The 57671-nt window shown below is 67.5% G+C and carries 45 protein-coding genes (1 of these 45 running past the window's edge); 19 read left to right on the plus strand and 26 right to left on the minus strand.

The window, feature by feature from the left end:
- The first annotated feature begins 79 nt into the window (after positions 1-79).
- The 3 genes from ACXJKM_RS09000 to ACXJKM_RS09010 are packed head-to-tail and all read left to right on the plus strand — an operon-like array spanning position 80 to position 1394.
- A complete protein-coding gene (locus ACXJKM_RS09000; RefSeq protein ID WP_457351759.1) occupies positions 80-856 on the plus strand; it encodes a tetratricopeptide repeat protein in 777 nt (258 codons plus the stop codon).
- Positions 853-1023 (plus strand): hypothetical protein, encoded by a 171-nt coding sequence (locus ACXJKM_RS09005; protein ID WP_457351761.1) that lies wholly within the window; start codon positions 853-855, stop codon positions 1021-1023. Before ACXJKM_RS09000 ends, ACXJKM_RS09005 begins: the two co-directional genes overlap by 4 nt.
- The gene (locus tag ACXJKM_RS09010; RefSeq protein WP_056193660.1) at positions 1020-1394 is read left to right on the plus strand and encodes a hypothetical protein; all 375 of its coding nucleotides are present in this window, start codon (positions 1020-1022) and stop codon (positions 1392-1394) included. Before ACXJKM_RS09005 ends, ACXJKM_RS09010 begins: the two co-directional genes overlap by 4 nt.
- Here ACXJKM_RS09010 and ACXJKM_RS09015 read toward each other — a convergent pair.
- The 5 genes from ACXJKM_RS09015 to ACXJKM_RS09035 form a co-directional block, all read right to left on the minus strand.
- Complete coding sequence (locus ACXJKM_RS09015; RefSeq protein ID WP_457351763.1) at positions 1391-1915, minus strand: GNAT family N-acetyltransferase; 525 nt, start codon at positions 1913-1915, stop codon at positions 1391-1393. The genes ACXJKM_RS09010 and ACXJKM_RS09015 overlap by 4 nt on opposite strands.
- On the minus strand, positions 1881-2945 hold the full coding sequence (locus tag ACXJKM_RS09020) for an aminopeptidase (protein WP_457351765.1): 1065 nt from the start codon (positions 2943-2945) through the stop codon (positions 1881-1883). The genes ACXJKM_RS09015 and ACXJKM_RS09020 overlap by 35 nt, the downstream gene beginning before the upstream one ends.
- Before the next feature lie 62 nt (positions 2946-3007).
- Positions 3008-5008: a M30 family zinc metallopeptidase gene (locus tag ACXJKM_RS09025; protein WP_457351766.1), complete on the minus strand. Its 2001-nt coding sequence runs from the start codon at positions 5006-5008 to the stop codon at positions 3008-3010.
- A 132-nt stretch (positions 5009-5140) separates the two neighbouring features.
- Positions 5141-7138 carry a molybdopterin-containing oxidoreductase family protein gene (locus ACXJKM_RS09030; protein ID WP_457351768.1) on the minus strand — a complete coding sequence of 666 codons (1998 nt, stop codon included), beginning with the start codon at positions 7136-7138 and terminating at the stop codon, positions 5141-5143.
- Between the two features lie 62 nt (positions 7139-7200).
- Positions 7201-7935, minus strand: a complete 735-nt coding sequence (locus ACXJKM_RS09035; RefSeq protein WP_457323358.1) for an SDR family oxidoreductase — start codon at positions 7933-7935, stop codon at positions 7201-7203.
- A gap of 118 nt (positions 7936-8053) precedes the next feature.
- Here ACXJKM_RS09035 and ACXJKM_RS09040 point away from each other — a divergent pair, with 118 nt between their 5' ends.
- A complete protein-coding gene (locus tag ACXJKM_RS09040; protein WP_457351770.1) occupies positions 8054-8968 on the plus strand; it encodes a LysR family transcriptional regulator in 915 nt (304 codons plus the stop codon).
- A 9-nt stretch (positions 8969-8977) separates the two neighbouring features.
- Here ACXJKM_RS09040 and ACXJKM_RS09045 read toward each other — a convergent pair whose 3' ends face one another.
- Complete coding sequence (locus tag ACXJKM_RS09045) at positions 8978-9421, minus strand: carboxymuconolactone decarboxylase family protein (RefSeq protein ID WP_056193646.1); 444 nt, start codon at positions 9419-9421, stop codon at positions 8978-8980.
- A 96-nt stretch (positions 9422-9517) separates the two neighbouring features.
- Here ACXJKM_RS09045 and pdxR point away from each other — a divergent pair, with 96 nt between their 5' ends.
- On the plus strand, positions 9518-10942 hold the full coding sequence (gene pdxR / locus ACXJKM_RS09050; protein ID WP_457351772.1) for a MocR-like pyridoxine biosynthesis transcription factor PdxR: 1425 nt from the start codon (positions 9518-9520) through the stop codon (positions 10940-10942).
- Here the strand turns inward: pdxR and ACXJKM_RS09055 are convergent.
- Positions 10939-12321, minus strand: a complete 1383-nt coding sequence (locus ACXJKM_RS09055; protein ID WP_457351774.1) for a sensor histidine kinase — start codon at positions 12319-12321, stop codon at positions 10939-10941. The two genes, pdxR and ACXJKM_RS09055, sit on opposite strands and share 4 nt — an antisense overlap.
- Complete coding sequence (locus tag ACXJKM_RS09060) at positions 12318-12977, minus strand: response regulator transcription factor (protein ID WP_457351776.1); 660 nt, start codon at positions 12975-12977, stop codon at positions 12318-12320. The genes ACXJKM_RS09055 and ACXJKM_RS09060 overlap by 4 nt, the downstream gene beginning before the upstream one ends.
- A gap of 78 nt (positions 12978-13055) precedes the next feature.
- On the opposite strand from ACXJKM_RS09060, the gene ACXJKM_RS09065 reads away from it, so the two are divergent.
- Both ACXJKM_RS09065 and ACXJKM_RS09070 read left to right on the plus strand, forming a co-directional pair.
- Complete coding sequence (locus ACXJKM_RS09065; RefSeq protein ID WP_457351778.1) at positions 13056-14300, plus strand: ABC transporter substrate-binding protein; 1245 nt, start codon at positions 13056-13058, stop codon at positions 14298-14300.
- Positions 14297-15358, plus strand: a complete 1062-nt coding sequence (locus ACXJKM_RS09070; RefSeq protein WP_457351780.1) for an ABC transporter ATP-binding protein — start codon at positions 14297-14299, stop codon at positions 15356-15358. The genes ACXJKM_RS09065 and ACXJKM_RS09070 overlap by 4 nt, the downstream gene beginning before the upstream one ends.
- On the opposite strand, the gene ACXJKM_RS09075 is transcribed toward ACXJKM_RS09070, so the two are convergent.
- From ACXJKM_RS09075 to ACXJKM_RS09110, 8 genes are all read right to left on the minus strand, one after another.
- Entirely contained in the window at positions 15355-16878 is a 1524-nt protein-coding gene (locus ACXJKM_RS09075; protein ID WP_457351782.1) for a hypothetical protein, read from the minus strand. The genes ACXJKM_RS09070 and ACXJKM_RS09075 overlap by 4 nt on opposite strands.
- A 61-nt stretch (positions 16879-16939) precedes the next feature.
- On the minus strand, positions 16940-17698 hold the full coding sequence (locus tag ACXJKM_RS09080) for a substrate-binding periplasmic protein (protein ID WP_457351784.1): 759 nt from the start codon (positions 17696-17698) through the stop codon (positions 16940-16942).
- Between the two features lie 143 nt (positions 17699-17841).
- On the minus strand, positions 17842-18402 hold the full coding sequence (locus ACXJKM_RS09085; RefSeq protein ID WP_457351785.1) for a hypothetical protein: 561 nt from the start codon (positions 18400-18402) through the stop codon (positions 17842-17844).
- 2 nt (positions 18403-18404) lie between these two features.
- The gene (locus tag ACXJKM_RS09090) at positions 18405-19310 is read right to left on the minus strand and encodes a glycoside hydrolase family 16 protein (protein WP_457351787.1); all 906 of its coding nucleotides are present in this window, start codon (positions 19308-19310) and stop codon (positions 18405-18407) included.
- Between the two features lie 121 nt (positions 19311-19431).
- Positions 19432-20775, minus strand: coding sequence for a GH1 family beta-glucosidase (locus ACXJKM_RS09095; RefSeq protein ID WP_457351789.1), 1344 nt, complete (start codon positions 20773-20775; stop codon positions 19432-19434).
- Positions 20776-20784: 9 nt separating this feature from the next.
- Positions 20785-21603 carry a carbohydrate ABC transporter permease gene (locus ACXJKM_RS09100; protein ID WP_457351791.1) on the minus strand — a complete coding sequence of 273 codons (819 nt, stop codon included), beginning with the start codon at positions 21601-21603 and terminating at the stop codon, positions 20785-20787.
- A complete protein-coding gene (locus tag ACXJKM_RS09105) occupies positions 21600-22490 on the minus strand; it encodes a carbohydrate ABC transporter permease (protein WP_457351793.1) in 891 nt (296 codons plus the stop codon). The genes ACXJKM_RS09100 and ACXJKM_RS09105 overlap by 4 nt, the downstream gene beginning before the upstream one ends.
- A gap of 699 nt (positions 22491-23189) precedes the next feature.
- Positions 23190-24458 carry an ABC transporter substrate-binding protein gene (locus tag ACXJKM_RS09110; protein ID WP_457351794.1) on the minus strand — a complete coding sequence of 423 codons (1269 nt, stop codon included), beginning with the start codon at positions 24456-24458 and terminating at the stop codon, positions 23190-23192.
- A gap of 314 nt (positions 24459-24772) precedes the next feature.
- Here ACXJKM_RS09110 and ACXJKM_RS09115 point away from each other — a divergent pair, with 314 nt between their 5' ends.
- From ACXJKM_RS09115 to ACXJKM_RS09155, 9 genes are all read left to right on the plus strand, one after another.
- On the plus strand, positions 24773-26515 hold the full coding sequence (locus ACXJKM_RS09115; protein ID WP_457351796.1) for a glycosyl hydrolase family 18 protein: 1743 nt from the start codon (positions 24773-24775) through the stop codon (positions 26513-26515).
- A gap of 77 nt (positions 26516-26592) precedes the next feature.
- Positions 26593-28179, plus strand: a complete 1587-nt coding sequence (locus tag ACXJKM_RS09120) for a chitinase (RefSeq protein WP_457351798.1) — start codon at positions 26593-26595, stop codon at positions 28177-28179.
- A 199-nt stretch (positions 28180-28378) separates the two neighbouring features.
- Positions 28379-29794 carry a carbohydrate-binding protein gene (locus ACXJKM_RS09125; protein WP_457351800.1) on the plus strand — a complete coding sequence of 472 codons (1416 nt, stop codon included), beginning with the start codon at positions 28379-28381 and terminating at the stop codon, positions 29792-29794.
- Between the two features lie 90 nt (positions 29795-29884).
- Complete coding sequence (locus ACXJKM_RS09130; protein ID WP_457351802.1) at positions 29885-30931, plus strand: LacI family DNA-binding transcriptional regulator; 1047 nt, start codon at positions 29885-29887, stop codon at positions 30929-30931.
- A 560-nt stretch (positions 30932-31491) separates the two neighbouring features.
- Positions 31492-34518 (plus strand): TonB-dependent receptor, encoded by a 3027-nt coding sequence (locus ACXJKM_RS09135; RefSeq protein ID WP_457351804.1) that lies wholly within the window; start codon positions 31492-31494, stop codon positions 34516-34518.
- Positions 34519-34689: 171 nt separating this feature from the next.
- The gene (locus ACXJKM_RS09140; RefSeq protein WP_457351806.1) at positions 34690-36222 is read left to right on the plus strand and encodes a tryptophan halogenase family protein; all 1533 of its coding nucleotides are present in this window, start codon (positions 34690-34692) and stop codon (positions 36220-36222) included.
- Positions 36219-36938 (plus strand): SapC family protein, encoded by a 720-nt coding sequence (locus ACXJKM_RS09145; protein ID WP_457351807.1) that lies wholly within the window; start codon positions 36219-36221, stop codon positions 36936-36938. The genes ACXJKM_RS09140 and ACXJKM_RS09145 overlap by 4 nt, the downstream gene beginning before the upstream one ends.
- A gap of 2 nt (positions 36939-36940) precedes the next feature.
- Positions 36941-37948: a cupin-like domain-containing protein gene (locus tag ACXJKM_RS09150; protein ID WP_457351809.1), complete on the plus strand. Its 1008-nt coding sequence runs from the start codon at positions 36941-36943 to the stop codon at positions 37946-37948.
- Positions 37945-39489: a tryptophan halogenase family protein gene (locus tag ACXJKM_RS09155; RefSeq protein WP_457351811.1), complete on the plus strand. Its 1545-nt coding sequence runs from the start codon at positions 37945-37947 to the stop codon at positions 39487-39489. Before ACXJKM_RS09150 ends, ACXJKM_RS09155 begins: the two co-directional genes overlap by 4 nt.
- A gap of 488 nt (positions 39490-39977) precedes the next feature.
- Here ACXJKM_RS09155 and ACXJKM_RS09160 read toward each other — a convergent pair whose 3' ends face one another.
- Positions 39978-40973, minus strand: coding sequence for a hypothetical protein (locus tag ACXJKM_RS09160; RefSeq protein WP_457351813.1), 996 nt, complete (start codon positions 40971-40973; stop codon positions 39978-39980).
- 80 nt (positions 40974-41053) lie between these two features.
- Between ACXJKM_RS09160 and ACXJKM_RS09165 the strand changes: the two genes are divergently transcribed.
- Positions 41054-41425 carry a hypothetical protein gene (locus ACXJKM_RS09165; RefSeq protein WP_457351815.1) on the plus strand — a complete coding sequence of 124 codons (372 nt, stop codon included), beginning with the start codon at positions 41054-41056 and terminating at the stop codon, positions 41423-41425.
- A gap of 436 nt (positions 41426-41861) precedes the next feature.
- Here the strand turns inward: ACXJKM_RS09165 and ACXJKM_RS09170 are convergent, their stop codons facing one another.
- Both ACXJKM_RS09170 and ACXJKM_RS09175 read right to left on the minus strand, forming a co-directional pair.
- Entirely contained in the window at positions 41862-42047 is a 186-nt protein-coding gene (locus tag ACXJKM_RS09170) for a hypothetical protein (protein WP_457351817.1), read from the minus strand.
- Positions 42048-42473 carry an ester cyclase gene (locus ACXJKM_RS09175; protein ID WP_457351819.1) on the minus strand — a complete coding sequence of 142 codons (426 nt, stop codon included), beginning with the start codon at positions 42471-42473 and terminating at the stop codon, positions 42048-42050.
- A gap of 143 nt (positions 42474-42616) precedes the next feature.
- Here ACXJKM_RS09175 and ACXJKM_RS09180 point away from each other — a divergent pair, with 143 nt between their 5' ends.
- Together ACXJKM_RS09180 and fusA are read left to right on the plus strand one after the other, a co-directional pair.
- Positions 42617-43513, plus strand: coding sequence for an AraC family transcriptional regulator (locus ACXJKM_RS09180; protein ID WP_457351821.1), 897 nt, complete (start codon positions 42617-42619; stop codon positions 43511-43513).
- 853 nt (positions 43514-44366) lie between these two features.
- The gene (gene fusA, locus ACXJKM_RS09185) at positions 44367-46382 is read left to right on the plus strand and encodes an elongation factor G (protein WP_457351823.1); all 2016 of its coding nucleotides are present in this window, start codon (positions 44367-44369) and stop codon (positions 46380-46382) included.
- A gap of 40 nt (positions 46383-46422) precedes the next feature.
- On the opposite strand, the gene ACXJKM_RS09190 is transcribed toward fusA, so the two are convergent.
- The 7 genes from ACXJKM_RS09190 to ACXJKM_RS09220 all read right to left on the minus strand — a co-directional run.
- Positions 46423-47283: a spherulation-specific family 4 protein gene (locus ACXJKM_RS09190; protein WP_457351824.1), complete on the minus strand. Its 861-nt coding sequence runs from the start codon at positions 47281-47283 to the stop codon at positions 46423-46425.
- 14 nt (positions 47284-47297) lie between these two features.
- On the minus strand, positions 47298-48173 hold the full coding sequence (locus ACXJKM_RS09195; protein WP_457351826.1) for a spherulation-specific family 4 protein: 876 nt from the start codon (positions 48171-48173) through the stop codon (positions 47298-47300).
- A gap of 23 nt (positions 48174-48196) precedes the next feature.
- Positions 48197-50128, minus strand: a complete 1932-nt coding sequence (locus ACXJKM_RS09200) for a DUF4832 domain-containing protein (protein WP_457351828.1) — start codon at positions 50126-50128, stop codon at positions 48197-48199.
- Between the two features lie 123 nt (positions 50129-50251).
- Positions 50252-52156: an NPCBM/NEW2 domain-containing protein gene (locus tag ACXJKM_RS09205; protein ID WP_457351830.1), complete on the minus strand. Its 1905-nt coding sequence runs from the start codon at positions 52154-52156 to the stop codon at positions 50252-50254.
- Positions 52153-54837: an alpha-galactosidase gene (locus ACXJKM_RS09210; RefSeq protein ID WP_457351832.1), complete on the minus strand. Its 2685-nt coding sequence runs from the start codon at positions 54835-54837 to the stop codon at positions 52153-52155. Before ACXJKM_RS09210 ends, ACXJKM_RS09205 begins: the two co-directional genes overlap by 4 nt.
- Entirely contained in the window at positions 54834-55928 is a 1095-nt protein-coding gene (locus ACXJKM_RS09215; protein ID WP_457351834.1) for an amidohydrolase family protein, read from the minus strand. Before ACXJKM_RS09215 ends, ACXJKM_RS09210 begins: the two co-directional genes overlap by 4 nt.
- Positions 55928-57671, minus strand: the 3' portion of a protein-coding gene (locus ACXJKM_RS09220; RefSeq protein ID WP_457351836.1) for a TonB-dependent receptor. It continues 1088 nt past the right edge of the window; 1744 of the gene's 2832 nt are visible here — the last part of the coding sequence; its start codon lies off the right edge, out of view; it ends in the stop codon at positions 55928-55930. The genes ACXJKM_RS09215 and ACXJKM_RS09220 overlap by 1 nt, the downstream gene beginning before the upstream one ends.

Raw genomic sequence — 57671 nt, forward strand, 5'->3', positions numbered from 1 at the left:
ACTGCCGTGGGCGCATTTGCCTCCATACTTAGGCGCAGAAAAGCCTGGCGCAAAGCCAGCCGAAGCCCAGGGAGGATCCATGCGCCTTGTCGACCCCGACCCGCTCTGCCTCGACCCGCTCATGGAGGGGCTGACGCATTTCCGTGCGCCCGAGCCCGACCATGAACAGGCTGTCTACTGGTTCCGCGTCGCCGCCGACGCGGGCGACGCCGAGGGACTGGCCATGTTCGCGCTCTGCCAGCTTGAGGGCCTGGGCCTGCCGCGGGACCCGGTGCAGGCCCGTGAGCGCCTGGAGCGCGCCTCCAGCGAGGGCAGCCTGACTGCCAAATTCCATCTAGGCCGCATCCTCGTCGCCGGCTGGGGTGGCGACCCCGATGCACCGCGCGGCGTGGCGCTTTACACCGTCGCCGCATCCCAAGGCCATGCCGATGCCACCTTCAACCTGGCCGCCTGCCTGGAGTCAGGATGGGGCTGCCAACCCGACCGGCTGGCAGCCAAGGCCCTGTACATGCGCGCCCGCGCCATGGGCAGCCGGCTGAAGGCGCCAGGCCTGCGCATCCGCGAGCGCGAGCTGGAGGCGGTGCGCGAACTCGCGCGTCGCATGGAGCACGGCGGCGAACTTGCGCGCGCCATCGAGGAGCGCCAGCACGAGATCATGCTGATTCACGAGCTCGCGCAGACTCCGGCACGCAAAGCCATGCTGAGCGCCAGGCAGCGCCGCCGGCTGCTGCACGTCGCCAGCGCCACGGCCATCATCGCGGGCCTCGCCGCGGTCCTGGCCGGCCTGTTCGGCCTGTTCGGCTGGCGCAACAGCCACCCGCTGGCGCATGATTCCGGCCCCACCTCCATCGCATGAACATGCGCAGCAGCCAGCCGCTTAACACCCATTTGATAGACGTCGGCCCCCTTGTCTACGGCTGCATGGCCCTGGGCGGCGACTGGGGCGATGGCCCCATCACCGAGACCGACATTCCCCATGCCCACACGGCCATCGAGGCGGCGCGGGGGCAGGCGTTGCCATGAGGGAAACGCTGCCGCTCATGCAACGGATCGAATCGATCCAGCCAGGCTTCAGCACCGCCGATGCTGAGTACCCTGAGCTTGGCTTGGCCGGCGGTGTGCTGAGCCTCACGTTCCAAGACTGGTCAGAAAAGCCAATCCGCATCCAGTTCCTTCAAGTCTGTGCATTCCGCTGGCAAGAAGCTGAGCAACTGCTTGAAGGAGAGTCATACGACGGCTCCTGCGAGGTCATTCATTCGGAATGGCTCGCTCGGCACGTTGAAAGCGGCTCGGTGCCTCCAGATTCAAAGCATCGCCATCTGCGCTTCAACTTCAACGCTTGCGGCCAGTTGGATGTTCTCTGCGTCTCATTCAACGTCGAGGTAAAGGTTTAACTGCGCACTGACGGTTGTTTCGGATGCAGCCTCGCCATCGTCAGCGCGTCCACGTAGACGCCATCACGCAGCGCATAGGCCCTGAGCCGCCCTTCGTGCTCGAAACCATGGCGCTCGTACAGCCGGATCGCGCGCTCGTTGTCCTGGTAGACCGTCAGCTCCACGCGCAGAACCTGCGCCCAGTTGTCGGCGTAGTCCAGCAGGGCGGTCATCAACGCGCTGCCGATGCCCTGCCCCTGCGCCGCGGCCGACACCGAGATGCCCAGCGCCATTGCGTGGCGGCGGCGCACTTGGGCGCCGACCGGGTGCAGGCCGGCGCTGCCGAGCAGCTTGCCGTCGCGTTCGGCCAACAGGAACAGCTCGGGCGAGCCAGCGGCGGGTGGCATGCTCAGGCGCTGTTGCCACAGTTCTGCATTGGCGTAGGGCAGCTGCAGCAGGCCAGGAAAGATGTCCGGCTCGGCCAGATGCTCGGCAACCGCAGCGGCATCACTGGGCCGGACGCGTCGCAGGATCAGTGTCATAAGTGCCTCCCTCAAGGCTCTTCAATGTAGCCCGACGCTCCTCGCGCGCGAGCGGCTTCAGCCGTTCGACGGCCGCGTGAAACTTCACCCAGTCGCGCCCTTCGCGCTCGAACAGGCGCGTGAAGGCCGGCACCAGTTCGTCATAGGCAGAAAGGATCGCGAAGCTGGCGTTGTTGGCACGCTGGAACCAGGCTTCGTAGCCTGGCGCCTCCTTGGGGGCACGTTCGCGCAGCTCGGCCATGACGGCGGCTTTGGCTTCGGCACGCGCCTCGGCCGGGCCGGCGTAAACCGCTTTGAGCTTCTCCCGCCCTTCGCGCGCCAGCGCCAGGAAGCGCGCCCGCCGCGCCCGCCCGGCCTCGAAGGCAGCCAGGGCCTCGGGCTTGGCCGCCAGCCATTCGCGGGCACCGAGCATCTCGACGGCGGTGGCATAGGCCTCGTTGAAGCCGGTGTCGTCGCTGGTGTAGACGCGCTGGTGGGTCAGCTCGTGAAAGATCATGGCCGCCAGTTCGCCCTCGGGGTAGCGGATGAAGGTGTTCAGCAGCGGGTCGCCGCCGAACCAGCGGCTCCAGCCCAGCGTCGAATAGGCGGGAATGGGCTGCACCTGCACCTCCCAGCCCTCGGCCTTCAGCTCGTCGGCGTGGCGTTGCGCGGCATCGCGGTCGAACCAGCCCTGGTAGCCGGCGCAGCCCATGATGGGGTAGCACCAGGTCTTGAGCTGGAAGCCGAACTCGGGCGCGGCGACGATGTTCCAGACGACGGCTGGCCGCTTGAGGTCGGCATAGCGGCGGTAGCTGTTGTTGTCGGGCAGGGCCAGGCGCGCGGTGGCGAAGTCGCGCATCTGCTGCGTCAGCTTCAAGCGCTCGGCCAGCTCGGGCGGGGTGGCCGGGTCGGCCAGCCAGTCGCTGACCGGCCTGGCCGCGCGAACGATGCCCAGATGGCCGCCGGCGGCCTGGCCCCAATGGCCCACGGCGCCGCAGCCGCTCAGGGAGAGCGCGGCGACGGCAATGAGCAAGGCGCGTGGAGAGATCAAGCGAGATCGCGGTGCAGGCGGAGCCGCGATTGTCACCACCCGCTTCGCCACGCAGGTAACTGTCAGCGCAGCACCACCGTGAGCACGGTGCCCGCGGGCACGCGCACGCCGCGGCGCTGGTAGCGCGTTGCGCCGGCCGGCACCTGATCGTCCAGGTAGGTGTGCCCGGTGCGGCCGAAGCGCGTCAGTCCGCTGATGGGCGCAGCCTTGCGGCTGGTGGCCTGCTGCGCGGTGTCGGTGCCCATCAGCCACRGCCCTTCCCACTGCACCTGCGGGAAACCATAGCCCCAGGGCGCATGGCGCTGCGGCATGCCGCCGAACACGCTGCTGCCCAGGCGCTCCCACTCGTCGGCCAGGCCCTCGCTGCCGGCGCGCCGCAGCAGCGTGTCCAGGCAGCTGTAGCTGCTGGCCGTCGCGCTGCAATCAGTCACCAACTGGCGCCACCAGCCGCTGCCGTAGCGGCGGTTCAAGAAGGCGGCCAGGCTGCCGCCGGCTCCATAGTTGGCGCTGTCGGCGTCCTCCAGCCAGTCGATCATGGCCACGCTGCCACCAGAACGGAGGTAGCTGGGCAGCCTGAAGATGACGATCTTGTTGGCGCCCGGCGTGATGGTCTCAGCCAGCAGGTCTTCGGTGGCCATGGCAGCCGTCTCTTCCAACCAGGCGTCGTGCAGCAGGCCGCGCTGGATCGTGCCCTGGTGATAGGTCACCATGTGCGTGAGCTCGTGCACCAGCGTGGACGCGTAGAAGGTCGGGTTGCTTGCCAGGCCCGTGCCGTTCACGAAGAAGGCCAGCGCTTCGTTGGAATTCGCGTAGCGGCTGTTGCGCCAGCGGTAGGAGTTGTTCAGCCCATAGAAGTAGCCGGCCGCGGAGGCGTCGGCGCCCATGTGGTCGGTGACGACAATGTTCACGTCCTGCGGCTGCGCCGCGCTTTCCTGGATCAGCCACGGCCGGTTGGCCACCTCGCTGCCGCCCCAGACGTCGCCGAGCATGGCGATGACGCGCGCAAAGCCGCCCTGGTCGCCGCAGAAGCTGCGCTTCAGGGGCTCGATCTGGGCCGCTTCGACCGTGCGGGCCGTGGTCAGCGCCTGGTCCACCCAGAAGACGAGGCGACGGCCGGTTCCGGTGCTGCAGGTGCTCAGCACGCTGGCCGTGAACGGCACGGGCTTGGCGGGATCGTCATAGAGATCGTTCCAGATGCGTGTGCTGCCGACCTCGGCGGCGGCGAGGGCGCGGCGGCGCGGCTCGATGGCGCTCTCCGGCAGGGGCCGAGCAGGCAGTTGCTGATCCTGCAGATCCTCCAGCGACTGTTGCTGCTGCAGGCCGAGCATGCGCGCGTGCAGGGCGTCGTGATGGGATTCGTCGGCAGCTGATGCACTGGCAGCCTGGATTCGGGCGTTCGGTGCCGCGCCCAGGCTGACCACCGCCGCGCTGCCGCTCTTCGGTAGCTCGGTGGCATCGCTGGCCTGGCCGTTGCTGAATACCAGCGTCACGGACTGCCCAGGCTGCACGTTGGCGATGTCCACGTCGACCAGTTGGGACGTGGCGCCGGCGTTGCGCAAACGCCAGACACCAACGCCGCTGCCGGCATAGCCCCCATCCGCAGCCACCGCACAGTGCAGGCCGCTGCAGCCTGGCAAGAGTGAGCCTGCAGCACGTGCCACTGGCGAAGGCTGTGCTTCGACCTGGACGGTGGTGCTGGCCCGCGCCGTCACGCCGGCACTGTTCTGCGCTACGGCCGTGGCGGTGAAGCTGCCCGCCTGGGCGAAACGGCGCTCCACGGTGAGGCCTTCGGCCGCTGCGCCGTCGCTGAACTCCCAGCGCCAGTTGACACCATTCTGCGTATCACCAGCGGTGAACTGCACGTACTCGCCGGCGTAGAGCTGGGTGGCCGAGGCGCTGAGGCGCACGACCGGGTCTGGCACGGCGGGCGCCGTTGGCGGCGTCGGCGTCGGCGTCGGTGTCGACACACCGCCACCGCCTCCACCGCCGCCGCAGGCGGCAAGCAGCATCAGTCCACAGGCAGCCGCCACATGGCGCAGCCCAGCCTTGAAGAGGCCCTCCATCGTTCTCCCTGTCCTTGTGTTCTCGGCACCGCATCCTCGTGCGTGGCGCCGGGCACGGATTGTGCCAACGCGTCCCGGCGCATCGCGCCGTTAGCCGCCCCGTTCAGACGTCAAAAATCACGTCAGAAAAGTTCAGGCAGCTTCAACCTGCACCAGGCAGTCGTAGAAAGCCGGGGCATTGCCCATATCCGTCAGGCGCTGGTGGGTGACCTCGTTGACATTGCTGCCCTGCACGCCGAGCTTGCGCCACCACACGCCCAGGCCGTTGACGACGCCGGGCCGCGCGCGCGTGCTGACCTTGAGCTTGGCCACATAGCGACCGCGGTCGTTGAACGCGGCCACCAGGGCGCCATCGACGAGGCCGCGCTCGACGGCATCGCCGAGGTGCATCTCGATGATGGGCTCGCTCTCGATGTCTCGCAGGCTCTTCACGTTGACAAAGCTGCTGTTCAGGAAGTTGCGCGCCGGCGGCGAAATCATGGCCAGTGGGTAGCGCGCGGCCAGTTCGGGCGAGCTTTGCGCGCTTTCGTAGTTGGGCACGTAGTCGGCGCCGGCGGCCTGCGCGCGACCGTTGGGGGTGCGGAAGCCGCCCTCGGCAAATGGCGCCTCGGGAATGGGCAGGGGCTGCCAGCCCTGCTCGCGCAGCAGGCCCATGTCGATGTCTGACGTGAAGGCCTGCGCGGCCAGGTCCTCATCGCTGTCCTTGAAGCAGGGATCCGTCAGGCCCATCGCCGCGGCCAACTCGCGGAAGATCTGCGTGTTGGTCTTGGCTTCGCCCAGCGGCGCAACAGCCGGCTGGTTCATCAGCACATCGGTGTGGCCATAGGAGGTGTGCACGTCCAGGTGCTCGAGCTGGGTCGTGGCGGGCAGCACATAGTCGGCCAGGTCGGCCGTGTCGGTCATGAAGTGCTCGAGCACGACGGTGAACAGGTCCTCGCGCTGAAAGCCCTTCACCACCTTGGGCGACTCCGGCGCGACGGCGACGGGATTGCTGTTGTAGACAATCAGCGCCTCGATGGGCGGGGCGGCCTGCAGCAGCGCGTCGCCGATGGTGCTCATGTTGACCATGCGCGGTGTGCGCCCGGCGAGCAGGCCCGGGCGTTCCAGATCCGGGTTCTTGTACGGCGCGTTCCAGCCCGAGGCCGACAGCAGCACGCCACCGCTCTGGTGGCGCCAGGCGCCGGTCAGGCAGGGCAGCAGCGCGATCAGCCGCACCGCATTGCCGCCACCGCGAACGCGCTGCAGGCCGTAGTTCATGCGGATGGCGGCGGGTGTCGTGGTCGCGTAGTCGCGGGCCAGACCGCGCACTTCGTCGGGCGTGACGCCGCAGACCTCGGCGACGCGCTCGGGCGGCCAGTCCAGGGCCTTGCCGCGCAGTTCGTCCCAGCCGTCGACGTGGTTGTCGATGTAGTCCTGGTCCAGCCAGCCGTTTTGGATCAGCTCATGCATCAGGCCCAGGGCCAGCGCACCGTCGGTGCCGGGCAGCACGGCGATGTGCTGGTGGCATTTGTCCGCCGTCTCGGTCTTGCGCGGATCGATGCAGATCAGCTTGGCGCCCTCGCGCTTGGTCTGGTTCGCATAGGTCCAGAAATGCAGGTTGGACGCAATGGAGTTGCTGCCCCAGATGATGATGAGCTTGGCGCCAGCGAAGTGGCGCGTGTGCATGCCCAGCTTGTGGCCATAGGTGGCTGCCAGGCCGGCGCCGCCGGCGGAAGCGCAGATGGTGCGGTCCAGCCGCGCAGCGCCGAGCGCGTTCCACAGCCGGCCGGCCATGGCCTCGCCCTGGATCAGGCCCATGGTGCCGGCGTAGCTGTAGGGCTGGATGCACTGCGGGTCCTTCACCGCCTGGAGCCGGGCGGCGATGTCGGCGATGGCTTCGGCCCAGCTCACCTGCACGAAGCGCGGCGCTTCGGTCTTCTTGCTGACCCTCTTCAGCGGRTGCAGCASKCGCTCGGGGTGGTAGGTGCGCTCGGGRTAGCGCGACACCTTGGTACACAGCGCGCCGTGCGTGTTGGGGTGGTCGGCGCGGCCCTGCACCTTGATCACGCGTTCGTTTTCGACGGTGATCTGCATCGCGCAGGTGTCGGGGCAGTCGTGGGGGCAGGCGCCGAAGACGGTACGGGTGTGCATGTCGATCAGGCAATCGCAAATCAGGCTGAGCCGCGATTGTCGCAATCCGCACCGCCCCCTGCTCAAAGTTGGCTCATACCCCCATCGACAACGATCTCGCTGCCGACGATGAAGGCCGACTCAGGCGCGGCCAGGTGCAGCACCGTGGACGCAATCTCCTGCGGTGTGCCGAAGCGGCCCAGTGGCACCTGGCTCTGGATCTGCGCGGCGACCTGCGTCAGYGTGTCGGCGTCGAAGCCCAGCTTGCCGTACAGCGGCGTGGTCACCGGGCCCGGGCTGATGACGTTGACGCGCGCGCCCTGCGGCAGCAACTCGGCCGACAGCGTCTTGGCCATCGAGATCAGCGCGGCCTTGCTGGCGGCGTAGATGGCCGAGTTGGGCATGCCGATATGGGCATTGATGGAGCCGTTCAGCACGATGGACGCGCCGCGGGCCAGCACCGGGCGCAGCGCCTGGATCAGGAAGAAGGCGCCCTTGGCATTGGTGTTGAACGTGCGGTCCCACAGGTCTTCGCTGGCATCGGCCAGGGATGCGAACTCGGCGATGCCGGCGTTGACGAACACGGCATCCAGCTGACGGCCGGCGGCGGCGAGGTGGGCACCCAGCGCGCGGGCGCCGAGCACGTCAGACGCATCCAGCGCCACCAGCTCGAAGCCTTCGGTCTCGTGCTGCTTGCCCGGGCGGGCGGTGACGATGACGTGGGCGCCTTCGGCCTTGAAGGCGCGGGCGGCGGCCAGGCCGATGCCGGAGGTGCCGCCGGTGACGAGGACGGTCTTGTTGGTGAAGCGTGAAGACATGATGGTTTCCTTTGGGTCTGCGGTTAGCGGCTTGTTTGCCGTGGACTCGATACTCGGATTCAGCGTCCCTTTTGACGCACGGCCGTGTTGGCCGACTCGTGCAAGGCTTTCGAACATCATGCTCAGCGACGACGAGATCCAGTTGATGGAGGCCATCGGGGCCAGCGGCAGCCTGACGCGCGCCGCGGCCAGCCTGGGCAAGGCGCCGTCGACCGTGTCGTACACGCTGCGCCAGATCGAGACCCGCTTCGACGCCCTGCTCTTCGACCGTCGCCGCTACCGGCTGCAGCTCACGCCCGCCGGCGCCCTGCTGGTGCGCGAGGCCACGCGGCTGCGCGACGACATGCAGCGCCTGACGCGGCGCGTCACGCAGGTGGCCAAAGGTTGGGAGGACCGGCTGTGGATCGTCACCGACGAGCTGATCGCCTTCGAGAGCCTGATGCCGGTCATCCAGGACTTTGATGCGCTGGCTTCGGGCGTGAGCCTGCGCATCACGCACGAGGTGCTGGGGGGCACCTGGGAGGCGCTGGCCGAGGGCCGAGCCGACCTCGTCATCGGCGCGACGAACGAGCCGCCCACGCAGGCCGGTGTGCAGTGGCGTGAGCTGGGCGTTCTGAGCTGGGTCTACGCGGTGTCACCCCGCCACCCGCTTGCCAAGGTCAAGGGGCCGCTGACGGCCGAGCAGATGCAGGCCCACCGCGCCATCGTCGTGGCCGACAGCTCGCGCCGTGGCGATGGCCGAGCCTATGGCCACGGCGCCGGCCAGGCCACGCTGGCCGTGCCGAGCATGACGGCCAAGATTGCCGCCCAACGCGCCGGGCTGGGCGTGGGCTGGCTGCCGGAGGTGCGCGTGGCCTCGCTGCTCAAGCGTGGCGAGCTGGTGGCCAAGCAGGCCAGCGTGCCGCGCGAGCCCAACACGCTTTACCTGGGCTGGCGCGCCGGGGACGGCCGGGCGCTAGCCTGGTGGCTGGAAAAGCTCGGCGAGCCGCGGCTGTGCGCGCGGCTCGTCAATGGCGTGGACGGCTACGCCTGATCAGGCCGCTCAGGCGGGCAATGCCTTGCGGAAGCCGATGGCGAAGCGGTTCCAGGCATTGATGGTCGTGATCGCCAGTGTCAGGTTGACCATCTCGGCCTCGTTGAACTCGGCCGTGGCGGCGGCGTAGTCGGCGTCGCTGGCGTGGCCCTGGGTGATCAGCGTGATCGCCTCGGTCCAGGCCAGGGCGGCGCGCTCGCGCGGCGTGAACAGCGTCGTCTCGCGCCAGGCCGGCAGCACGTGCAGGCGGCGCTCGCTCTCACCGGCCTCGCGGGCGTCGCGGCTGTGCATGTCCAGGCAGAAGGCGCAGCCATTGATCTGCGAGGTGCGCATCTTCACCAGCTCGATGAGGCTGGGCTCCAGGCCCAGCTTGGCGATGCTGCCTTCCAGCGTCAGCATGGCCTTGAGGGCGGCGGGAGAGGCGGTGTAGAAGTCGATGCGGGGGGTGGTCATGAGATGCTCCGGTGGGTGGGGTTGGGGTGCACGAATGTTGAATCCCAGGCGCCGCGCCAAGCAGTCCAATCCCGACCAAATCGAGCAGGCCACCGGATGGATCTCCACATCGTCATCGACCGCGACCAGCCGCTGGGCGAGCAGTTGCTGCGCCAGCTGCGCGGCCTGATCCGCAGCGGCCGGCTGGCCACCGGTGCCCAGCTGCCACCCACACGGCTGCTGGCCGAGCAACTGGGCCTGGCGCGCCAGACCGTGGCCGAGGCCTATGAGCGGCTGACGCTGGAGCAGCTCATCGAGGCGCGGCGCGGGCGCGGCAGCTTTGTGCGCGCGCTACCGGCGGCCGAGGCCGAACGGCCCGTGGCAACCACCGTGCGCCTCGCCAGCGCAGAACGCATCGCCGCCTTCCAGGCCCTGCCGGTGCCGCTGCTGCGCTTTGCCGACAACCCGCTGGCGCGCTGGGATTTCATCGGCGGCTCGCCCGAGCCCGCCCTCTTCCCGCACGAGGACTGGCGCCGCCATCTGCACGCGGCCCAGCGCCAGCTCGGCCAGGGCGGCGCGCATGCCCCGCCGGCCGGGCTGGCCGCGCTGCGCGAGGCGATTGCCGAACACCTGGCCTATGCCCGCGGCGTGCGCTGCTCGGCGGCGGACGTCATCGTCACCCAGGGTGCGCAACAAGCCTTTGACCTGCTCATTCGCGTGCTGGTCGGGCCCGGCGATGTGGCGGCCATAGAGTCGCCCGGCTACCCGCCCATCACCGGGCTGCTGCAGGCCCAGGGCGCGCGCATCGCCCCCGTGCCGGTGGACGAACAGGGGCTGGTGACCGACGCGCTGCCGCCCGACGCCAAGCTCGTCTACACGACGCCGGCCCATCAGTTCCCGCTCGGCGTGGCGATGAGCATGGAACGACGGCGTGCGCTGCTGGCCTGGGCGGCGCGCACGGGCGCCGTCGTCATCGAGGACGACTACGACAGCGAGTTCCGCTTCGAGGGCCAACCGCGCGACAGCCTGCAGGGGCTGGACACGGACGGCCGCGTGGCCTTCGTCGGCAGCTTCTCCAAGACGCTGGCGCCGTCGCTGCGGCTGGGCTATGTCATCGCACCGCCGGCCTTGCGCGACGCGCTGCTGCACGCCAAGCACCTGGCCGACGTGCACGGCCCCAGCCTGCTGCAGAACGTGCTGGCCCGCTTCATGGCCGAAGGCAACTACCGCAAGCATCTGCGCCGCTGCGTGGCCGAGTATGCACAGCGGCGCGAGCGGCTGATGGCGGGCTTTGCCGGGCCGCTGGCGCCATGGCTGACGCTGCTGCCCGCGGAGGCTGGCTTCCACCAGGCGGCGCTGTTCAAGCCGGGCGTTGCCATCGACGCACCGCAGCTCGCGGCGCTGGCCCGGCGCGTGGACGTGGGGCTGTATCCGCTGCAGGCGTTTGCGGCCGGGCGGGACGGCTTGCTGATGGGCTTTGGGCGCGTCACGCCCGATGGCATAGCCGAGGCACTGAGCCGCGTCGCCGAGCTGCTGACCTAGGCGGCCGGCAGTGTCAGACGCGCGATGCAGCCCGTGGGTGCCGCCGGCAGCAACTCGGCGCTGCCGCCGTGGCGCTCTGCAATCTCACGGGCTATGGCCAGTCCCAGGCCGCAACCCTCGCCATGGGCCGAGCCGCGCACGAAACGCTCGAAGGCGCGCCCGCGCAGCTCGGGCGTGAGGCCGGGGCCGTTGTCCTCGACGTCCAGCCACACGTCGTCACCCGCGCGGCGCAGCTTGACGGTGATGGCCGCGCCACGGCCGGCATAGCGCACCGCGTTGTCAATCAGGTTGACCAGGGCCTCTCGCAGCAGCAGCTCAACGCCCTGCACGCTCACGCCCGCGTTGACGATGTCCACACCCAGGTCGCAGCCGGCGGCCAGAGCACGCGGCACCCATTCGGCCGTGACCTCGTGTACCAGGCGGTCGCAGTCCACCGCCGCCCAGCCCTGGGTCGCCACGGCCACGGGCTCGGCGCGGGCCAGCACCAGCAGCTGTGACACCAGCCGCGCGCCACGCACGGCGCTCTCGTGCACGCGCTCCAGTCGCTGGTGCAGGGCCGGATCGCTGTTGGCCTCCAGCGCCAACTCGGTCTGGCTCTTCAGCCCCGCCAGCGGGGTGCGCAGCTGGTGGGCGGCATCGCTGATGAAGCGGCGCTGCGTGGCCAGGCTCTGCTGCACCTGGCCGAGCAGCTCGTTGACGGCGCCGGCCAGCGCGCTGACCTCGGGCGGCGCGGCGCGCAGCTGCACCGGGTCGAGCGCGTCGGCGCGCCGGCCTTCCACCTGCTGCTGCAGCTCGGCCAGCGGCTTCAGGCCCTTGCGGATGCCGGCCCAGACCACCATGCTCATCAATGCGATCAGCAGGGACAGCGGCAGGGCCGTGTCCAGCAGCATGCGCTGCGCCAGCAGCTCGCGCGGCGCGCTGGAGCGGGCGATCTGCACGCGCAGCGTCGAATCCGCCGTGCCGGCCGCGCCCAGATGCAGGTCCAGCGACACGACGCGCATGCGCTCAGGCACGGTGGCGTCGAAGAACACCGGCTCGTTCAGCGCTGGCGATCCTGGTGGCGGCGGCAGGCGTGCGTCGCCCAGCAGCAGCTGGCCCGGCGGCGAACTGACCATGTACATGACGCGGTCGTCGGGGTCGGCAGCGAGGATGTCCTGGGCCGAGCGCGGCAGGTCGACAAAGAGGCCACTGGCCGTGGGCCGGATCTGGCGCGCCAGCGCCCGGGCGGCCTGCAAGAGGCTGCTGTCGACCAGCTCGTCGGCATGCCTGCTGGCCAGGCGATAGGCGCCGAAAGCCGCCACCAGCCACAGCACGATCTGCGGCAGCAGCAGCCACAACAGCAGTTGCCGGTGCAGCGAGCGGCCGGCCGGTGAGTTCACGATGACGCGGTGGCTTCGAGCAGATAGCCCAGGCCGCGCACCGTGCGCACGGCCAGGCCCGAGCCTTCAAGCTTCTTGCGCAGGCGGTGGATGTAGACCTCGATGGAGCCGCCTTCATCGGCACCCCAGGCCTCGACGATCTGCGCCTTGGTGACGACGCGGTCGCGCTCGGTCAGCAGCAGGTCCAGCAGCGACCATTCGCGCGGGCTCAGCTCCAGTGGCTCGCCGCCGACGCTGGCGCGGCGCGCGGCGCGGTCCAGGCTCAGGCGGCGCACCTGCTGGGTCTGCGAGGCCGGGCGGCCACGGCGCAGCAGCGCGTGCAGGCGCGCCTCCAGCTCGGGGAAGTCGAAGGGCTTGGTCAGGTAGTCGTCGGCACCGGCCTGCAGGCCGGCGACGCGGTGCTCCAGCGCGTCCAGCGCCGTCAGCACGAGGATGGGCAGGGTGCGGCCGGCCTCGCGAACGCGCTTGAGCACGGTCAAGCCGTCCACCATGGGCAGGCCGAGGTCGAGGATGGCGATGTCGAAATCCTGCTTGCGCAACAGGTACTCGGCCACGGCGCCGTTCTCGGCCCACTCGACCTTGAACGAGGCGTTAAGCAACTGCTGCTGCAACGCGTCAGCCAGCAGGGCGTCGTCTTCGGCGAGCAGCAGGTTCATGGTTGGCAGACTTTAATGGCGTCGGCGCTAGTGGTTAATACGATATTAAGTTTATTAACTTTCGGTAATGATGCCGTGATGCTCCGCGCCTGCGTCCTTCTTGTCACGTCCCTGTTTGCCGCCGTGGCCCAGGCCGGGACGCCGACGGACGTCGTCCATTGGTGGATCTCGCCCGGCGAGACGGCCGCCAAGCAGGCCTTGGCCGAGGCCTACCGCGCGGCCGGCGGCCAGTGGCGCGAGCTGGCGGTGACGGCGTCGGAGCAGGCGCGCGCGGTCGTGCAGGAGCGCGTCGCCGCAGGCAACCCGCCGATGGCGGCGCAGTTCAACCCGTCCCTCGCCCTCGTGCGGCTGGCGCGCGAAGGCCGGTTGCAAGCCATCGACGACGTGGCTGCCCAGGGCCGCTGGGCCGAGGTGCTGCCTGCAGTGCTGCTGGACGCCGTGAAGGTGGACGGTCATGTCTACGCCGCCCCCGTCAGCATCCACATGCCGGTGTGGCTGTGGAGCTCCAAGGCGGCGCTGGCCAAAGCCGGCGTGAAGGCCGAGCCGCGCAGCATAGACGAGCTCTTCGCCACGCTGGACAAGCTGCAAGCCGCCGGGCTGATCCCGCTGGCCCACGGCGGGCAGTCCTGGCAGGACCTCAACCTCTTCATCGCGCTGCTGGCCAACCAGGGCGGACGCGACCTGTATCTGGCCGTGCTGCGTGACCGCGATGCCGCGGCCGTGCAGGGCGAGGCGCTGCGCCAGGTGCTGCTGAGCTACAAGAAGCTGCGCCGTTATGTGGACCCGGCCTCGCCCGGGCGCAGCTGGGCTGACACGACGGCCCTGCTCGTCAGCGGCCGCGCGGGGCTGCAGTTCATGGGCGACTGGGCCAAGGGCGAATTCGCCCAGGCCGGCCAGCAACCGGGCCGCGACTATGGCTGCACGCCGGGCTTAAGCCCGCGCTCGACCTACATCGTCAGCGGCGACGTGCTGGTCTTTCCCAAGGACAGGGACGGCAGCGCCCGGCCAGCCCAGGCCCTGCTGGCCCGCGTCGCCACTGCGCCCGCCACCCAACTCGCCTTCAGCGCCCGCAAGGGCTCGGTACCGGTGCGCACCGACCTCGACACCCGCACGCTGGACGTCTGCGCCCAGGCCGGCGCCGCGGCGCTGCGCGATGCCGGCCGGCTGGTCGGCAACACGGAATTGCTGCTCGCGCCGGCGCAGCTGACGGCGCTCGAACGCGCGGTCAGCGACTATTGGAACCGCGACATCCCCGTGCAGACGGTGCAACAGACCCTCGCCAGGGTCTTGCAGAACACAGACGACAACAGGAGACAGCCTTGACCCGCGTTCACATCCAGGACCTCAGCATCCGCTTCGGCAACCACGAGGTCATCAAGGGGCTGGACCTCGACGTCAACAGCGGCGAGTTCCTCGTGCTGCTGGGGCCCTCGGGCTGCGGCAAGTCGACGCTGCTGCACACCATCGCGGGGCTGAACCAGGTCAGCGGCGGCAGCATCCAGATCGGCGAGCAGGACATGACCCGCGCCGAGCCCAGCCAGCGCGGCGTCGGCATGGTGTTCCAGAGCTATGCGCTGTACCCGACGATGACCGTGAAGGAGAACCTCGCCTTCCCGCTGAAGATGGCCAAGACACCCAAGGCCGAGCTGGAAAAGCGCGTGGCCGCCGCGGCCGACATGCTGCAGCTGACCGCGCTGCTGGAGCGCCGGCCCGGCCAGCTCTCCGGCGGCCAGCGCCAGCGCGTGGCCATCGGCCGCGCGGTGGTGCGCGAGGCCAAGGTGCTGCTGCTGGACGAGCCCCTGTCCAACCTCGATGCCAAGCTGCGCACCGACCTGCGCCGCGAGCTCAAGCTGCTGCACAGCCGCCTGGGCAACACCATGATCTATGTGACCCACGACCAGGTGGAGGCCATGACGCTGGCCACGCGCATCGTCGTCATGCACCAGGGCGTCATCCAGCAGATCGGCACACCGGCCGAGGTCTACGAGAAGCCGAAGAACCTGCGCGTGGCGGGCTTCGTCGGCTCGCCGGCCATCAACCGCATCGAGGGTCAGGTGGGCGAAGGCGGCTTGTTCGTGTCGCCGGCGCTGAACCTGCCGCTGCCGGCGGCACTGGCCTCGCGCAAGCAGGGCGAGGTGCTGACGCTGGCCGTGCGGCCCGAGAACGTGAGTCTGGGCGCTGGACAGCCTTTCGCCGCCGAGATCCAGCTCGTTGAGCCGCTGGGCAACCAGCATGTGGTGTGGCTGAGCTGCGCCGGCTCGACCGTGTCTGCCGTGCTGCCAGGCCAGCCCGAGGTGGAGGACGGCGCCAAGGTCCGCTTCGGTTTCGATGCCACGAAGACGATGTGGTTCGATGCGGCAGGCGATCGGATCAATCTCTAACGCGTCGGAACCGAGAAGCGGTAATCCAGGCCCAAGGCCACGTTGTCGGCCTTGAACTGCCCGCCGCCGGCGCTGCGAGCCTCGATGCGCCCCACGCTCAGACTCAGGGCCAGTTGTTCGTCCAGCAGCCAGCGCACACCCGCGCTGGCCTTGGCAGCCTTGCCATGCACATTGGCGCCCGCCAGCACCTGGCCGAATGCCTGCCAGCGCTCGCCCGGTGAGACGAGCGTCTGCACGCCCAGGCCACCCAGGATTTCTGCATAACCCGGGTAGCCGAGATAGGCGTTGTAGGCCGCCGAAGCCTGCAGCGGCAGATACCAGCGCTGGCCAACGGGGATGTCGAGCTGCAGGCCCAGCATCTGCACTGAGGGGCGGTCGGTGTCCCGGTAGCTCAGGTGCAGGTCCGTCTGGTGCAGCACCGACAGGCGCAGGCCCTGCCAACGGGCCGGGCCGGGTGCCTCGGCGCTGCGGCCGGAACGCAAGTGGTGCGTCAGGCTCAGGCCCCAGGTCTGGTTGCGCGAGCTGCCTTTGGGTGCCGTCATGTATCCGACAGAGAGCGCCAGACCCAGGTCGCGCGTCAGCGAATACTCGGCGGCCAGCTTGGGATAGACCAGCAGGCCCGAACTGGTGTCGATCACGTCCGATGAATAACCGCCCGAGCCCAGGCCGAGCTGGCCGTACAGCGTGAAGTCGGGCGAGAGACGCCAACGCTGGCCCACACCGCCCAACAACTGGTTGTACAGGGGCAGGCCGCTGTAGCCCATGCCCAGGGCGGCGAACCAATAGCTGTCGGCGGCGAAGAAATGCACGTACTGCAGGTCGGCCAGCCGCACCGTGTTCCTGTTCGACCCCTGGGGATCCTGCTGCCGGTAGTTGTCCAGGGACAGCGTCAACATGTTCTCGCCCATCTCCGCGCCAGCACGGTGGTCGTCCACGGCCGGCAAGGGCTGGCCGTGGCCGGAGAACGGCCCAGTGAGGTAGCTGAAGGGCACCTCCAGCAGCAGGCTGGCCTGGGTACCGTCGATGATGGCCTGGCGGAACTTCAGGCGCGAGACCGTGGCGCCCAGCGTGAAGCCGCCGAAGTCATAGCCCAACCCTGCATAACCCTTGGCAAAGCCGCCGCTGCCCGACAGCAGCTTGCTGTGCTCGACGCTGCGCCCGCCGCCGCCGCCGCCGGCCGACAGGCCCGCCATCGCGAATACCGGCCCGGCCAACGGGCGCCTGAAGTGCAGGCCCAGGTCCGCGGCCACGAAGCCGCCATAGGCACCCCTGACAAGCGGCGCATAGAAGCCGCCGCCCACGTAGACGCCCTCAAGCACCTTCTGGTAGGCATGGAAACCGAGCAGGTCGATGGGCCGGTCGCCCGGCACCTTGACGGTCTGGTATTCGAGGGTCAGCAGCGCGTCATTGCGGCGCAGCTCGGTGGGCTCGGGCAGTTGGGCAGCGGCGCCTCCTGCGCACAGGCACAGGGTTAGGCAGAGCTTCGGGATGGGGCGGAGGTGGAACGGCGTGCAGGGCATGCGGTGGATCGGCGTCTGGACCGGTCGCAGTGTCGCCGCGGACGACGGTGCGAGCGCGGCGTCAGGGCAAGGCGCGTCTTTCGTACTCCTCGACGATCCTTTTCACGGCGCGTGAGCGAATCTGCTCCAGCTCGCCGCTGGCCGCCATGCCGCGCAGGGTTTCCTCGACCCGCGGCAGCAACTCCGCATGCCGCACATGCAGGAAGTGGTAGAGCGGGATGTGCTGCAGCGGCGGATCGAGCGGGTGCACTTCGCCTTGCAGCCCCAGCTGTTGAAGGATGAGCATGCCGCTCAGGCGGTCGTTGACGGCCACATCGATGCGCTCCGCGGCGACCATGCGCATGAGGGCTTCCATCGAAGGGACTGCCGTCACGCGGGCCATGCCCTGGGTTCCCGCCTCGGAGGAGCCCACGCCGCGCACGATGCCGACCTGGTAGGCCGCAATGGAGGGCCAGCCCTGGATCTTGAAATCGAGTTTCTTCACGAAGGCGGCCGGCTCGATGTAGTTGATCGAGGGCCGGACCGCCAGCAACGTCGGGTACTGCGCCTCGACGTTCAGGATGCGCTGGACCTCGCCATCAAGACGCCCCTCGCTGGACTCGAGCAGCGAGCGCAGGGCCGGCACGGCGACGAACTGCAGGTCGATGCCCAGCCGCGCATAGGCGACTTTGAGGATTTCGCTGCCTATGCGCTGATCGGGTACGCCATCCAGCCTGGCCAGCCGCAGCGTGGAGGGCAGCGCGCCCGCGGCGCCGGCATCCAACGCCATCGCAGCCAGGACGGTGCAAAGCATGCGCAGCGGCAGGCGGATGGCGACCACGGTTCCTCCTGGCGCGGCTGTTTCGCCGTGGCCGCCTGCGCAATGCGGCGGACGACCGGCACGATCGAAAAGCCGCCGCCATGCTACGCATCTTTGCAGCGCCCTGGCGCAAGAAACAGTTCGTCAGCGCCCAGGCGGCCGCTTCACTGCGACGGTGCCGAGGCCGCCTGCTCGGGCAGGGGCACCGCCCAGGCAAACCCTTCGACGCCCCGAGCGAAGGCGTCGGACAGCTCCTTGTAGGGGCTCTCCGGCGGCGCCTTCAACAGCACGATGAGGCGATAGCCCCCCTTCACGGCCACATAGCTGACGGCCCGCAGGTCGTTGGGCAGCTTGCCCTCGTAGCGTCCGCCTTCCACGCCGCCCACCAGCACCGGCTTGGCGGCATCGCGGGTCAGCTTCTTGTCGAAGGGGTTGCCGATCTTGACCGCGCCGTCCAGCGGGTCGTAGGGCTTGGCCGGATCGGGCTCGGCATAGTTCCACAAGACGATGAAGACGGCCCTGGGATCGTCGGTGCGCGAATAGACCGCCAGCCCCGTGGGCCTGCCGGCCTTGTCGGGCTTCTCCTCGCGATTGACCACTGACACGCCCTCGGGAGCGTTGAAGCTGCCGAAGGAGGTTTTCACTTCGACGGCATGGGCGACAGCCGTAGCGCAGAGCAGGCCGCCGGTCAGGGTCAGGGTCAGGACGCAAAGCAGACGACGCATGGTCAGTTCTCCTTGTAGATCCTGACCCAGTCCACCTTCATTTGTGCCGGCAGCGGCGTCGTGGCGTCCGGCGCGCCAGGCCAGTCGCCGCCGACGGCAAGGTTGAGGATGACGAAGAAGGGCTTCTCGAACACCCAGGTGCCGCCAGCGGGCAGCAGCGCGGGCGTGAGGCGGTGATAGTCGACGCCGTCGACCTGCCAGACGATCTCGTTGGGCCGCTTGATGATCGTGTAGGTGTGGAAGTCATCCGCGACCGGCTTGCCGAAGTCGTAGGGCTTGCCAATGCCCTGGGCGCCCGAGTAGCCGGGGCCATGCAGAGTGCCGTAGGTGGTGTTTGGCGTCTTGCCGATGAATTCCATGATGTCGATCTCGCCGGACTTCGGCCAGCCGGCCGTCGCGAGGTCGGTGCCCAGGGCCCAGAAGGCCGGCCAGATGCCTTGGCCGGACGGCAGCTTCATGCGCGCCTCGACCTTGCCGTAGGTGAAGCCGACCTTGCCATTGGTGTGGATGCGCGCCGACGTGTAGTCACAAGGCTTGGCGTTCCAGCAGGGGCCGGCGTTGCTGGCCTTCTCGGCCGTGATGACGAGCATGCCGCTGCCGTCCATCTGCGCGTTGCGGGCGTTGGACGTGTAGTACTGAAACTCGTGGTTGCCCCAGCCGCTGTTCTCGGCGTTGCCGATGTCGTAGTTCCAGTTGGCGGCCTTGGGCACGGTGCCGGCGGCAGCGTCGAACTCGTCGCTCCAGACCAGGGTCCAGCTGTTGGATGGCGCTGGGGCCGGCGCGGGGGTGGGCGCGGGGGCCGGCGCAGCAGTGGCCGAACCGCCACCACCGCCGCAGGCTGTCAGCACGAAGGCGATGGCCGGCAGCACATGGCGCCAGGGGCTGGGAGCGGGAGTGATGTGTTTCATGTTTGTCTCCGTAGTTGTCGTGTCAGGCGTCGTGCCTTCCCAAGGGGCGCCGCGGAACTGGCTTTGCCAGGCCGCTGGCGACGCCCCCTTGAGGGGCCGGCGCAGCCGGTAGGGGGTGGGCCTATCCCCGCCAATCGCGCAGGAAGTCGCGGTACCACTCGGCGCTGGCCTTGGGCGTGCGGGCTTGCGTCTCGTAGTCGACGTGCACGATACCGAAGCGCTTCAGGTAACCGCTGGCCCATTCGAAGTTGTCCATCAGGCTCCAGACCATGTAGCCGGCCATGGGCACCCCCTGCCGCATGGCGCTGGCTACCGCCGCGATGTGATCGCGCAGGTAGGCAATGCGGTCGTCGTCCTGCACGCGGCCGCCCACCAGGGTCTCGTCCTTGAAGGCACCGCCGTTCTCGGTCACGTAGACGGGCGGCAGGCCGGGGTAGTCGCGGTGCAGCAGCACGAGCAGGTCGGTCAGGCCGTCGGCATAGATCTCCCAGCCCATGTCCGACACCGGCAGGCCGCGCTCCTCGGGCTTCCAGTCCGCGCCGCTCGCCGACACGACGGTACGGGTGTAGTAGTTGACGCCGAGGTAGTCCATCGGCTGGGCAATTGCCGCCATGTCGCCGGCATGCACAACCGGGGTGTCGTCGCCCAGCTCGGCCATCACCTCATCGGGATAGCTGCCCTTGAACAGCGGGTCGGCATACCAGCGGCGGCTGCGGGCGTCGGCCATGGCCGCGGCGGCGATGTCCTCGGGCATGGCGGTGGCCGGCACGGTGGACGACAGGTTGAGCACGATGCCGAGCTGGCTCCTGGCGCCGTCGGCCCGCAGCGCCTGCAGGGCCAGGCCGTGGCTGAGCAGCAGGTGGTGGCAGACCTGGATGGCTGTTCTGCGGCTCTTGATGCCGGGCGCGAAGTTGCCCTGCTCATTGCCCAGCACGGCGACGACCCAGGGCTCGTTGTGCGTGGTGATGCCGTCGACGCGGTCGCCGATGCGGGCCTGCACATGGCGGGCGTAGTCGACGAAGCGGTGCACCGTATCGCGGTCGTTCCAGCCGCCGCGGTCCTGCAGGCCCTGCGGCAGGTCCCAATGGTTCAGCGTCGCGAAGGCCTGGATGCCGCGTTGTTTAAGGCCATCCACCAAACGCTCGTAGAAGTCCAGGCCCTTGGGGTTGAACTCACCATAACCGTTGGCCTGCACACGCGGCCAGGCGATGGAGAAGCGGTAGCAGTTGACGCCCAGCGAGGCAATCAGATCGAGGTCTTCGTCGAGGCGGTTGAAGTGGTCGCATGCCACTTCGCCGTTGCTGGCGTCGGCGATCGCGCCGGGCTGCTTGCAAAAGCGGTCCCAGATGGACTCGCCCTTGCCGTCCGCGTGGGCGGCGCCTTCGATCTGGAAGCTGCTGGTGGCGACGCCCCACACAAAGTTGGGCGGAAATTGCTGGTGCAGAGGGCGGTGCAGAGGATTCATGGACTGTTCTTATTTGACGGCGCCCGCCGTGAGGCCGGCGATGAGCTGGCGCGACGAGATGACGAAGAGGACGAGCAGGGGCAACGTCGCAATGGCGGAGCCGGCCATCAGGGCGCCCCATTCGGTGCTCGTGGTGCTGAAAAGGCTGCGCAGGGCCAGCGGCAGCGTGTAGTTCTCGGCGGTGCGCATGACGATCAGCGGGTTCATGAAGTTGTTCCATGAACTGATGAAGGTGATGAGGCCGAGCGTGCCCAGCGCCGGCTTCATCAGCGGCAGCGCGATGCGCCAATAGATGCCCACCTCGCTGCAGCCGTCGATGCGCGCGGCGTTGATCAGCTCGTGCGGCACCGTGGACGCGGCGAACTGGCGCATCAGGAAGATGCCGAAGGCGCTGGCCGCTCCCGGCAGGTACAGGGCCCGGTGGGTGTCTATCCAGCCCAGGGTGTCCATGACCATGAAGGTCGGAATCATGTTCATGAAGGCCGGCACCATCATGGTTCCCATGACGAGGGCGAACAGGGCCTTCTTGAAACGGAACTCCAGCATCGCGAAGGCATAGCCGGCCATGGAGCAGAACAGCAGGGTCAGCGCCGTGGACATGAGGCCGACGTAGAGGCTCCAGCCGACGTTCTTCCAGAACGGCAGCCGTGTGGTGAGCACGGCGATGTTGTTGAGCAGCTCGGTACTGAAGAACAACGGCGGCGGCACGTTGAAGATGTCGGTGCGCGACTGGGTCGCGAACACGAACATGAAATAGAACGGCGCCAGCATGATCAGCGCACCAGCGCCGACGATGGCGTAGGCCGCGTACTTCGGAACCCTCTTCATGCCTGCACCCGCCTGTCCGCAAAGGCCTTGTTGGTCAGCCAGGTCAGCAGCGCGATGACGCCGAACATGATCCAGGCCAGCGCACTGGCGCCGCCGAAGTCGCTGAAGTCGAAGGCCTCGCGGTAGAGGTACATGGCCACCGTCATGGCCTGCTGGTCGGCACCGCCCTTGCCATTGGTCAGGATGAAGGGCTCCTCGAACAGCTGCAGCCCGCCGATCAGGGACAGGGTGACGCCGAACAGGATCATGGGCTTGAGGCTGGGCAGGGTGATGCGCCAGAACTGCTGCCAGGCGTTGGCGCCGTCGAGCTTGGCGGCCTGGTAAAGGTCGTTCGGGATGGTCTGCAGCGCGGCGAGATACAGCACCAGGTTGAAGCCGACGTAGCGCCAGAACACGACGAGGGCGATGGCTGGCTTGATGGCCTCGGGGGAGCGCATCCAGTTGATGTTCTCCATGCCGAACAGCGCATGCAGGGCCTGGTTGATCAGCCCGTAGTCGTTCGAGAACAGCGAACCGAACAGCATCGCGATGGCGACCGTGGATGTGATGTAGGGCAGAAAGTAGGCACCCGAGAACAGGCCGCGCCAACGCCCGAAGGCCTGGTGCAGGAAGACGGCCAGCGGCAACGCCACAAGATGCTGCGGCGCGCCGGAGGCGAAGGCCAGCCACAACGTGTTGCGCAGCGCCTTCCAGAACCAGCCGTCGGTCAACGCGAAGATGAAGTTGTCGAGGCCGACAAACTTCATCGAGTCGATGCCGCTGGTCGGCTCCCAGGACTGGAAGGCCAGCCAGGCCGAGAACAGCAGCGGGAACAGGCCGAACACGGCGAACAGGATCAGGAAGGGGCTGACCAGGAGGTAGGGCGTCCAGGAGGCAGGGATGCGCATGAGGTCAGCGCTCCGCGAGCTGTTGGAGGTTGATGCCGATGGCCATGCCGGGACGTCGCCCCGGCGGGCGACCTTCTTTCTGAGCGACCAGAAAGAAGGCAAAGAGTCGCCCCCGAACCGCCCGGCCCTTAGCTTCGCAGCGGGCTGCCCTGCGTGCCTTGCCGCTTGCAAGCGGCAAGTCCTTCGTCAGGCGTCGCACAGCACGCAGGTGCTGTGCTCGGTCCTGCCTCAGTGCGTCGGACTTCAAGCCCTCGCGCCGAACTCGCGCCGCTACGCTCTGCTCAAACAAGCGTCGCGAGTCAGTTCTTGAGGTTCGCTGCGCGAACGGGCTTGAAGTCCTGCGCTCCTCGGCGGCCTCAAAGGGGGTGTGATTGAACAGCCCAGTGGCAGCCCGATTTCGGGTTTGGCTGTTGTGGCTGTTCGGGGCCTCCCCTTCTAAACCGCCGAGAAGCGCAGGAGCCCGAGGCGCGAGCGCAGCTCGCATCAACTTCTGACTTCGCGCCCCTTTGTTTGAACGGAGCGTAGCGAAGTGAGTTGGGCGCGGCCCCGGGCTTCGAGCATCGCAGGGGACCCCGACAGGGGCGGTTTCGCAGGGGAGAGCTTTTTGCCTACTTTTTGGCGGCGCAAAAAGTAGGTCGGCCGCCGGGACGAAATCCCGGCTGGGCTTGGCCAAAACACCCCGGTTCGAACGAGCAACCATCACCGATTCGCCCTGTGCACCAACAGCGCCTGAGCATCCTCCAATGCCTGGTGGATGGGCTTGCCGTACTCGAGCACGTTGTCGAGCTCGGCGTTGATGACCTCGTCGGCGAACTTGTGCTGCTTGTGCATCTTGACGACGGGGATGCGCCGCGCGGCGTCGCGCCACAGCAGGCGTGCGTGCTGGCCGCCCAGGAAGGGTACCGGCTGGTCGAAAAAGGCGTCCTGCTGCGCATCCAGCAGGGCCGGGAAGGCGTCTTGCGACTTGAAGGCCTCGAGCTGGCGCTGGCGGTCCAGCGTCAGCTCCTGGATCAGTTGCCAGGCGAGCTGCTTGCGCTCGGGCGCCGAGCGGCGCGGGATGGCGTAGTAGGTGCCGCCGTAGGAGCAGTAGGTGTTCTCGGGCAGCTGCGCGATACGCCATTTTCCGGCGGTGTTGGGCGCGACCCAGTTGGCCATCTGGCCGGCCATCCAGCCGCCCGACAGCTCGGTGGCCAGGCGGCCGCGCTTGAGCATCTCGGCCCAGTCGTTGAACCAGACCTCGACGCGCGCGTCGAGCTTCTGCCGGCGCACCTTCTGCGCCAGCTCGAAGGCTCGCACGAAGCGCGGCGACGTGATCTGCGCCCGACCCTGGTTGTCGAAGAACTGACCTTCGCCTGGCGGCGTGCCGCCGCGCACGATGATGTCCTTGAGCAGGCGCACGTCGCCGATCAGATAGGCGCCGGTCTTGGCCTTGAGCTGCAGGCCGGCGTCAACGTAAGACTCCCAGGACTGCGTCAGGTCGGCTTCCTTCAACCCGGCCTGAGCGAGCAGGTCGGTGCGATAGAACAGCGAGCCCGGGCCGATGTCGGTCGGCAGCGCGACGATGGCGCCCTCGCGGTTGCGCGCCGTCTCGATGGCGAAGGACACGAAGCGGTCCTTGAAGCGCTCGGCGCCAAAGGCCGGCGCCGACAAATCCTCCAGCCCCGTGCCCAGCGAGAAGCGACCGAGGTAGCTCGTCTCCAGCGCGATGACGTCGGGCAAGTGGCCGGAGGTCGATAGCGCTGTCGTCATCGCCGTGTGGTGGTCGTCGTACTGGCGGCTGATGACCTCGGTGCGGATCTCGGGGTGACGCTGGTTCCAGCCCTTGAGCACATCCTTGGCGATGACGTCGACCAGTGGGAATGCGGCCACGGTCAGTGGCGACTGCTCCTTGGCGTGGCTCAGGCCGGCAGCGCCGCCAAGTGCGGCCGCGAGCAGGTGGCGACGGGGGAAGGAATGGGAGCCGGACATGGTTTGAAAGCGCTTTCAAGATTGTGCTTCGAGCGGGTGCAACGCCCCAGCAGCACAAACCCTAGGGCAACTTCAGACGAAGGCTCCCAACCCGAGACAGCAACGTTTTGTCACCCGAACCCCGGGTTTCCACCGGTGACGCCGAAATCACTGGTGGCAAAGTGGTATTCAAGAGGTGGTAGCAGTCGCAAACTGGATGCATACCAGTTAGAACCAGCTCCAAAGAGCCTGCACGGAGAGGCAGGCCAGCCGCCGGAGAGCCCCGTTGGGACTCTCCTTTTCAACGAGACCTTGGCACAACAGGAACGTCTCTCATGAAGCAGCCCTCTACCGGCATCCCGATGCAGCAACTGCGTCGCCTTGCCGCCATCACCGCCACCGCCTTCGCACTTGGCGCCAGCGCCACCGCGGCCCTGGCCCAGACCTATCCCGCCTGGGCCCCCGACGTCTACTACACGGCCGGCACCGTCGTGACCTACCAGGGCCACAACTACCGTGCCTTGGTCAATCAGACCGACTACTCATCCACCGGCTGGAACCCGACCAATACCTCGCTGTGGACGGACATCGGCCCCGCCTCCGGCCCGGCGCCGTCGCCTGCGCCCACGCCCGCCCCGACACCTGCGCCGACGCCCGCCCCCACGCCGGCTCCATCACCCGCACCTAGCCCCGCCCCGGCGCCCACGGGCACCTGCGCGCCGGTCTGGGCCGCCGCCACCGCCTACAGCGGCGGCGCYATCGCCAGCAAGGGCACGACCAACTACAAGGCCAACTGGTGGACCCAGGGCAATGACCCGGCCACCAACAACGGCCCGGTCGGCAGCGGCCAACCCTGGACGTCGCAAGGCGCCTGCACGACCGGCCCAGCGCCTAGCCCGAGCCCGTCGCCGAGTCCCTCGCCCAGCCCGGCCCCCTCGCCTGCCCCGGCGCCCGGCCTGAGCGATCCGAACGCCAAGTCCGCCAACCAGAACGGCCGCGCCTACACCGTCTACTACCCGAGCTGGAGCGACAACTGGTTCGATGCCACTGGCATGACCATGAACCAGGTCTTTGTTGCCAGCAACTTCGCGCGCATCCCGGCCAACTACACCCACGTGGTGGCGGCCTTTGCCCAGCCCAACTTCTCGTGGGGCGGCATGGCGGCCAACAACTGGTCGGGTACCGGCATCAACTTCAACGGCCGGCCCTCGGACATCAAGGCCGCCATCGATGTCCTGCACGCCCGCAACATCAAGGTCATCCTGGCCGTGGGCGGCGCGACGTACAACAGCTGGGGCACCTTGTCGGCTGAAGGCCATGCGGGCAGCGGCCCGACCATCACGGCCCTGTCCAACCTGATGAAGGACGTCGGCTTCGACGGCCTGGACGTGGACTACGAGGTCGACGGCATCACCACCGACGCCTACGCCGGTGCGGTGAAGGCCATGCGCAAGGCGGTGGACCTGGCCGGCGGCGGCCGCATCCTGACGGTGGCCGCCTGGTCGTCCGGCTCGGACTGCACCGCCTCCACAGGCAGCGACGCGCAGTGCAACGGCGTGGGCACCAGCTACTGGGGCGGCAAGGCCGGCGGCGAGCGCCTGCTCGTCAACGCCTATCCGGCGCTGAAGACGGCGTTCAACATCGTCAACATCATGACCTACGACGCGCGCTTCGAGCACTTCGACGGTGTGACGGCCTGGAAGCAGTACCGCCAGCTCTTCCCGGCCAGCACCATCGTGTCCATCGGCTTCGAGACGGCGCCGGAAGGCTGGTCCGGCGCGCAGTTGGTGGTCAACAACGCCGACGCGCAGTGCACGGGCTCCGTCATCCTGCAGAACAGCTATGGCGTCAACATCAACCAGGCCTACTCGGTGGAGCGCTATCTGAACGCGGTGACGACCAGCACGCTGGCCAACAAGAACCCGCGTGACGGCGCCATGCTGTGGCAGGCCCTGAAAACGGCGAGCGGCAGCTGCGGCAGCGCGGCGCTGGCCTCGCCGGGTTCCATCGGCAAGAAGGCCGCCGGCCTGCTCAATCTCGTCGACGACCCGGCGCTGCAGAACGCGCCCTGGAAGTAAGCAGCTCCGCTGAGCTGAATCGCCGCCGCACCGGTCTGCCGGGCGGCGGCCTTTTCCATCCCCTTTGGAGACTTTCCATGATCTCGCGCCCACCTTTGCCGCGCGCGGCCACGCCCTGGCTGCTCGCTGGTGCCCTGCTGCTGAGCAACCCCGCCTTTGCCCAGACCTACCCGGCCTGGCAGGCCGACACCTATTACACGGCCGGCACGGTCGTGGCCTACAACGGCCGCATCTACAAGGCCAACGTCAACCAGACCGACTACGCATCCACCGGCTGGAACCCGACCAATGCCTCGCTGTGGACGGACATCAGCCCGGCCTCGGGCCCAGCGCCCTCACCGGCACCCACGCCGGCGCCAACACCCGCACCCGCACCCGCACCCGCACCAGCACCGGCTCCCACGCCCGCCCCCGCACCGGCCGGCAGCTGGAGCGCCAGCATCGCCTATTCGGCCGGCGCCGTCGTTTCCTATCAGGGCGTGAACTACAAGGCCAACTGGTGGACCCAGGGCGACAACCCGTCCACGCACAACGGCCCGGCCGGCTCGGGCCAGCCCTGGACCATCGTCAGCGGCGCCCCGGCGCCCTCGCCTGCGCCAACACCCGCACCGGCCCCGGCGCCTACTCCCGCGCCAACACCGGCTCCCACGCCTGCGCCGACCCCAGCGCCCACACCGGCACCTTCGCCCACGCCCGCACCGCCACCCGGCAAGCACCAGCTCATCGGCTACTGGCACAACTTCACCAACCCGTCGGGGGCCACCTTCCCGATCAGCGATGTGCCGGCCGCCTACGACGTCATCGTCGTGGCCTTCGCTGATGACGGTGGCAACGGCAGCATCACCTTCAACCTCGACTCGGGCTCCGGCGGCGAAGCGCGCTTCATCGCCGACATCGCCGCAGCGCGCGCCAAGGGCAAGAAGGTCGTGCTGTCCTTCGGTGGCCAGAACGGCACGGTCACGCTGACCAACGCCACCCAGGTGACCAACTTCGTCAACAGCGTCGAGGCCATCCTGCGCAAATACGGCTTCGACGGCATCGACATCGACCTGGAAAGTGGCGCCAGCGTCACGTCGGGCGCGCCGGTGATCACCAACCTCGTCACCGCCGTAAAGCAGCTGAAGGCCCGCATCGGCAGCAGCTTCTATCTGTCGATGGCACCGGAGCACCCGTATGTGCAGGGCGGCTATGTCGCCAACAGCGGCATCTGGGGCGCCTACCTGCCCATCATCGACGGCCTGCGCGACGAACTCTCGGTGCTGCATGTCCAGTACTACAACAACGGCGCCGTCTACACGCCTTATGCGACGCAGGGACTCGCCGAGGGCAGCACCGACATGCTGGTGGCCGCCAGCCGCATGCTGATCGAGGGCTTCACGACCAACAACGGCAGCGGGCCGTATGTGTTCCGCGGCATCCGGCCGGACCAGGTCGCCTTCGGCCTGCCCTCGGGGCCCTCGTCGGCCAACAGCGGCCAGGCCAGCCTCGCCACCATCACGGCGGCGCTGAACTGCCTGACCAAGCTGACGCAATGCGGCGCCATCAAGCCGCCGGTGGCCTACCCGACGCTGAAGGGCGTCATGACCTGGTCTATCAACTGGGACAAGACGGATGGGCAATCCTTCTCCAACGGCGTGCGCAACGCGTTGAACGCGCTGCCCTGATCCATTGACCGGAGCCCGCGGCGGTCGCTGCGGGCTCCACCTCGCCTTTTGGTCGGCCACGCCCCCCCCGGGTCCACCCGTCCCTGAGTTCTGGCACACGCGCGTGTTGCCGCCAGGGCGCTCGTCCGCGTAATCTTGAAAGCGCTTTCAAGTCGCCGACACAGGCGACGGGCACCACAACCACTTGTTGGAGACATTCATGAATCTGCTTCGATCCCTCGTCCGGCCTGTTCTGGCCGGCCTACTGATGGCCGCTGCCGGCCTTGCCCACGCCCAGTGGCAACTCGTCTGGAGCGACGAGTTCAACGGCAGCATCGGCCCGAACTGGGTCTTCGAGACCGGCGCCGGCGGCTGGGGCAACAACGAGCTGCAGTACTACCGGCGCGAAAACGCCACCATCGAGAACAATGCCCTGGTCATCACCGCCAAGCGCGAGGACTTCGGCGGCATGGCCTACACCTCGGCGCGCATGAAGACGCAGGGGCTCAAGACCTTCAAATTCGGTCGCATCGAGGCCCGCATGAAGCTGCCCGCCTTCCTGGGCGCCTGGCCGGCGTTCTGGATGCTGGGGGCCAACCTGCCGCAGGTTGGTTGGCCGGCCTCCGGTGAGATCGACGTGATGGAGCACGTCAACGACGAGCAGAAGGTCTACGGCACCATCCACTGGCAGGACAACAACGGCCAGTACGCCCAGTACGGCGGCAACATCGCCACCACCGTGACCGACTGGCATGTCTACGCCGTGGAGTGGGACGCCAACGCCATCCGTTGGTATGTGGACGGCACCAAGTACCACGAGGCCAACATCGCGGGCGGCGTCAATGGCACCGACGAATTCCAGAAGGACTTCTTCCTGCTGCTGAACTTCGCCGTCGGCGGCAACTGGCCGGGCTTCAACGTCAACACCGCGGCACTTCCCGCCAAGATGTACGTGGACTATGTGCGCGTCTACGCACCAGCGTCTGGCGGCGTGGCCACGGTCTACCAGGATTGCAACTACGCCGGCTATTCGGCCGCGCTGCCTGAAGGCAGCTACACGCTGGCGCAGCTGCAGGCCCACGGCGCGCGTGACAACGACCTGTCGTCGCTGCGCGTGAACGCCGGCTACCAGGTGCAGCTGTTCGACGGGGACAACTTCACCGGTGCCAGCGTGACCCGGGCCGGCGACACCGGCTGCCTGGTGGACCAGGGCTTCAACGACCGGGCCACCTCCGTCATCGTCTCCAAGGCCGCCCCGGCCTGGTCGCGCCAGATCGAAGCCGAGGCCTTCAGCGCACAGGCCGGCGTCCAGCTTGAAGCCTGCTCGGAGGGCGGCCAGAACGTCGGCTGGATCGATACCAACGACTGGATGGCCTACAACAGCGTGACCTTCCCCACCAGCGGCAGCTACCGCGTCGATTACCGCGTGGCGAGCGCTGCCGGCGGCACGCTCTCGCTAGACCTCAACGCGGGCAGCATCCAGCTCGGCCAGCTGGGCGTGCCCAATACCGGCGGCTGGCAAAACTGGACGACCATCTCGCACACCGTGAACATCAATGCCGGCACCTACAACGTCGGCGTGTTCGCAGCCCAGGGTGGGTGGAACCTGAACTGGATCAAGTTCACCAAACTCTGATCCGCGTTTCGCACCAAGGCACCGCCAAAGGGCCGCAGCAGCGGCCCTTTTCATGGCACCTACACTCATGGCTTCCCTTCGCCATTGCCGATGAACGACAAGACCACCGCCAAGAAAGCGCCTTCAAGCCGCCCCGACGGCGTCGTCACGCTGGAGCAGGTGGCTGAGATGGCCGGCGTGTCGCCGAGCACGGTGTCGCGCATCCTGAACGGCACGGCCGCAGTCAGCCAGCTCAAGAAGGACGCCGTGCAGGCCGCCATCCGGGAGCTGGGCTTTCGGCCCAACCCGGTGGCACGGGGCCTCGCCGGCGGTCGCACGCTCTCCGTCGGCGTCGTCACGCAGATCATCTCCAGCCCGTTCTACGGTGAAGCCCTGCTCGGCATCGAGCGTGAGCTGGAACGCGCCGGCTATGTGCCGCTGTTCGTGTCCGGCAACTGGCATGAGGACGATGAGCGCAAGGCCATCGAGACCCTGCTGTCGCGCCGCGTCGACGGTGTCATCGTGCTGGCCGGCCGCATTTCGGACGCCGAGCTGACCAAGGTGTCGGACAGCCTGCCGGTCATCGTCGTTGGCCGCCAGCTGTCCGGGCCCCAGCTGTTCAGCTTCAGCTTCGACAACCGCCAGGGTGCGCGCCTGGCCACCCAGCATCTGATCGACCAGGGGCATCGCAAGATCGCCTTCATCGCTGGCGACCTCATGCACGACGATGCCGTAGAGCGCCAGAACGGCTACTTTGATGCGCTGGCCGCGGCCGGCATCGCGGTCGACCAGGATCTCATCGTGCAGAGCGACTACACCGAAGCCGGCGGCATGCTGTCGGTGACGCGGCTGCTGGAACGCGATGCTCATTTCACGGCCCTGTTCGCCTCCAACGACCAGATGGCCATCGGCGCCTGCCTGGGCCTGCACCGGCGCAACCTGCGCGTGCCCGACGACGTGTCGCTCGTTGGTTTCGACGACCTCATCATGGCGCGCTACGCCATGCCGCCGCTGACCACCGTGCGCCAGTCGGTCTACGAGATCGGCGTGGAAGCCGCGACCGCCATGCTCGAAATGCTGCGTGGTGGCAAACCCAGGGCCCAACTGCCCGCTCCCGAGCTCGTCGTGCGTGAAAGCACGCGCCGGATGCAAAGGTAGCTGCATCGGCATTTGCGGGCCGAGCGCTGGGCCGCTCCCGAGCCGATCCGCGTGAGGCGATGTGCTTGCCGGTCAATCCGGCAAGCATCGCCGTCCCCTCGGGGGCTGAGGCCGGACACATCACGTCCAGTGGACGTGATGTGCCTGCCGAAGCGCTGCGGCTCAGTCGCAGCGCGGTCCCGCTTGGGCGCGCCCGCTTTCAGCGTGGCGCGACCGGGCGAGGGGCTGACTGTTGTTCAGCTCGGGTAAACCATGTGGCCGATCCTCGAGGCGAGACGCATCATTATTTGAAAGCGCTTTCATTGCTTTCACCAGCTCGCTGCGTTTCAACCCAGAACTACCCTTAGCGCCCGCCCAATTTGCACACCGCCTCCCATGGGAGCGGTCACATCGGGCCAGCGCGGGATAGCCCCGCCAACCTCCCGTCCTGCGTTGCCGCGAAGCAGCAGACCGAGGGTGTTGCCTAGGTTGAAAGCGCTGCCATTCGCGTATTCTTGAAAGCGCTTTCAGCTCGTCATCGAGCACCACTCGACAAGATCACAACTACTGGAGACAAGTGAATGAGACAGCTACGCCCTGCCCTTCGCCTCACAAACCTCGCTGCCGCAAGCGGCCTGCTGTTCACCGGCGCCGCGCTGGCCCAAGGCGGCCCCGGCCAGGGTCCTGCCAATCCCAATGCCGGCCCCACGGCATCCACTTCGGTGCCCCAGGCGCTGGCCAGCACGACGCAGCTTGAAACGGTCATCGTCACCGGCATCCGCAAGTCGCTGGAGACCTCGGTCAACCTGAAGCGCTCGTCCTCGGGCCTGGTGGACGGCATCGTGGCCGAGGACATCGGCAAGTTCCCCGACACCAACCTGGCTGAATCGCTGAGCCGCATCAGCGGTGTGTCCATTGACCGCGCCAACGGCGAAGGCACGCGCATCACGGTGCGCGGCATGGGCCCCGACTTCAACCTGGTGCTGCTCAACGGCCGCCAGATGCCTGGCGCCAGCCTGGACGGCAGTGCGCCCAGCTCGCGCTCATTCGACTTCTCCAACCTCGCCTCCGATGGCGTTGCAGCGCTGGAGGTCTACAAGACCAGCCGCGCCAGCAGCCCGACCGGTGGCATGGGCGCGACCATCAATGTCCGCACCCAGCGCCCCTTCGACATCAAGGAAACCGTCGCCAGCGTTGGCGTGAAGCTGGTGAGCGACCAGTCTGCCCGCCGCCTGCCTGGCGAAGAGCAGGGTAAGAACGCCACGCCCGAACTGAGCGGCATCTACAGCACGCAGTCCAACGACGGCACGTTCGGCATCGCGCTGATGGGCACCTACCAAGTGCGAGATTCCGGCTACTCCCAGGCCAATGTCAGCAGCGGCTGGAAGACCTTTGACGGCATCCAGGACAACGACTGGAGCGGGCCGAACGCAGTGTGGGGTGGCCTGCCCAAGACGTCGACCGAGATCAAGAACCGTCCGGCCGTGGGCTCCATCTACAGCGTGCCGCAGAACCTGAACTACTCGTTCACCGGTGTGCACCGCGAGCGCCTGAACGGCCAGCTCGTGCTGCAGTTCAAGCCTGTCAAGGATCTCGTCGGCACGCTGGACTTCGTCATGTCGGAGCAGAAGTTCCGCCAGCGCCGCAACGACATCTCGGCGTGGTTCAACTACGGGGGTCAGTTCGGCGAATTCCAGCAAGGCTCGCCCTCTTCGCCTGTCATCTACGGCGAGCACATGACCAACTCCGATTTGGCCATGGGTGCCTCGCGCATCAACACAAAGAACAAGAACCAGCAGCTCGGCCTGAACCTGAAGTGGAAGGCCACCGACGCGCTGAGCTTTGACCTCGACGCCCACCGCTCCACCGCCACCTCGGGTGCCAACGATCCGCTCGGCACCAGCGTGACGCTGGCCACCGCCTCGCTGAACCGCGGCGACACCTTTGTCGACTTCAGCAACAAGTTCCCGGTGCTGGGCATCGCGGGCGCGACGCTGGACCCGACCAAGCAGGAACTGCAGGGCTCGGTCTTTGGCAACAGCTACCAGAAGAACCAGGTCAGCCAGCTGCAGACCAAGGGCAACTGGAAGATCAACGAAGACAGCAGCCTGGACTTCGGCCTGTCGCTGACCGAAGTGAAGAACCGCTCGGCCTTCGCCAACGTGCAGCGCGACACCTGGGGCGGCGGCGCCGCGGGTGGCCCCGCCGCCATGCCGGACGACATCTGGCACGCCGACTCCATCAGCAAGTACTTCAGCCGCATTCCGGGCTCCAACGACTCGCGCCTGTTCAACCAGTTCTTCTATTTCAACTTCGAAGACCTGCGCGCCGCGGCCATCAAGTCCCTGGGCTCGGACGCCCTGTTGAAGGCCTCGTTCGACTGGCAGGACGACTACCGCACGACGGAAAAATCGCAAGCTGCCTTCGGCCAGTACAACCTGGCCTGGGAGTGGGGCGTGCCCATGGAGGCCGCCATCGGCGCCCGTTATGAGCGCACCAAGGTGAAATCACCGTCTTCGGAGAAGATCCCGGTGTCGGTGGCCTGGGTTGCCAACAACGAAATCCCCATCAGCTTCAGCGGCACGCGGTCCGCGTCGCGCGAAGGCAAGTACGGCTATTTCCTGCCGTCCATCGACTTGAGCGCCGACGTGACGGCCGACACCAAGCTGCGCGTCAGCTACGGCCAGACCATCGGCCGCCCGGGCTGGAATGCCATCCAGGGCGGGCAGCGGCTGGACCCCTTGGCCCGTGTTGATGGCGGCTCGGGCTCGGTAGGCAACCCCGACCTGAAGCCGCTGAAGTCGAGCAACATCGACTTCTCGGCCGAGCACTACTACGCCAAGAGCAGCTACGTCGCGGCGAGCTACTTCCGCAAGTCCCTCAAGGACTACAACGAGGCCGTCATCACCAGAACCAATCTGTTCGGCCTGCACACGCCGGTCGGCAGCGCGATGTACAACCAGGCCTCAACGGCTGGCGGCTGCGGCGCCGATTCCGAGTGCATTCGCAAGTACATCTTCGCGAACTTCCCGACGGCCCCGGGCGTCAGCCCCGGCGCACCCGGCACGTCGCTGGGCACCATCACCGCCCAACCCAACGACCCCCTGCTGATGTTCAACCTGGGTACCTACATCAACAACACCCGCACCAGCAAGCTCAACGGCATCGAGCTGAACGCCCAGCACATCTTCGGCAACAGCGGCTTCGGCGTGTCGGCCAACTTCACCAAGGTGCGCTCCAACCTCAGCTACGACAACAACAAGCGAGGCGCGCAGACCGACGTGCTGGTCGGCCTGGGGGATTCCGGCAACCTGGTGGGCTTCTTCGAGAACGAGACCTACTCGGCTCGCCTGGCCTACAACTGGCGCGGCAAGTTCCTGGCGGCGAACTTCGGCGGCGTGGAAGGTGCCCAGCCGCTGTACGTGGAGCCTTTCGGCCAGCTGGATGTGAGCCTGGGCTACAACTTCACGCCGCAACTGCGCTTCCAGTTCGAAGCCATCAACCTGACCGACGAGTACACCCGCACGCACATGCGCAACGAGAACCAGATGGGTGCTGTCACCCAATTGGGCCGTCGCATCATGATCGGCGCACGGTACAAGTTCTAAGAGAGAGCCTCAGGGCCGGCTGCGGTCGGTCCTCAAGGAAAGTCGGGACTCTCCCTTCCTTTCTTGTGAGGCAAAGTCTGGTTCGGCGGTGCTCGCGCTCTGGGGCACCGTCCTTGTTCGCCGCTTGGCGAGGCCGCGCGAGCGGCCCTTTTTACTTCTGGGGACCAGATCTTGAACGACAGGCTGCGTGAGGTGGTGGTGCTGGGCGGCGGCTCGGCCGGCTGGCTCGTAGCCGGCCTGTTGGCAGCCGAGCATGCCGACCTGCGCATCACGCTGATCGAATCCAGCGATATGCCGACCATCGGCGTCGGTGAAGGCACCTGGCCGTCCATGCGCGACACGCTGCGCCGCATCGGCCTGTCCGAGCCCGAATTCATCCGCCGCTGCCAGGTCTCGTTCAAGCAGGGCTCCCGCTTCGACGGCTGGGCTCGTGGTGCCGCGGGTGCTGATGGCGACCGCTACTACCACCCCTTCATGCTGCCCGTCGGCTACGGCGACGCGGACCTCGTGCAGGCTTGGCTGGCCACCCAAGGCCAGCGCCCCTTTGCCGACGTCGTCAGCCCCTCGGTGCAGGTCTGCGAGGCCGGCCGCGCGCCCAAGCAGGTGCAGACGCCCGAGTTCGCCGCCGTCGCCAACTACGCCTATCACTTCGATGCCGGCCTGTTTGGCCAGCTGCTGCGCGAGCACGCCGTTGCCAAGCTCGGTGTGCACCACGTCATCGACCATGTCGACGCAGTGCTGTCGCACGAGAACGATGACATTGCCGCGCTGCAGACCCGCGAGCATGGCGAAATCAAAGCCGACCTCTTCATCGACTGCTCAGGCCTCACCTCGCGCTTGATCGGCCAGCACTTCGGCGTGGCGCTGAAGAGCGAGCGCGACGTGCTCTTCAACGATGCGGCCATGCCCGTGCAAGTGCCCTATGCCCAGGCCGACGCGCCGCTGGCCTCCTGCACCATTGCCACCGCCTGGGCCAAGGGCTGGATCTGGGACATCGGCCTGCCCTCGCGCCGCGGCGTCGGCTGCGTCTACTCTCGCGCACACGCCAGCGACGACGAGGCCCATGCGGCGCTGACCGCCTATCTCGACGCCACCGGTGCGCCGGCCGAGCGGCCCACGCCACGCTCCATCCGCTTCGACCCGGGCTACCGCGAACAGTTCTGGGTGCGCAACTGCGTCGCCATCGGCCTGGCCTCGGGCTTCATCGAGCCGCTGGAGGCCTCGGCCCTCGCACTCGTCGAGCTGTCCGCCCAGCGGCTGTGCGACGAGCTGCCGATGACGCGCGCTTCCATGGAAGCCGTCGCGCGCCGCTTCAACGACGACTTCAGCTACCGCTGGGCCCGCGTCATCGACTTTCTGAAGCTGCATTACGCGCTCAGCCAACGCGACGACAGCGACTACTGGCGCGCCCATCGCGACCCGGCCACCTGGCCCGAGCGCCTGCGCGAGCTGCTGCCGCAGTGGCAGATGCGTGCACCAGCGCGGCATGACTTCGGCCGCATCGACGAGGTCTTCCCCTCGGCCAGTTACCAGTACGTGCTCTACGGCATGGGTTTCCGCCCTGACGCTGAAAGCCTGCCCGCCGCCAAACTCCAGGCAGCCCAGGCCTGCTTCGACGAAGCCTCCCGCCAGGCCCGCCGCTTCGTGCCCGGCCTGCCCGGCCACCGCAGCCTGCTCGACCATATTCACAAGACCGAGACATGACCCGCCCCACCCTGCTCGACAACGTCACCCACCGCCATCTGCGCGTCCACGCCGAGCGCTCCGCCGCCCTGGGCGATGCGCGCCAGTCGGCCTTGGCCCTGCCCGCCGAGTTCCGCCAGTTGCAGGCTCATTTCCCCATCGTCTTCCAGCTGGTTGAAGGCGCCGCAGCCGGGACCGGTTTCCAGCCCGTCGCCCTGTTCGGCCTGGAGGAAGGCCAGAACCTCTTCCTGACCGACACGGGCTGGGATGCCCCCGTCGTACCCATGGCCCTGCAGCGCGATCCCTTCATGATCGGCCGCGCTCCAGACGACAGCCTGCAGCTGCACATCGACATGGACAGCCCGCGCATCGTGCGGCCCGAGGATGGCGAGGTCGGCACCGCCATCTTCATGCCGCACGGCGGCTTCAGCGAGTACCTCGACCATGTCGTGCAGCTGATGGAGCACCTGCACGCCCAGGCCCAGCACCTGCCCGTCTTCATCGAGGCGCTGACCCGCCACCAGTTGCTGGAGCCCTTCGTCATCGACATCGAATCGACGAGCGGCGAGCCGGGCCGGCTGTCGGGCCTCTTCACCATCCACGAGGAGCGCCTCGCCGCCTTGCCGGGCGCCGCGCTGGAAGCCCTGGCCCGCGAGGGCCATCTGCTGCCCATCTATATGCAGATCGCGTCGCTGCAGCAGTTGCAAGACCTTGTCGAGCGACAAAGCAAGCTCTGATCATGCAAGCAGTACCGGCCTGGAACGGGCCGTTCGACCCGAACAACCTGCCCGCCGAGCTGCTGGCCGGCGACCGGCCCTATGTCGTGCGCGGTGGCTTCGCGCACTGGCCCGTCGTTCAGGCCGCACGTCAGTCCGACGAGGCCCTGGCCCGCTATCTGATGGGCTTCTACAACGGCGTGCGCATCGGCCTTTTCCAGCTGGCGCCCGAGGCCCGTGGCCGCGTCTTCTATGCCGACGAGACGCTGACCAGCTTCAACTTCAGCCGCTACGCCGCCACGCTGGACCAGGTGCTGACCGGCCTGCTCGGCCTGGCTGCAACGCCCGAGCCACCCGCCCTCTATGTCGGCTCGACGACCGTGGAGGCCGTGCTGCCTAGCTTCCTCGATGCCAACGTGCTGGGCTTGGGCAACCGCGACGCCCTGGTCAGCCTGTGGCTGGGCAACCGCACCCGCATCGCCGCCCACTACGACCTGCCGGACAACCTCGCCATCGTCGCCGCCGGCCGGCGCCGCTTCACGGTCTTCCCGCCCGAGCAGATAGCCAACCTCTACATGGGCCCGCTCGACCCGACACCTGCCGGCCAGCCCGTCAGCCTGGTCGACTTCGAGAAGCCCGACCTCGAGCGCTTCCCGCGCTTCGCCCGTGCGCTCGACGCCGGCGAGGTGGCCGAGCTCGAACCCGGCGACGCCATCTTCATCCCCAGCATGTGGTTCCACCACATCGAAGGGCTGGCGCCGGTCAACCTGCTCATCAACGCCTGGTGGCGCCAGACGCCGGACTACGTCGACTCGCCGCTGAGCACCCTGCACCTGGCGCTGATGACGCTGCGCGACCTGCCCGAGAAGGAGCGTCGCGTCTGGCAGCACCACTTCCAGCATTTCGTCTTTGGCGCCGACGAGTCCACCTGGGCCCACATCCCCGAGGCCGCCCGCGGCCTGCTCGGCCCCATCGACGACACCCTTTCGCGCCAGGCCCGCGCGCAACTCCTGACCCAGTTGAAACGATGAACACCACCATGAAGGAATTCAACCGCGTCGTCATCGCCGGCGGCGGCACCGCCGGCTGGATGATGGCCGCCCTGATGGGCAAGCTGCTTGGCAAGCGGCTCGACATCAAGCTGGTCGAGTCCGAGGAGATCGGCACCGTCGGCGTCGGCGAGGCCACCATTCCCGCGCTGCACACGTATCACAACCTGCTCGGCATCAACGAGGCCGAGTTCATGGCCGCCACCAACGCCACCTTCAAGCTCGGCATCGCCTTTGAGGGCTGGAAGGACATCGGCCAAGACTACTTCCACTCTTTCGGCTCGACAGGCAACGACCACTGGAGCGCCGGCTTCCAGCACTTCTGGCTCAAGGGCCGCGCGGAAGGCCTGTCCAAGACCTACACCGACTACAACCCCGAAACGGTCGCCGCCTACGCCAACCGCTTCGCCCACCTGCCGCGCAATGGGCTGAACTACGCGTACCACATGGACGCCGGCCGCTACGCCAAATACCTGCGCGCCATGAGCGAGGGCTACGGCGTGCAGCGCATCGAGGGCAAGATCGGCGCCGTGCTGATGGACGGCCCGCAGGGCAAAGATGGCGACATCACTGCCCTGCAGATGCAGGACGGCACGCGCATCGACGGTGACCTCTTCATCGACTGCACGGGCTTTCGCTCCATGCTCATCGGCGAGACCCTGGGCGTGGGCTACGAGGACTGGTCCTACTGGCTGCCCTGCGACCGCGCCGTGGCTGTGCAGACCGCCTCCGTGGGCGAGGCCTGGCCCTACACCCGCTCCATTTGTCACCCCTTCGGCTGGCAATGGCGCATCCCGCTGCAGAACCGCGTCGGCAATGGCCTGGTCTACAGCAGCAAGGAGCTCAGCGACGCTGACGCGCCCGAGGTGCTGAAGAAGAGCGTCGAGGGCGAGCTGCTGATCCAGCCGCGCGTGCTCAAGTTCCTGCCCGGCCAGCGCGACAAGGTTTGGCATCGCAACTGCATCGCCGTAGGTCTCGCGAGCGGCTTTGTCGAACCGCTGGAGTCCACCAGCATCCACCTCATCCAGCGCGCCGCCATCCGCCTGATGCAGACCTTCCCGCAGGGCGGCATCCAGCAGTCCGACGTCGACGAGTTCAACCTGCAGTCCAAGCGCGAGCTGGAGCACATCCGCGACTTCATCGTGCTGCATTACACCGTCAACGAGCGCACCGACTCCAAGCTCTGGAAGCATGTGCGCGAGATGGACCTGCCCGCCACGCTGCGCCACCGCATCGACCTCTTCCGCGAGACCGGCCGCGTCTTCCGCCCCAGCGACGAGCTGTTCGCCGAGAACTCCTGGGTCCAGGTCATGATGGGCCAGGGCATCACGCCCGAGCGCTACCACCCGGTGGCCGACCTGATGGGCAAGCAGGAGCTGGCCACCTTCCTCGGCGACATCCACCTCAAGGTCTCGCGCACCGTGGCCGGGCTGCCGCAGCACCAGGCCTACGTCGAGCAGCTCTGCGCGCCCTATCGCAACGCGACGACGGCGCAGTTGGCGGCCACGCCGCTGCGGGCTTGAGGGGTGCAGCTAGCTTGGCGGGGCTGACGGCTTTCGGCCAGTTGCTGACCTTCGGTGACGACCGCCAACAGGAGGTCTACCGGGCCGATGCGACGCCGCTCGCATACCATCGTGGCGCCACCCGAAGTCGAGGCAAGGCGAGGAATTGTCCAAGGTGAAGACAATGCTAGACGCCGTCCAAGTGGTGGCCGACCCGCCGCAGCCATCCAGTGTTGGGGCGCCACGCATAGGAACGGGCGACGGGCCATATCGGCGCCGTTTCAAAATGGAGCCACTCCGCCGCCGTCCCAATCTTGAGATTGAGAAGGCCTCCATTTGCCGCTCCATGCTGCACGGCCACCACAGCGGCGGAACATTGCTTCTGCTGTTGGCCGCGGCTCGGCAAGCTTGAGCGAACCACGGCTCGTGCCGGCCCCCGTACTCATCATCACGAAGCGGGTGGCGTAACGACCGGCTCAGAATCGCAGTTCCTTGTTCTCCCGTTGAGCTCAGGGGGGAAATGGAGCCGGGTTCGCCAGGTAGGCCTTGAACAGGCGCGCGAACTGGCCGCCGTCGTTCGTGATGTCCGCCGACGTGGCGCCCCCGGGACTGAAGACGAGCGCGAATACACCGTTGCCCGTGTACTGCGTTGGATGCGTCAGCATGTACTGGACGTGGTTGTCCCGATAGTGCTTCGGCGTTCCGCCGGGGGTCGTCGAGGGCACGCCCATGGGGGTCTGCCAGAACAGGATCGGCAGGTTGCCCAGGTGGCTTCGTAGCGTCTTCCACTGGTCGAGGCTTTGGTTGAAATTCGGCGTGGTGACGTTGTTCTCATCCAAGTAGAACGGGCCGGTGCCGCGACCCGCGCACTCGTCCACGGGTGTCGGGACTTCAAAGCAACCTGCGTCGCGATCGCTCGTTTGCGCCACGATGAAGTCGGCCTTGTCTGCACCGAGTTTTGCCATGAAGCTGCCGGTGGCGTCTGGGTTCCCGTACCACATCGACGGGGGGAAGCCCATCCTCGCCTTGGGCGCATACGTCCGCCCGAGCGTCAACAGGCAACCGACGACGCCAACGGCCGTATTCGGTTGGCTGGCGCATTCCGGCACCGTGCTCACGCGCGCCGGCAACTTCGCCGGGTCGCCGCCGGGTGCACTGCCCTCTGCGAAGCCCCAGAAGTCAGGCTCGAGGTTGACCAGGGTGGGGCGGCCGGTCTCGGCGATCTTCTGGTACATCAACTTGACTTGCGCCCAGTAGGCGGCCATGAACGGCGCGTCGTTGACGACGGTGACATCGCCACCCCGCAGGGAAGGCATCTGGAACAGGGTGAACATCGGCACGGCGCCCATGGCCGCGACGTCGTTGGAGAAGACCGTTATGACGCCACCGTCCGGATAGTTGTATTGCCATTGAGGCCATGCGTTACCGCCGCCGCCAGAGTTGAAACCCGTAACCGCCACGAGATAGGTATCGATGATGTCCGGAGCGATCTGCTGGGCCTTCATGTCCGCGATAGGACTGGCCGCGCCGAGGCCCACGAGGAGCCGTCCGGGCTTGCCGAGGGCTGTAGTGATCGAAGGTGCGGGTGCGGGTGCAGGTGCAGGTGCAGGTGCAGGTGCAGGTGCAGGTGCAGGTGCAGGTGCAGGTGCAGGTGCAGGTGCAGGTGCAGGTGCAGGTGCAGGTGCGGGAGCGGGAGCGGGAGCAGGTGCAGGTGCGGGTGCGGGTGCGGGAGCGGGAGCGGGAGCGGGAGCGGGAGCGGGAGCGGGTGCAGGTGCAGGTGCGGGAGCGGGAGCGGGTGCGGGTGCGGGTGCGGGTGCGGGTGCGGGTGCGGTTGTCGGCGAGCCGCCTCCGCCGCCGCAAGCTGCGACCCCCACACTCAGGAGGGCGATCGCGACGCGACAGGCATGGGACACGGTGTTCAGTGCCAACGGCATTCGTTTCCTCTTGGATGAAATAGGTCTTTTCGCAATGTTGTCGCGGCAAGACCCAGTAGTTGCAGTTACGCCCTCGGCCGACATGAACACGCGGCCGTAGATGGTCGGTGAAGTTGTAATCGACGTGTGGACGAACAGACCCTTGTCGCCATGACCGCTGAGGAGGACGTATGGCGCGCCATCGCCAGGTTGACCATCTCCTGAAGGCCGGAGATCGAAGGTCCAGTGGGGCTGCACGTTCGAGAAGGCCTCGGTGGTAGAGAAGATGCCGCTGCCGGCCACGTAGGAGATATGGTTCCGATTGAAGGGGTCGATCTCCAGGTCGTCGACACAGCATGAGTATTCGGTGCCAGTATGGCGGTGCTGGCTGCCATGCGTGTGGCCGGATCTGCCAACTTCCTGACACGTGGCGCCGGCTGTGGCCGAGCGCATCACCATCTGCACCCAGCCCACGCCTCCTCACGTGCCGGACACACGGAAGGCGATCTTCGTGGTCGCGCCTGAGCCATAGACCGAGACGCCGCAGATGCCACCAGGATGCCGGCCAGCCTCGGAAGAGATGAGCAGCGTCCAGTTCGTGCGATCGAACTTGTAGAGCGACGGCGGCGCACTACTGCCAGTACCGGAAGTCGATGCAAACGGCACTCACAGGGCCTCGGGAACCGGCAACCCGCCGATCTGCTGCATCAGTCCGAGCAGGTCCGGCTGCCCCACTTCGGAGACGATCTTCCCGGTCGAAAGTCGGTAGATGTTCAGCGCTTGCACGGCAATCGTCTTGCCGGTGGGAGGCACGCCGAAGAAGGCTCCGCGCTGCGTCCCGCGCATCGTGAATCGCGCTGCGATCACGTTACCTTCGACGACGGTTTCCTCAAGAGTCCACTGGATATCGGGGAATCCGCCGCGCATCATCCCGATGATCTCCAGGTAGCCTTGTGGCCCGTGCACGGGTTCGGCGCGCCCCGGAACCTGAAACACGGCGTCAGGGGAAACCAATTCTGTGGCGAGCCGCGGATCCGCGGTGTTGATGAACTCCACGAAGCGAGCCATGAACTGTCGGTTTGTGGTTTGCATCGGTCGCCTCGGACTGTCTATCAGGATAGGAGCCGGAGCATGGTGGCCGCCCCGTGCCCGCGGTCCCGTATTGTTCGAGTTGCCGGCGTGTTCGACACGATCAAAGTCGGTTGCCGAAATGGTGAATATCGGACAATGGATCGATGCCGCGCGGAACGAGACCCATCGATGTCGAGCAGGTCCGATATCAGCCCTCGGCCGAGAGGGCGCTGGATCTCGAGGTCTTCTCGATGTCGGACCTGAGACGGAGGGTGTCCCGAGCCCACCTGCAGCGCTACCACCGCTACGACTTTCACATGTTCGTGCACGTCAGACGTGGAATATGCCGCGCCGTGGTGGACTTCAGCCACATCGAGTGTGGCGGCGGTTCGCTGCTGACCATTCGGCCCGGACAGGTTCACCGCTTCGGGCCGGGAAGCCGTTGGGATGCAAACCTCCTGCTGTTCCGACCCGAGCTTTTGCAGGCTTCGCAAGGCGAGGAGCGCCTTCAGATGCCTGAACTGGTCGATGGGCTTCCTGGCAATCTGAGCCTCGACCGGTCGACGGGTCGGTTTTTGGCCGACACGCTCGCGCGCCTGGAGGAGGAGTGCGCGCTCGACGCCCGGCAACCGCTGCTGAACTGGCTGCTCCAGAGTGAACTGACAACGCTGGTGACGCGGCTGCACATCTTTCATGCCGAGCAACAGCGATCCGCCGGAACGGCGTCCGACGCGCCGGAGCGCTTCCGTCTATTCAAACGGCTTCTGGACGAGAACGTGCATCAATGGCGTCACGTTTCGCGCTATGCAAATGCCATGGGATGTTCCGAGAAGACTCTCACTCGCATCTGCAGTGCGGTGGCTGGCGTCGGCGCGAAGGCCTTAATCGCCTCGCGCCTTGCGCTGGAAGCCAAGCGCCTGCTCGTGCACACGAAGATGCCGATTTCCGCCATCGCGCAGCGGCTTGGCTTCGACGAGGCGACCAACTTCATCAAGTTCTTTCGCAGCATCGAAGGCTGCACGCCAGGCGAATTCCGCCGTCAGTTCGATGTCTCGTTGTAGCCGCACTCGGCCATCCCGGTCTCTCATGTTCGCGCATGCATGCCATAAGTACAGATGGACGCGTCGCGCCGGCACCCATCGACGCAGATCGGACGTTGCATTCGATCTCGAGCACAATCTGCTGGGCTCTTGGCGTTCGAGCCCGAACTGCGTAGTCCTAATGCCTGCTTATATGCGGACTTCACTGTCAATCTTTCGCATCACAGCGGGATCTGATTTCGGCATCCGATGGGGTGACCGGCAAGATTGATCTGAGGTCAGGAACAGTCGGGGCTCGAGCTTGTACTCGAGCGAGCTTCTATCCGTGCAGGGCGCCGACGTCCAACACCGCATGCTGCGAAAGCCGCCCCGCCTCCTTAGGCCACCGCGTATGGACGAGCGTCCCATCCAGCGCCACGCCTGTTCATCCCTCGGAGCACATGGACGTGAACACAGCCTGCGGCAGCCGTGCCGCTGCAGCTGAGCTGCGAAGAAGTCCACCGCGGCGCCGCCACATCTCCCCACAAGCACCAAGGCCTCGCGGGCTGCAACACAATCCACCCATCATGAAGATCAACCACACGATCCAAGCCCGCCTCGACACCTGAGCGCCCCTTCGACCGTGTTCGGAAGGCGCCAAGCCTTCCGGTCAATCCAAACCCCGGCAGGTTCGTCCCTCCGGGGTTTTGTTTTTCTGATCTGAGTTCAACCATGCGCACCCGCACCTTCGACAAGCTGATCGCCACGATTCCCGAGCGCCGGAGCGCGGCTGAGTCCTGCTCGTCGCTCGTGCGCTTCGGCGTCCTGCCTTTGCGCTAGCCCTGCCAGGTGGTTCCACCGGGGGCTGGCAACAGTCACCGCATCTGGAATCACCATGAACTCGAACAACTTCCGCAACCTGCGCAACATCGGCGTCATCGCCCACGTCGACGCCGGCAAGACCACGACCACCGAACGCATCCTGTTCTACACGGGCGAAAACCATCGCATCGGCGATGTCAACGACGGCAACACGACGATGGACTTCGACCCCCAGGAACGCGCACGCGGCATCACCATCCACAGCGCTGCTACCACCGTGCACTGGCACGGCACGCAGATCAACCTGATCGACACGCCCGGACACATCGACTTCAACATCGAGGTGCGCCGCTCCCTGCGCGTGCTGGACGGTGCCGTCGTCGTCTTCGACGGCGTGGCCGGCGTCGAACCCCAGACCGAGACCAACTGGCGCCTCGCGGACGAGTACCGCGTGCCGCGCCTGGCCTTCATCAACAAGCTGGACCGCATCGGCGCGGACTTCCTGCGCGTCGTCGCGTCCCTGCAGGAACGCCTGGGCGTGCGCGCACTGCCGCTGCAGCTGCCCATCGGCGCGGAAGTCGACTTCCGTGGCGTGGTGGATCTGCTGACGATGCAGGCCCTGGTCTGGGACCGCGACGACGCCTCGGCACCGCCGCGCGTCGAAGCCATCCCGCCGGAGCTGCAAAGCGCCGCCGAGGCCGCGCGTGCGCGCCTGCTGGAAGCCGCTGCCGAACAGGACGACGCGTTGCTGGATGCCTGGCTGCGCGGCGACGAGTTGCCTTTGGACGATGTGCGTGCGGCCCTGCGCCGCGGCACGATCGCGGGCGCTTTCGTACCCGTGCTGGCCGGCTCGGCCTTCCGCAACCGTGGTGTCGAGCCGCTGCTGGACGCCGTCGTCGCCTACCTGCCCAGCCCAGGCGAAGGGCCAGCCGCTGCGGCGGCCGAAGGCCCGCTGTCTGCCCTCGCCTTCAAGCTGACCGCCGACGACCACGGCGCCATGGTGTTCGTGCGCGTCTACAGCGGCAAGCTCAAGCGCGGCGATACGGTGTTCAACGCCAGCACCGGCAAGGCCGAGCGCGTGTCGCGCCTGTACGAGATCCATGCGGACCAGCGCGTCGAGCGCGACGAACTCGTCGCGGGCGATATCGCGGGCGTCGTCGGTCTGAAGGAGGTGCTGACCGGCCACACGCTGGCGTCTGCCAAGGACGCCGCCGTGCTGGAAAGCATCGCCGTGCCCGAGGCCGTCATCGACGTCGCCATTGAGCCACGCAAGCAGGCCGATGCCGCGGCCCTGTCCAAGGGCCTGGGCATGCTCGTCCGCGAAGACCCGTCACTGCGACTGCGCCAGGATCCGGATTCGGGCCAGACGCTGTTGTCCGGCATGGGTGAGCTGCAGCTCGAGGTGTCCATCGAGAAGCTGCGTGCGCGCTTTGGCGTCGAGGTGCAGGTCGGCCGACCCCAGGTCGCCTATCGCGAGACCATCGCGGGCACGGCCGAGGTGCGCCATCTGCACCGCAAGCAAAGCGGTGGCCCCGGCCAGTTCGCCGAGTTGACGCTGCGCGTGGCACCGCTGCCGCGCGGTACGGGCATCCGCTTCGAAAACACGGTGGTGGGCGGCGCGATCCCGCGTGAGTTCATCCCGGCGGTGGAGGCAGGCATCCGCCGCGCCGCGCAGGCTGGCCCGTTCGCGGGCTACCCGCTGGTGGACTTCGAGGCGGTGCTGCTGGACGGCAGCCACCACGTGCGCGACTCGTCGGCGCTGGCTTTCGAGCTGGCGGCGGCGGCGGCGCTGCGCGAGGCGGTGCTGAAGGCATCGCCCGTGGTGCTGGAGCCGGTGATGGCCGTCGAGGTCATCACGCCGGCCGACTATCTCGGCGACGTCATCGGCGACTTGCTGCGCCGGCGTGGCCATGTGCATGGCCAGGATGCACGTGGCAACGCCGTCGTGCTCAGCGCCGAGGTGCCGCTGGAGCAGATGTTCGGCTACATCGGGTATCTGCGCGCGATCAGCTCAGGTCGCGCGCAGTTCACGATGCAGTTGGGCCACTACGCCGAGGCGCCGAAGAGCGTCGCGGCCTTGGCCGCCTAAGCAGAGGGCGAGGCGTTGAAAGGCGCCTCGCCTTTTTTCTTCAGCGACGGCGCCGACGCACGATGCCTGCCATCAAGGCCAGCCCGGCCATCAGCATCCCCGCCTGCGCCGGCTCCGGCACCGCAGCGGCCGCCACCTCCGCCGACCAATAGCTCGGCAGATGCAGATACGGATTGCCGCTCGCCATCGTTCCATCGGTGACGTAGATGGCCCCCAGCCCATACTGCCTGGCCAGGCCCATCACCTGCTGCATCTGGGCCACCGTTGCCACGCTGTGGACGATGGCACCGGTCGACGCCGCATTCGTCAAGCCGCTCAGGAAGGAGCCGTTGATGAAGTCGCTGTACGAGCCTTCAAAACTCATCAGCGTGTTCGCCAGCGGCACATAACCCGCAGAGGGCGTCACGCCCGGGTTGCCGACGATCTCCCAGCCCGGATGCGCCGCGCGCAGACTGTTGCTGACGGTCTGATAGAACGGCAGCGCGCCCGGCTGCGTCGCCATCTCGTCGAGGAAGACACCGTCCACGCCATACCAGTTCGCATACTTCTGCGCATCCGCCAGCACCTCGTGCGTCGAGCGCGTCGGCGGCACTTCCGAGGTGCAGTGGTTGACGCCGTAGCAGGTGTAGACATAGCCGATCACCTTGCCACCCGCGGCGCGGAACTCGTTGACCGAGGCCACGTAGTCGCTGTTGGAGGCCAGGCCCGGCCCATTGCCCGGGTTCATGATGGCCGTGACCTGGGCGCCTTGGCTGGCGGCCCAGCTCAGCTGGTGCCACTCGTTCTGCGATGGCATCCATGACGGATAGAAGTACGCCGGCACGATGATCTCGATGGCCGACGCAAAGGGCGCCGCGCTTGCAAGGGCGAATGCGGCGATGAGGGTTTTCAAATGCTTCATATTCCTTCCTTTCCTCAGCAGCTGCCGCCGGTCTTCAGGCTGTTCAGGCACCAACGCTCCGAGCCAGAGAGGCTGTTGTTGCCCCAGTAGGTCGGCGTGTAGTTCCAGATCGGGCCGCCCCAGGGAAGGCTAGGGTTGTAGGTCATGCTGGTCGCGTAGACGTAGTTGGCCGCGCTGCCCTTGAGCGTCAGGCGCATCTCGGCCTGGGTGGCGGAGTGCACCAGCAGCCAGGTCTTCACGCCCAGCGATGCCGCCAGGCTCTGCACGCCGCCGTTGAGCCAGCTCGCCGCGGCCACGTAGTCGCTGTACTTGGCCTCGTAGATGACGATGTGCTCGCCATAGCTGGCCGCGTTGACGAAGCAGCTGCTGGCGCCCGGCCAGCCGGCATTCCACACCACCGTGCCGCTGGTGCCGGTGGCCGCCATCTTGGCGCGCACGGCGCTGAACTTGGGGCCGGTGCCGCTGCACTTCTGCGCGTCGGTCAGCGCCGCGTCGTCGAAGGCGGCCTCGTCGAAGAAGAAGCCATCCACGCCGCCCAGCGTCGTCTTGTAGGCGCTCAGGTTGGCGTTGATCGCGTTGTAGCGGGCCAGCTCGTCGGCGGTGTTGTAGTCGTAGCCGGTGGCCACATAGCCCAGCACCTTGCCGCCCTGGGCGCGGATGTTGGCGATGACCGCCTTCCAGTTGGTGACCTGGCTGGCGGAGAGTCCGGTGGCGCCGCTGTTGGGATTGATGACGACGTAGGCACCGCTGGGGATCTGGCCGCCATAGGTGCTGGCGGTCTCGCCCCAGTAGGCCACCATGCCGAAGCCGGTGGGGGCGGCAGTGGCCACGGCGGTGGTCAGGCTCAGCAGCAGGCCGGCGACGGCGGGCTTCAAGCGAAGTTCACGCATTATTTTCTCCTTGGGAAGGTGGGTCAACGGACGGTCAGCGTGGTCCCGGCGCGGAAGGCGCCGAGCGTCGCGTCCCAGGCCTGTGCCTTGGCGGCGTTGTCCGCGTTGGCGGGGCGCACGCTGTAGCGCACATCGCCGCTCAGCGAGCTGGCACCGTCGGGCAGCGCGAGCAGCACGTCGTAGGCGCCTGTCGGCGTGCCTGCGGGCACAGTGAAGCCGGCCGAGACGGTGCTGGTCGTGTTGGGCAGCCAGCCGCGCGGGTCGACCGCCGGCAGCACGATGCGCACAACGGCGCCCGTGGTCCGGTGCTTGAGCAGCAGTTGCACGGCACGCGGGTTGAAGGCGCGTGCCCAGCCGGTGTTGCGCACCGTCATGAGGAGGTCGCCCGACTGCCCGGCCGTCACCGCCGAGCTGTGCAGCAACGTGGCCAGCTCGAAGCGGTAGCCCATGCTGCGCTTGACCTCGGCCATGCATCCCTGCGCCTCCCACTTGGTGTGGAAGAGGTCGCGGTAGTAATCGTTGTTCAGATAGGTCAAGCCGAACTGCTTGCCCTCGTTCAGGATGTCGGTGCAGCTGGTGCGCGGCACCGCGCCTTCCTCATCTGCAGGGTTGCAGGTCTCCGCGCCGAAGGGGGCGACGCGTGACAGCGAGGCCGTGTAGTTACGCTCGTTCTGGCGCGTTGCGGCGTCCTCGCTGTAGGTGCCGACGTCGGTGGCCGAGGCCAGGAAGCAGTCGTTGTGCACGCCGATGCGCGAGGCCGCCGACCCGTCGCGCCAGCTCGGCACCTGCGAGGCCCACTGCATCAGATACGGCGGATAGCGCAGCTGCAGGAAGCGGTCGGCCGGCAGCGCATTCAGCAGCGCATCGCGGATCTGCGTGCGCGGGCTGGCCGCGGTGAGGTTGTTGGAAGAGGTGTGCCATTCGCCCCAGGCGCCAATGAAGCCGGCCTGCAGATAGGCGATGACGTCGGCATTGGCGGTTAGCACCGGTTTGAGCTGGTCGATGTGGCCGAGCACGCGCGCCAGCGGCGCGTCCTTCACGTTCTGGTACTCGGTCTCGTTCTCCGGGTAGTTGTAGAGGAAGCGCGGCACGAGCTTCAGGCCAGCACTGCGAGCGATGGCGAAACGGGCCGAGAGCTGCGTAAGCAGGCTGGCGGGCAGCGTGGTGTTGGCATAGGCGTCCAGGCGCACGGCGGCGTAGACGACCCGATAGCCGGCCTGGAACTGCGAGTCGGCGTCGGCCTGCGTCCACAGCAGCAGGTTGTCGGCGGCCCAGGTGTACATGCCGCGCTCGGGGTTGGCGATCTCGGCGGTGCTGACAGTGAAGCTGGTCTCGACCGGTGCGGGCGCAGGCGTCGGTGCTGGCGTGGGAGCGGGCGTTGGTGCCGGTGTCGGTGCGGGCGTGGGTGCGGGGGTCGGCGCCGGTGTGGGCGCAGGCGTGGGTGCCGGCGTAGGCGCTGCGAGCCGCCACGCCTGGTTCGCATCGCCACTCTTGCAGGTCGCGACCGAGAAACCAACCTGGGCCAGTTGAGTCGGCGCGGTCAGGCACAGGTTGTTGGCCGCGAGCTTGAGCTGGGCGGTCGAGCCGCCCGCCAGCGCCACCACCGAGAAGCGCTGGCCCGTCTGGCTGGGCTGGCAGGTGTTCAGCTCCACGAACGAGCCGGAGCTGATGCCGGTGGCGGAGACGCACAGATTGGCCTGCGCGTTCTTGAGGGTGTAGATGCTGCTGCCCGTGCTGACCGGCGTGAGGCTGAAGTCCTGCGCTGCGCTGGCATTGCAGGTCGCCAGGCGGATGTCCCAGGTGTCGACCTTGGTTTCCAGGCAGGCGCCCAGGGGGTTGGACACCAGGGGCGCTGCGGTCGCGGCAACAGGCCAGGCGGCGATCAGGGCGAGCGGGAAGGCGAGCTTCAGCCCGGCGCGAGAGCGGGGCAAGGGGCAGGGACGCATGGAGTGCATCGGGTTCTCCTCATGAACGACTGAGCGCTGAACGGGAGGGGCCGGGCCACGTCAGCGCGAGCGCGGCCAGGGCACCGGCGCGACCGGTGCCAAATAGCGATGGAGAGAAGGCGTGCTGGGCGGCTACTCGATGCGAGCGTCGCCCCAGGTCACGACGAGGGGGCCTGCGGTGTCGGCCCCATGCTGGCGCGCGATCAGCTCGATCAGCTTCACGCCGCGCAGGTCGGCGCGGAGTTCGCGCGCCGGTTGGTTGAACTTGATGGGCGCAGTCGCCGCGAGGCGGCGGCCATCGCCCCAGACCTCGAAGCTGACCGCGGCGGTCTTGCCGCGTGTCGAGTCGTCCACGCCGACGCGCGCGACAAAGCGCTGCGAGCCGATGGGCACCTGCACCTGCAGCCGCGAATCGGCCAGCACGCCGACGCCATGGCGGAAGGCCTGGCGCTGCACGCTGAGTGCCTGGTCATAAGGCGTCGAGTCGGCACGCGGCGCGCCCCAGCCGGCGTAGGCCGGGCGGGTGCCGCCGTTGTCGGTGGTGGACCAGGACGCCAGCGCACGGTAGCCGATGGGATCCTGCTCCAGCGCACGGATGCCGTCGCGCGCCACGTAGACGTTGCCAGGTCGCTCCGACACGTAATAGCCGCGCGGCAGCTGGTGCTTGCCTGTCGCGGTGAACAGCAGCGCCTCGCGCGGCTTCAGCTCGAACTCGCGCTTGTCCGTGAACGTGCCCGCTTCGGCGCGAGCCCAGGCGTCGCGCAGCGCGACGGGTGCTGTCGCGTCCATCTTCAGGTGTTCGGCGGTCAGCGTGAACTTAGCGGCAGCACCCGTGCGGTTGAACAGCAGCACGGCCTTGCGTCCATCGGCCAAGCTCTTGACGAGGATCTGCCGGTCACTGTCGGCATAGGCGAGCACGCCCTGATGGCCGGCTGGGTCCTGGTTGATGGCGACGACCTCGGGTGCCTTCAGCACGTCGATGAGGGCGGGCGAGGCTTTCGACAGGTCGGTGCCGATCATCAGCGGCGCGGCAGCGATGGCCCACAAGCCCATGTGGGTACGGGCTTCGAGCAGGTGATTGCCGTCGAAGTCGCCGTTGCCGATCTCCAGCATGTCGGGGTCATTCCAGCGGCCCGGGCCGGCGTAGAACTCGCGCGTTGCCACGGTGTCGAAGTTGTGCACCATCTGCGAGAAGCTGGGCGCGATGTCGCGGCTCGTGCGCCACATCGTGCCCACCTCGGCGCCCCAGCTGCGGACGTTGGCGGCGCCCCAGAGGCAGACCGACAGCACGTAGTCGCCACGCGGCCGCACGCTGCGCAACGCCTGCGTGACGCGGCCGTAGAGGGCGCGGGCGCCGTCCATGTCGGACTGGTTGGCATTGCCCTCGACGACCGTCGGTCCGAACTCGCGGAAGCGGCCCGACATGACCGGGGGGCGGTCCTTGCCGTACGACGACAGGCCGCAGCCGTCCACCTTGATGAAGTCGAAGTTCCAGTCGCCGAAGTAGAGCGCGATGTCGCGCTCGACGTTGTTCATCAGCCCCACCTCCCGCTCAACCTGGCTGCCTTCGGGCAGGTTGGGGCTGTCGGTGTTGTAGGCCTGCGAGCAGGCGTTGCGGCCGATGTCGGAGTACAGGCCGGCCTTCAGCCCCATCGCGTGGATCTTGTCGGTGAACGGGCGCAGCGACGTGCCGGCCGCGCCGCCGGTGCCCGCGCTCGGGAACAGATTCGTGCGCACCTGCATGCGGCCGTCGCTCGCGCGGCGCTGCCGCCACCAGCCGTCGTCGATGTTGATGTTGCTGTAACCCGCCGCGGCCAGCCCGGTGTCGACGATGACCTGGGCCGAGTCGAGCACCCTCTGCTCCGTGAGGTCCATGTGGAAGGCATTCCAGCTCGACCAGCCCATCGGTGGCGTCGGCGCGCTGCCGACGCCCTGATGGGCCCAGCGGCCGGTGGGGGCCAGGGGTTGCTGCTGCGCATGGGCGGTGGCAAGGAGCAGGGTCAGGGCGAGGGTGATCGGGGCGAGGCGATGCTTCATACGGTGCGGGTCATCAGGCGGCCGAAGGCGGCGGGAAGGTGGAAGTCGGGCTCGGGCGTGCGCGTCGGGCTCCAGCTGGAGTAGACACGACCCCTACCCTGGCCTTCGACGCGGAACAGATTGAGCCGCCAGCCGTCGTCGGCGCCGCCTGCACTCTGCATTGGCACGCCCAGCTCGGCCGTCCACACCTTGTGCTTGGCGTCGATGTGCGCCTTGGCGCGGCTCTCGCCGACGATGCGCTTCTTGCCCGAGGCCTCGACGGCGATCTCCAGCAGCAGGCCGTTGGGTGACACCTCGACCTCGCGATAGCTCTTCAGCCCTGCGCGGTCCGGCGCCTGCAGGAAGACTTCGACGACGTCACGCTCCCACAGCGGCCAGATGTCCGTCGCCGAGCCCGGGCGGTCGAAGGTGCTCAGCGCCTCGAACTTGCAGATGAAGCGCAGATAGAGCTGGCTTGGCGCCCGCAGCATTTGCACGCGGGTGGACTGCGGGCCGGCGAGCGCCTTGCCCTGCCAGTCGTGGCGGAAGAAGGTGGCCGGCGCATCGGCCCATTGCGAGGCGAGCGGGAAGCCGTCGGCGCCGATTTGCGTGACCATGCCGGCAAAGGCGACGGGCAGCGTGTCGGGCACTTCAGGCCGCGCTTCGATCAGCAGGCTGTGCGTGAAGCTCACGGGCAGCGTGGGTCTGTCGGCGGCGACTTTGCCCAGCTCTTTGCCTGTCACCGCGTCGCGCAGCGTCCAGCGGCCAGTACTCAGGCCGCGCAGGGTCACCGGGCCGTCCCAGCGCTCCGCATAGAACGCATAGTGCAGCGCCCCGCCCTGCTCGATGACATGCGTCTCGGGCTTGTCGAAACCCAGGTCATACAGCTCGCCGCGATAGCGGCCTTCGGCCAGGCGCTGGCGGTTGTACAGGTTCACCCACTGGCGCCAGCGCGGCTCGCGCTCGGGCGTCAGCAGGAAGGAGTCCTTGGGCTTGGGGTCCACCGGCCACGTGAACTTACTGGCCACGACGGCGCCGATGCCCACGCTGGACGCGAAGTCCTGCCCGCCGCTACTCAGCTCCACGTGGTCGCCCGCGTAGGCGGCCCAGGGGCCCATCAGCGCCTTCAGCGTCTTGCCCTTGTGGCGCACTTGCCAACTCGACAGCGGGTCGGACGCCGGCGCCTGGTCCATGAAGGGCATGTTGTGGAAGGCATAGCCGGTGCCGCAGGGGCAGACCTCCACCACCGCTTCCGGGTTGGCCGCGTGGGCCGAGTCGTGCATGACCTTGTAGAAGTCGGCGAGCTTTTCCACCGCGTCTTCCGGCCGCACATGCTTGTGCGCGGGGTTGAAGCAAGGCGCCACGCCGTTGAGGTGTTGACCGTCGACCTTGAGGCCATCGAAACCCCAGTCGCCGATGATCTTCTTCACCGTGGCGGCCAGGCGGGCCTGCGTCTTCTCGTAGGCCGGGCAGAGGTAGAAGCTGTTCCACCACGTCACGTTCTGCACCGCGCCGTCCTTGTCCAGCAGCAGCAGGTCGGTGTGGTCGTGCAGCTCGTCGCTGCCGGGCGCCACGGCCAGCGGCGCAATCCACAGGCGCGCCTTCATGCCGCGGGCGTGGATGTCGGCGACGAGCGCCTTCATGTCGGCCTCGCCCTTGGGGAACTTGGCGAGGTCGGGTGTCCAGTCGCCGGTCTTGACCTGCCAGCCGTCGTCCAGCACCGCCCACCTGAAGCCCAGCTCCTGCACCTTGGGCAACGTGGCGCGCACATAGTCGAGCGAGAAGTCGCGCTCATAGCCCCAGGCGCACCACTGCGGCTCGTAGGCGCTCGATGGCGGCTCGGGGGCCACCAGGCCTTGCGCGGCCATGAGACGGCGGTAGCGGTCCAGCGGCACGAAGAAGTCGCCGCGGTGCACGGCGATGAAGCTGGGCGGCGTGGTGAGCGTGGCGCCGGGCGCCAACGTCTGCGGTGCGTCGCCGCGCAGAGAAATGTCGACCTGGTCGCCGCTGGCCTTCACGGGCAGCGCGACGAGCTGCGGGTGAAGGGCCAGATGGCCGACGGCCAGGCCGACATCCCGCCGCCAGACATCGACGACCGGCGTGCCACCGCCGTAGTCCGACGCATTCATGCCCATGAAGTTGCGCTGCTCGAAGCCGCGCTTGACAGGCTGCACCCAGTCGCGGCGGTCGGCGTGGCTGGCGCCGGAGTAGGTCCAGTACCCACCCGCATGGCGCGGCGCGGCGGCCAGGCGGTGAGCCGCGTTGACCCAGGCGTCGACGGCAACGGGCTTGTCGCCGGTGTTCGTGTAGTCGACGTCCAGCAGCGCGACGCCGGGATGCTCGTCTAGAAGCGTCACGGTGACGCGCTTCTCGATGCCCTCCACCGAGCGGCCGACGAGGCGTAGCGTCTGGCCGGCGCCGAAGGGCGTGGTGGACTTGGCCGGCTCAGCCTTCTGCAGCGCGAAGCGGCTCAGCGCCCTGCCCTTCACGACGAGATGCTCACTCGCGTCGAAGCCGGTCAGCACGGCGGGCTGCTTGCCCAGCAAGCTGACCACGCGACAGCGCATCTGATCGTCGAACTGCAGCGACAACGCAGCGCCCTGCACGCGCACATGACCCTTGCCCTCAGCCTGAGCGAGCGGCAACTGTGTGGCCAGCGGCGCGGCGCCCAGCCATTGCAGGAAGGCCCGGCGTGCCGTCATCGCTTGCCGCCCCAGGCGCCGGGGAATGTCCGCTCGGCGTTCAGGTGGTAAAGCTTGTCGACGACCTCACGCGGCAGCGCCAGCCCCTTCACCGGCTTGTCGAGGTCAGCCACCTTGAAGCTATCCGCCGTGTTGAAGTAGCGCCAGTGCATGCGCCACACGCCCTCGGCTTCCTTGGCCAAGGCGGCACCGTCCTGATCGGGCGCCTGCGACATGTCGCTGCCGTACATGACGCGGTCCTGGTATTTGATGAAGAAGCGGCGCACCCGCTCGCGGTCCTTCTGGCTCTGGTATTGCAGCTGGCCGATGCGCGCGGCGACGTCCACCACGGCATTGGGGAACCGGTCGAGGAAGGCGGCCAGCTCGTCCACGTTGCGCTCCAGCGAGGCCAGGTGCACGCCGACGAAACGCAGGCCCGGATGCGCGGCCACCATGCGGTCGCGCGCGGCCATCTGGGCTTCCCAGCTGGGCATCTCGGGGTGCAGGGCCATGTGGTACTGCGGGTGCGCCTTGAAGTACTCGCGGTCATTGTTGACCGTCATCTGCTCGAGCGGCAGCCAGCAGTTGTGCGGCTCGCCCTGGTGGCCCAGCAGCGGGATGCCCTGTTTGGCGAAGTCGTCGAACAGCGGCGCGAAGCGGGCGTCGTCGATCATCACCAGCTTGCCGTCGACACCCCGCAGGCCCATGCCGATGTTCTTCCACACCTTCACACCGACGGCGCCGGCCTTCATGGCCGCCGCGATGCGCTGGCGCGTGGCGGGCAGCCAGGCTGGCTGATCCGAGCCGTCCACCGAGAAGCTGGCCGCCCAGGCCACGTCCTGGGGGAACTGCTTCTGCAACTCGATCGCCACGCGCTGCTGATCGCCCAGCGGCGGGAAGTCGGGATAGTCGACGTTGATCGTCAGCACCTTGAAGTTCTGGCGCTTCGCCGCCGCCATGAAGGCCGGCGCGGGGTTGTGCAGATGCATGTGCACGTCGACCTTCGCAACCCGGCCGTAGTCGGCCATGGTGTAGCTCGGTGCGTCCTTCGCTATCGCGGGGAAAAAGGCCGCCCCGGCAAGCAGGGCGGCAACACGGAGGAGAACTCTCATCAGAACTTCAGGCTTGCACCCAAGGTGAACGAACGGCCATAACGGTAGTAGCCCTGGGGCAGCTTCACGCTCTCGTTGCCCAGCGTGTATTCCTGCGTCGCGTCGGTCAGGTTGTTGCCTTCGATGCTCAGGCGCAGCCACTTGTTGACCTCGTAGGCGACCTGGGCCGTCGCCCAGGTCACGGCCTTGGCGCGCTCGTTGAAGCCGGCGCCCAGCACGTTGGTGGCGGTGACGAAGGCGTCGGTGTGGTCGGCCGTGGCGCTCATGCTCCACGGGCCCTTCTCGTACAGCAGGCCGAGCGACGACGTGGCCGGCGCGATGCCTTCCAGCGCACGCTCCTCGCCGCCCACCCAGCTGCGCGACTTGTTGCGCGTGTACTGCGCTCGCACGCCGAAGCCGTTGTCGAACAGGTGTTGCAGGCCGATCTCGAAGCCGCGCGCGGTGGCCTTGTCGCCATTGATGGGGCGGCTGACATTGAACAGCCGGCCGCCCGGCGCGCCGATGTTCTGCCCCGTCAGGTACTCGCTGGTGATCTGGTTCTTGATGTTCTTCTGGTAGACGGCGAAGTTCAGGGCCGAGTCCTTGGCGTAGTACCACTCCAGCGACACATCGGCCTGGCGGGCGCTGTAGGGTTTGAGGTTGGCGTTGCCGCCGAACACCTGCGTGAAGTCGCCCCAGGAGATGCTCTGCGTCGTGCTCGTCGGCGCCAGCTTGTCCACCGACGGGCGGGCCATGGTCTTGGCCGCGCCCAGGCGCAGTTGCAGATCGTTGGTGATCAGCCAGGTGAAGTTGACCGACGGCAGCGCGAAGTTGTAGCTCGACTCCTGCTGCAGAACGGAAGGTGGCGCGTAGACGGCCGTGTAGTTGAACGCACCGTTCTCGATGATGTCGACAATCTTGGCGTCCCAGGCCTGGGAGGTGGTCTTGGTCTTCACGAAGCGCACGCCGACGTCGGCGTTCCAGCCGTCGCCCGACAGGTCTGCCTGCATGAAGGCCGTCGTCGTCTTCTCCGTCACGCGGTAGCTCTCCAGCGGGTTCCAGGCCGGTGCTGCCTTGCTGAAGTCGTAGGTGCCGCCGCCCGGGCGGGGCTTGCCGTCGTAGGCCTGCAGCGCCTGCAGGTAGTTGTTGATGTCGAAGCCCAGGAAACTGCGCGGGAAGTTGCCGCTGACGCCGTCCATGAAGCCGGACGGGCTCAACGTCTGGTTGATGACATTGCCGCCCAGCGCGCCGACGTTGATGGCGTTGGCGCCCGAGTAGTGGCCGTCGCCCGCGTTGAAGGCGTTGTTGATGAGGTCGCGCGACTTCTTGCGGTTGGTCTGGCTGAGGCCGAATTTCAGCTGGTCGATGTAGAAGCGGTCCAGCTTCCACTCGAGATTGCCGGTGGCGCCATCGATCTTGTCATCGATGTTGTCGCCGGCCAGGCTGAAGTAGTGGGTGTTGAAGTCACTGGCCTTGAACAGGCCTTGCGCCAGGCCGGTCTGCAGATCGCGGCCGTCGGTGAAAGTGGTCTTCACATCGGGCACAGCCGCGCCCGTCAGCTGGATGCGCGTGACATTGGGCTGGTTCATGCGCAGCACGACATAACTGTCGTTGCCGCCGGAGTGGCGCTTGGAGGTGGACTTGTAGATGTCACCCGTCGCTTTCAGCGTGGGCGAGATCTTCCATTCCGCGTTGGCACCGTACATCGCGGTGTCCACCACGCGGTACTCGGTCTTGTTCAACAGCTCGGGGTTGAGCGCCATC

The sequence above is a fragment of the Roseateles sp. P5_D6 genome (assembly GCF_054049415.1).

Bases quoted from the DNA above. Each gene is read 5' to 3' on its own strand.
- ACXJKM_RS09000 (WP_457351759.1), top strand. From the start codon at position 80: ATGCGCCTTGTCGACCCCGACCCGCTCTGCCTCGACCCGCTCATGGAG.
- ACXJKM_RS09005 (WP_457351761.1), top strand. From the start codon at position 853: ATGAACATGCGCAGCAGCCAGCCGCTTAACACCCATTTGATAGACGTC.
- ACXJKM_RS09010 (WP_056193660.1), top strand. From the start codon at position 1,020: ATGAGGGAAACGCTGCCGCTCATGCAACGGATCGAATCGATCCAGCCA.
- ACXJKM_RS09015 (WP_457351763.1), bottom strand. From the start codon at position 1,915: ATGACACTGATCCTGCGACGCGTCCGGCCCAGTGATGCCGCTGCGGTT.
- ACXJKM_RS09040 (WP_457351770.1), top strand. From the start codon at position 8,054: ATGCTCAGCGACGACGAGATCCAGTTGATGGAGGCCATCGGGGCCAGC.
- ACXJKM_RS09045 (WP_056193646.1), bottom strand. From the start codon at position 9,421: ATGACCACCCCCCGCATCGACTTCTACACCGCCTCTCCCGCCGCCCTC.
- pdxR (WP_457351772.1), top strand. From the start codon at position 9,518: ATGGATCTCCACATCGTCATCGACCGCGACCAGCCGCTGGGCGAGCAG.
- ACXJKM_RS09060 (WP_457351776.1), bottom strand. From the start codon at position 12,977: ATGAACCTGCTGCTCGCCGAAGACGACGCCCTGCTGGCTGACGCGTTG.
- ACXJKM_RS09065 (WP_457351778.1), top strand. From the start codon at position 13,056: ATGCTCCGCGCCTGCGTCCTTCTTGTCACGTCCCTGTTTGCCGCCGTG.
- ACXJKM_RS09075 (WP_457351782.1), bottom strand. From the start codon at position 16,878: ATGCCCTGCACGCCGTTCCACCTCCGCCCCATCCCGAAGCTCTGCCTA.
- ACXJKM_RS09085 (WP_457351785.1), bottom strand. From the start codon at position 18,402: ATGCGTCGTCTGCTTTGCGTCCTGACCCTGACCCTGACCGGCGGCCTG.
- ACXJKM_RS09090 (WP_457351787.1), bottom strand. From the start codon at position 19,310: ATGAAACACATCACTCCCGCTCCCAGCCCCTGGCGCCATGTGCTGCCG.
- ACXJKM_RS09095 (WP_457351789.1), bottom strand. From the start codon at position 20,775: ATGAATCCTCTGCACCGCCCTCTGCACCAGCAATTTCCGCCCAACTTT.
- ACXJKM_RS09100 (WP_457351791.1), bottom strand. From the start codon at position 21,603: ATGAAGAGGGTTCCGAAGTACGCGGCCTACGCCATCGTCGGCGCTGGT.
- ACXJKM_RS09105 (WP_457351793.1), bottom strand. From the start codon at position 22,490: ATGCGCATCCCTGCCTCCTGGACGCCCTACCTCCTGGTCAGCCCCTTC.
- ACXJKM_RS09110 (WP_457351794.1), bottom strand. From the start codon at position 24,458: ATGTCCGGCTCCCATTCCTTCCCCCGTCGCCACCTGCTCGCGGCCGCA.
- ACXJKM_RS09120 (WP_457351798.1), top strand. From the start codon at position 26,593: ATGATCTCGCGCCCACCTTTGCCGCGCGCGGCCACGCCCTGGCTGCTC.
- ACXJKM_RS09125 (WP_457351800.1), top strand. From the start codon at position 28,379: ATGAATCTGCTTCGATCCCTCGTCCGGCCTGTTCTGGCCGGCCTACTG.
- ACXJKM_RS09130 (WP_457351802.1), top strand. From the start codon at position 29,885: ATGAACGACAAGACCACCGCCAAGAAAGCGCCTTCAAGCCGCCCCGAC.
- ACXJKM_RS09135 (WP_457351804.1), top strand. From the start codon at position 31,492: ATGAGACAGCTACGCCCTGCCCTTCGCCTCACAAACCTCGCTGCCGCA.
- ACXJKM_RS09145 (WP_457351807.1), top strand. From the start codon at position 36,219: ATGACCCGCCCCACCCTGCTCGACAACGTCACCCACCGCCATCTGCGC.
- ACXJKM_RS09150 (WP_457351809.1), top strand. From the start codon at position 36,941: ATGCAAGCAGTACCGGCCTGGAACGGGCCGTTCGACCCGAACAACCTG.
- ACXJKM_RS09155 (WP_457351811.1), top strand. From the start codon at position 37,945: ATGAACACCACCATGAAGGAATTCAACCGCGTCGTCATCGCCGGCGGC.
- ACXJKM_RS09160 (WP_457351813.1), bottom strand. From the start codon at position 40,973: ATGAAGGCCCAGCAGATCGCTCCGGACATCATCGATACCTATCTCGTG.
- ACXJKM_RS09175 (WP_457351819.1), bottom strand. From the start codon at position 42,473: ATGCAAACCACAAACCGACAGTTCATGGCTCGCTTCGTGGAGTTCATC.
- ACXJKM_RS09180 (WP_457351821.1), top strand. From the start codon at position 42,617: ATGCCGCGCGGAACGAGACCCATCGATGTCGAGCAGGTCCGATATCAG.
- fusA (WP_457351823.1), top strand. From the start codon at position 44,367: ATGAACTCGAACAACTTCCGCAACCTGCGCAACATCGGCGTCATCGCC.
- ACXJKM_RS09190 (WP_457351824.1), bottom strand. From the start codon at position 47,283: ATGAAGCATTTGAAAACCCTCATCGCCGCATTCGCCCTTGCAAGCGCG.
- ACXJKM_RS09195 (WP_457351826.1), bottom strand. From the start codon at position 48,173: ATGCGTGAACTTCGCTTGAAGCCCGCCGTCGCCGGCCTGCTGCTGAGC.
- ACXJKM_RS09200 (WP_457351828.1), bottom strand. From the start codon at position 50,128: ATGCACTCCATGCGTCCCTGCCCCTTGCCCCGCTCTCGCGCCGGGCTG.
- ACXJKM_RS09205 (WP_457351830.1), bottom strand. From the start codon at position 52,156: ATGAAGCATCGCCTCGCCCCGATCACCCTCGCCCTGACCCTGCTCCTT.
- ACXJKM_RS09210 (WP_457351832.1), bottom strand. From the start codon at position 54,837: ATGACGGCACGCCGGGCCTTCCTGCAATGGCTGGGCGCCGCGCCGCTG.
- ACXJKM_RS09215 (WP_457351834.1), bottom strand. From the start codon at position 55,928: ATGAGAGTTCTCCTCCGTGTTGCCGCCCTGCTTGCCGGGGCGGCCTTT.